Source organism: Nostoc sp. PCC 9305 (genome assembly GCF_963920915.1).
GTDB lineage: Bacteria > Cyanobacteriota > Cyanobacteriia > Cyanobacteriales > Nostocaceae > Nostoc.
In genome coordinates, this window is sequence record NZ_CAWUDN010000010.1 from 1 (window position 1) to 57,671 (window position 57,671).

Annotated in this window: 48 protein-coding genes and 2 pseudogenes (1 of these 50 running past the window's edge); 19 read left to right on the forward strand and 31 right to left on the reverse strand. The window is 40.8% G+C overall.

Annotated features, from left to right (window positions below; all coding sequences use genetic code 11):
* Positions 1–105: 105 nt before the first annotated feature.
* Positions 106–4,089: a DUF2157 domain-containing protein gene (locus ACM0OX_RS05745; protein WP_414513789.1), complete on the reverse strand. Its 3,984-nt coding sequence runs from the start codon at positions 4,087–4,089 to the stop codon at positions 106–108.
* Between the two features lie 194 nt (positions 4,090–4,283).
* Positions 4,284–5,876 carry a glycosyltransferase family 39 protein gene (locus ACM0OX_RS05750; protein WP_414513791.1) on the reverse strand — a complete coding sequence of 531 codons (1,593 nt, stop codon included), beginning with the start codon at positions 5,874–5,876 and terminating at the stop codon, positions 4,284–4,286.
* Between the two features lie 732 nt (positions 5,877–6,608).
* Between ACM0OX_RS05750 and ACM0OX_RS05755 the strand changes: the two genes are divergently transcribed.
* Positions 6,609–7,577, forward strand: a complete 969-nt coding sequence (locus ACM0OX_RS05755; protein ID WP_414513792.1) for a TauD/TfdA dioxygenase family protein — start codon at positions 6,609–6,611, stop codon at positions 7,575–7,577.
* A 196-nt stretch (positions 7,578–7,773) separates the two neighbouring features.
* On the opposite strand, the gene ACM0OX_RS05760 is transcribed toward ACM0OX_RS05755, so the two are convergent.
* Positions 7,774–8,217, reverse strand: a complete 444-nt coding sequence (locus ACM0OX_RS05760) for a TOBE domain-containing protein (RefSeq protein ID WP_414513794.1) — start codon at positions 8,215–8,217, stop codon at positions 7,774–7,776.
* 95 nt (positions 8,218–8,312) lie between these two features.
* Between ACM0OX_RS05760 and modA the strand changes: the two genes are divergently transcribed.
* Positions 8,313–9,107 (forward strand): molybdate ABC transporter substrate-binding protein, encoded by a 795-nt coding sequence (gene modA / locus ACM0OX_RS05765; RefSeq protein ID WP_414513796.1) that lies wholly within the window; start codon positions 8,313–8,315, stop codon positions 9,105–9,107.
* A gap of 485 nt (positions 9,108–9,592) precedes the next feature.
* Here the strand turns inward: modA and ACM0OX_RS05770 are convergent, their stop codons facing one another.
* The 4 genes from ACM0OX_RS05770 to ACM0OX_RS05785 all read right to left on the reverse strand — a co-directional run bounded on the left by ACM0OX_RS05770 (position 9,593) and on the right by ACM0OX_RS05785 (position 11,985).
* Entirely contained in the window at positions 9,593–10,150 is a 558-nt protein-coding gene (locus tag ACM0OX_RS05770) for a peroxiredoxin (protein WP_414513950.1), read from the reverse strand.
* A 57-nt stretch (positions 10,151–10,207) separates the two neighbouring features.
* Positions 10,208–10,450 (reverse strand): regulatory protein SipA, encoded by a 243-nt coding sequence (sipA, locus tag ACM0OX_RS05775; RefSeq protein ID WP_414513798.1) that lies wholly within the window; start codon positions 10,448–10,450, stop codon positions 10,208–10,210.
* A 425-nt stretch (positions 10,451–10,875) separates the two neighbouring features.
* Complete coding sequence (locus ACM0OX_RS05780) at positions 10,876–11,397, reverse strand: Coq4 family protein (RefSeq protein WP_414513800.1); 522 nt, start codon at positions 11,395–11,397, stop codon at positions 10,876–10,878.
* 69 nt (positions 11,398–11,466) lie between these two features.
* Positions 11,467–11,985 carry a Spy/CpxP family protein refolding chaperone gene (locus ACM0OX_RS05785; protein ID WP_292737971.1) on the reverse strand — a complete coding sequence of 173 codons (519 nt, stop codon included), beginning with the start codon at positions 11,983–11,985 and terminating at the stop codon, positions 11,467–11,469.
* Positions 11,986–12,332: 347 nt separating this feature from the next.
* On the opposite strand from ACM0OX_RS05785, the gene ACM0OX_RS05790 reads away from it, so the two are divergent.
* A complete protein-coding gene (locus tag ACM0OX_RS05790; RefSeq protein ID WP_414513802.1) occupies positions 12,333–13,598 on the forward strand; it encodes a sensor histidine kinase in 1,266 nt (421 codons plus the stop codon).
* Positions 13,598–14,260 carry a response regulator gene (locus ACM0OX_RS05795; protein WP_414513804.1) on the forward strand — a complete coding sequence of 221 codons (663 nt, stop codon included), beginning with the start codon at positions 13,598–13,600 and terminating at the stop codon, positions 14,258–14,260. Before ACM0OX_RS05790 ends, ACM0OX_RS05795 begins: the two co-directional genes overlap by 1 nt.
* Before the next feature lie 223 nt (positions 14,261–14,483).
* Here ACM0OX_RS05795 and ACM0OX_RS05800 read toward each other — a convergent pair whose 3' ends face one another.
* Positions 14,484–14,909: a nucleoside deaminase gene (locus ACM0OX_RS05800; RefSeq protein ID WP_414513953.1), complete on the reverse strand. Its 426-nt coding sequence runs from the start codon at positions 14,907–14,909 to the stop codon at positions 14,484–14,486.
* 88 nt (positions 14,910–14,997) lie between these two features.
* Between ACM0OX_RS05800 and ACM0OX_RS05805 the strand changes: the two genes are divergently transcribed.
* Positions 14,998–15,789: an ion transporter gene (locus tag ACM0OX_RS05805; RefSeq protein ID WP_094347644.1), complete on the forward strand. Its 792-nt coding sequence runs from the start codon at positions 14,998–15,000 to the stop codon at positions 15,787–15,789.
* A gap of 120 nt (positions 15,790–15,909) precedes the next feature.
* Here ACM0OX_RS05805 and ACM0OX_RS05810 read toward each other — a convergent pair whose 3' ends face one another.
* Complete coding sequence (locus tag ACM0OX_RS05810) at positions 15,910–18,054, reverse strand: tetratricopeptide repeat protein (RefSeq protein ID WP_414513821.1); 2,145 nt, start codon at positions 18,052–18,054, stop codon at positions 15,910–15,912.
* A 186-nt stretch (positions 18,055–18,240) separates the two neighbouring features.
* Between ACM0OX_RS05810 and ACM0OX_RS05815 the strand changes: the two genes are divergently transcribed.
* From ACM0OX_RS05815 to ACM0OX_RS05830, 4 genes are all read left to right on the forward strand, one after another.
* The gene (locus tag ACM0OX_RS05815; RefSeq protein WP_414513954.1) at positions 18,241–18,939 is read left to right on the forward strand and encodes a rhomboid family intramembrane serine protease; all 699 of its coding nucleotides are present in this window, start codon (positions 18,241–18,243) and stop codon (positions 18,937–18,939) included.
* Positions 18,940–19,255: 316 nt separating this feature from the next.
* Positions 19,256–21,880, forward strand: coding sequence for a PAS domain S-box protein (locus ACM0OX_RS05820; protein WP_414513823.1), 2,625 nt, complete (start codon positions 19,256–19,258; stop codon positions 21,878–21,880).
* 98 nt (positions 21,881–21,978) lie between these two features.
* Positions 21,979–22,206 carry an addiction module protein gene (locus ACM0OX_RS05825; protein ID WP_094347640.1) on the forward strand — a complete coding sequence of 76 codons (228 nt, stop codon included), beginning with the start codon at positions 21,979–21,981 and terminating at the stop codon, positions 22,204–22,206.
* A complete protein-coding gene (locus ACM0OX_RS05830) occupies positions 22,206–22,517 on the forward strand; it encodes a type II toxin-antitoxin system RelE/ParE family toxin (RefSeq protein WP_414513825.1) in 312 nt (103 codons plus the stop codon). The genes ACM0OX_RS05825 and ACM0OX_RS05830 overlap by 1 nt, the downstream gene beginning before the upstream one ends.
* A 24-nt stretch (positions 22,518–22,541) precedes the next feature.
* Here ACM0OX_RS05830 and ACM0OX_RS05835 read toward each other — a convergent pair whose 3' ends face one another.
* Positions 22,542–22,670, reverse strand: a complete 129-nt coding sequence (locus ACM0OX_RS05835) for a hypothetical protein (protein ID WP_414513827.1) — start codon at positions 22,668–22,670, stop codon at positions 22,542–22,544.
* Between the two features lie 436 nt (positions 22,671–23,106).
* Here ACM0OX_RS05835 and ACM0OX_RS05840 point away from each other — a divergent pair, with 436 nt between their 5' ends.
* Positions 23,107–24,441: a GTPase family protein gene (locus ACM0OX_RS05840; RefSeq protein WP_414513829.1), complete on the forward strand. Its 1,335-nt coding sequence runs from the start codon at positions 23,107–23,109 to the stop codon at positions 24,439–24,441.
* 229 nt (positions 24,442–24,670) lie between these two features.
* Here ACM0OX_RS05840 and ACM0OX_RS05845 read toward each other — a convergent pair whose 3' ends face one another.
* Complete coding sequence (locus ACM0OX_RS05845; protein WP_414513831.1) at positions 24,671–25,900, reverse strand: DUF4336 domain-containing protein; 1,230 nt, start codon at positions 25,898–25,900, stop codon at positions 24,671–24,673.
* A gap of 425 nt (positions 25,901–26,325) precedes the next feature.
* On the opposite strand from ACM0OX_RS05845, the gene ACM0OX_RS05850 reads away from it, so the two are divergent.
* On the forward strand, positions 26,326–26,715 hold the full coding sequence (locus ACM0OX_RS05850; protein ID WP_334700135.1) for a hypothetical protein: 390 nt from the start codon (positions 26,326–26,328) through the stop codon (positions 26,713–26,715).
* Positions 26,716–26,784: 69 nt separating this feature from the next.
* Here the strand turns inward: ACM0OX_RS05850 and ptsP are convergent, their stop codons facing one another.
* Both ptsP and ACM0OX_RS05860 read right to left on the reverse strand, forming a co-directional pair.
* Positions 26,785–29,301, reverse strand: coding sequence for a phosphoenolpyruvate--protein phosphotransferase (ptsP, locus tag ACM0OX_RS05855; RefSeq protein ID WP_414513833.1), 2,517 nt, complete (start codon positions 29,299–29,301; stop codon positions 26,785–26,787).
* 61 nt (positions 29,302–29,362) lie between these two features.
* Positions 29,363–30,559, reverse strand: a complete 1,197-nt coding sequence (locus ACM0OX_RS05860) for a hypothetical protein (protein WP_414513835.1) — start codon at positions 30,557–30,559, stop codon at positions 29,363–29,365.
* A 998-nt stretch (positions 30,560–31,557) separates the two neighbouring features.
* On the opposite strand from ACM0OX_RS05860, the gene ACM0OX_RS05865 reads away from it, so the two are divergent.
* Positions 31,558–32,001, forward strand: a complete 444-nt coding sequence (locus ACM0OX_RS05865; protein ID WP_414513836.1) for a hypothetical protein — start codon at positions 31,558–31,560, stop codon at positions 31,999–32,001.
* Positions 32,002–32,157: 156 nt separating this feature from the next.
* Here ACM0OX_RS05865 and ACM0OX_RS05870 read toward each other — a convergent pair whose 3' ends face one another.
* Together ACM0OX_RS05870 and ACM0OX_RS05875 are read right to left on the reverse strand one after the other, a co-directional pair.
* The gene (locus ACM0OX_RS05870) at positions 32,158–34,224 is read right to left on the reverse strand and encodes a calcium-binding protein (RefSeq protein WP_414513838.1); all 2,067 of its coding nucleotides are present in this window, start codon (positions 34,222–34,224) and stop codon (positions 32,158–32,160) included.
* A gap of 77 nt (positions 34,225–34,301) precedes the next feature.
* Positions 34,302–34,550: a hypothetical protein gene (locus ACM0OX_RS05875; RefSeq protein ID WP_414513840.1), complete on the reverse strand. Its 249-nt coding sequence runs from the start codon at positions 34,548–34,550 to the stop codon at positions 34,302–34,304.
* A gap of 636 nt (positions 34,551–35,186) precedes the next feature.
* Between ACM0OX_RS05875 and ACM0OX_RS05880 the strand changes: the two genes are divergently transcribed.
* Together ACM0OX_RS05880 and ACM0OX_RS05885 are read left to right on the forward strand one after the other, a co-directional pair.
* Positions 35,187–36,104 carry a transposase family protein gene (locus ACM0OX_RS05880; RefSeq protein ID WP_414513842.1) on the forward strand — a complete coding sequence of 306 codons (918 nt, stop codon included), beginning with the start codon at positions 35,187–35,189 and terminating at the stop codon, positions 36,102–36,104.
* A 348-nt stretch (positions 36,105–36,452) separates the two neighbouring features.
* Positions 36,453–37,430 carry a bestrophin family protein gene (locus ACM0OX_RS05885; protein WP_414513843.1) on the forward strand — a complete coding sequence of 326 codons (978 nt, stop codon included), beginning with the start codon at positions 36,453–36,455 and terminating at the stop codon, positions 37,428–37,430.
* A 96-nt stretch (positions 37,431–37,526) separates the two neighbouring features.
* Here the strand turns inward: ACM0OX_RS05885 and ACM0OX_RS05890 are convergent, their stop codons facing one another.
* The 3 genes from ACM0OX_RS05890 to ACM0OX_RS05900 form a co-directional block, all read right to left on the reverse strand.
* Entirely contained in the window at positions 37,527–38,147 is a 621-nt protein-coding gene (locus ACM0OX_RS05890; RefSeq protein ID WP_414513845.1) for a hypothetical protein, read from the reverse strand.
* 29 nt (positions 38,148–38,176) lie between these two features.
* Positions 38,177–39,541, reverse strand: coding sequence for a tRNA (N6-isopentenyl adenosine(37)-C2)-methylthiotransferase MiaB (gene miaB / locus ACM0OX_RS05895; protein ID WP_414513847.1), 1,365 nt, complete (start codon positions 39,539–39,541; stop codon positions 38,177–38,179).
* A 149-nt stretch (positions 39,542–39,690) separates the two neighbouring features.
* Positions 39,691–40,254, reverse strand: a complete 564-nt coding sequence (locus ACM0OX_RS05900; protein ID WP_414513850.1) for a TIGR02281 family clan AA aspartic protease — start codon at positions 40,252–40,254, stop codon at positions 39,691–39,693.
* A gap of 365 nt (positions 40,255–40,619) precedes the next feature.
* Here ACM0OX_RS05900 and ACM0OX_RS05905 point away from each other — a divergent pair.
* Positions 40,620–40,781: pseudogene (locus ACM0OX_RS05905) on the forward strand (NAD(P)-binding protein); the annotation flags it as partial.
* Positions 40,782–41,010: 229 nt separating this feature from the next.
* Here ACM0OX_RS05905 and ACM0OX_RS05910 read toward each other — a convergent pair.
* Positions 41,011–43,719, reverse strand: coding sequence for an MGH1-like glycoside hydrolase domain-containing protein (locus ACM0OX_RS05910; RefSeq protein WP_414513957.1), 2,709 nt, complete (start codon positions 43,717–43,719; stop codon positions 41,011–41,013).
* Positions 43,720–44,026: 307 nt separating this feature from the next.
* On the opposite strand from ACM0OX_RS05910, the gene ACM0OX_RS05915 reads away from it, so the two are divergent.
* The gene (locus ACM0OX_RS05915; RefSeq protein WP_414513851.1) at positions 44,027–44,896 is read left to right on the forward strand and encodes a DUF2726 domain-containing protein; all 870 of its coding nucleotides are present in this window, start codon (positions 44,027–44,029) and stop codon (positions 44,894–44,896) included.
* 323 nt (positions 44,897–45,219) lie between these two features.
* Here the strand turns inward: ACM0OX_RS05915 and ACM0OX_RS05920 are convergent, their stop codons facing one another.
* Entirely contained in the window at positions 45,220–45,867 is a 648-nt protein-coding gene (locus ACM0OX_RS05920) for an MOSC domain-containing protein (RefSeq protein WP_414513853.1), read from the reverse strand.
* 89 nt (positions 45,868–45,956) lie between these two features.
* Positions 45,957–47,003, reverse strand: coding sequence for a 2Fe-2S iron-sulfur cluster-binding protein (locus ACM0OX_RS05925; RefSeq protein WP_414513855.1), 1,047 nt, complete (start codon positions 47,001–47,003; stop codon positions 45,957–45,959).
* 216 nt (positions 47,004–47,219) lie between these two features.
* Here ACM0OX_RS05925 and ACM0OX_RS05930 point away from each other — a divergent pair.
* Positions 47,220–47,426: pseudogene (locus ACM0OX_RS05930) on the forward strand (transposase); the annotation flags it as partial.
* 100 nt (positions 47,427–47,526) lie between these two features.
* Here ACM0OX_RS05930 and rppB read toward each other — a convergent pair.
* From rppB to ACM0OX_RS05965, 7 genes are all read right to left on the reverse strand, one after another.
* Positions 47,527–48,861 carry a two-component system sensor histidine kinase RppB gene (gene rppB / locus ACM0OX_RS05935; RefSeq protein ID WP_414513857.1) on the reverse strand — a complete coding sequence of 445 codons (1,335 nt, stop codon included), beginning with the start codon at positions 48,859–48,861 and terminating at the stop codon, positions 47,527–47,529.
* 42 nt (positions 48,862–48,903) lie between these two features.
* Complete coding sequence (rppA, locus tag ACM0OX_RS05940; RefSeq protein ID WP_414513959.1) at positions 48,904–49,638, reverse strand: two-component system response regulator RppA; 735 nt, start codon at positions 49,636–49,638, stop codon at positions 48,904–48,906.
* 415 nt (positions 49,639–50,053) lie between these two features.
* Positions 50,054–50,737, reverse strand: coding sequence for a ZIP family metal transporter (locus ACM0OX_RS05945; protein ID WP_414513859.1), 684 nt, complete (start codon positions 50,735–50,737; stop codon positions 50,054–50,056).
* Positions 50,738–50,986: 249 nt separating this feature from the next.
* Complete coding sequence (locus ACM0OX_RS05950; protein ID WP_414513861.1) at positions 50,987–51,343, reverse strand: hypothetical protein; 357 nt, start codon at positions 51,341–51,343, stop codon at positions 50,987–50,989.
* Between the two features lie 36 nt (positions 51,344–51,379).
* A complete protein-coding gene (locus ACM0OX_RS05955) occupies positions 51,380–51,898 on the reverse strand; it encodes an HPP family protein (protein WP_414513863.1) in 519 nt (172 codons plus the stop codon).
* Positions 51,895–52,395: a DUF1622 domain-containing protein gene (locus ACM0OX_RS05960; RefSeq protein ID WP_414513864.1), complete on the reverse strand. Its 501-nt coding sequence runs from the start codon at positions 52,393–52,395 to the stop codon at positions 51,895–51,897. The genes ACM0OX_RS05955 and ACM0OX_RS05960 overlap by 4 nt, the downstream gene beginning before the upstream one ends.
* A gap of 30 nt (positions 52,396–52,425) precedes the next feature.
* On the reverse strand, positions 52,426–54,000 hold the full coding sequence (locus ACM0OX_RS05965; protein ID WP_414513866.1) for a GMC oxidoreductase: 1,575 nt from the start codon (positions 53,998–54,000) through the stop codon (positions 52,426–52,428).
* A 540-nt stretch (positions 54,001–54,540) separates the two neighbouring features.
* Between ACM0OX_RS05965 and ACM0OX_RS05970 the strand changes: the two genes are divergently transcribed.
* Together ACM0OX_RS05970 and ACM0OX_RS05975 are read left to right on the forward strand one after the other, a co-directional pair.
* Positions 54,541–55,470: an SMP-30/gluconolactonase/LRE family protein gene (locus ACM0OX_RS05970; protein ID WP_414513868.1), complete on the forward strand. Its 930-nt coding sequence runs from the start codon at positions 54,541–54,543 to the stop codon at positions 55,468–55,470.
* Positions 55,467–56,033 carry a DoxX family protein gene (locus ACM0OX_RS05975; protein WP_414513869.1) on the forward strand — a complete coding sequence of 189 codons (567 nt, stop codon included), beginning with the start codon at positions 55,467–55,469 and terminating at the stop codon, positions 56,031–56,033. The genes ACM0OX_RS05970 and ACM0OX_RS05975 overlap by 4 nt, the downstream gene beginning before the upstream one ends.
* Before the next feature lie 10 nt (positions 56,034–56,043).
* Here the strand turns inward: ACM0OX_RS05975 and ACM0OX_RS05980 are convergent, their stop codons facing one another.
* The 3 genes from ACM0OX_RS05980 to ACM0OX_RS05990 form a co-directional block, all read right to left on the reverse strand.
* Positions 56,044–56,427 (reverse strand): type II toxin-antitoxin system VapC family toxin, encoded by a 384-nt coding sequence (locus ACM0OX_RS05980; protein WP_414513871.1) that lies wholly within the window; start codon positions 56,425–56,427, stop codon positions 56,044–56,046.
* On the reverse strand, positions 56,427–56,732 hold the full coding sequence (locus tag ACM0OX_RS05985) for a type II toxin-antitoxin system Phd/YefM family antitoxin (RefSeq protein ID WP_414513872.1): 306 nt from the start codon (positions 56,730–56,732) through the stop codon (positions 56,427–56,429). Before ACM0OX_RS05985 ends, ACM0OX_RS05980 begins: the two co-directional genes overlap by 1 nt.
* Positions 56,733–56,794: 62 nt before the next feature.
* Positions 56,795–57,671 carry the 3' portion of a VOC family protein gene (locus ACM0OX_RS05990; protein WP_414513874.1) on the reverse strand. Its footprint extends 86 nt past the window's final position, so the window shows 877 of its 963 coding nt (coding positions 87–963); its start codon lies beyond the right edge, outside the window — the gene reads right to left on this strand; its stop codon occupies positions 56,795–56,797.

Sequence of the window (57,671 nt, forward strand, 5' to 3'; positions counted from 1 at the left end):
GCGTAGCTTTGGCGGGGTGGGGTTCTTTCTTATTTTTGATTTATGCAAGAGGTCTCTTGAGTATCGAGCAGAAATTTCAGTTTAATTAGTTTAATCCTTAGCTTACTATTCCCATGATTGAAATTCATCAATGGCGCTACGAATTAAGGAAGTTATTTGAGCGCGACGGGTTTCAAAGTTGGCGGCAATATAAATTAGTAAAATGCCAACTAGCAAGCCAACAACCCATTTTAAAAATGAGTATTGCAAGCTGAAAATTACCGATTGATAGATTGTCGTAATTAAAAAAGTGGCTGTACCAATGTAGAGAAAAGCCCGTACTCGCAAAGCTAATCCAGCAAAAATAGCGATGAGACTGAATATTCCCGGTATCCAAGCTGTATCTTGATGAAATAAAATTGCCCACCCACAAATTAAACCACTACCTAGCACTCTCAGAAAATGACGAGATGTTTTGTACTCTGGTAACTTCAGTTGGGTATCCACTTGAGCAATATAAAGCAGTGATAACCCAATTGGTGTTACATACCACAAAGCATCAGTTAGGCGTAAGGAATCAAACCAGCGATAAAGTGCCCAATCAATCAACGCCACACTAATATAGGTGAAACGGATGTTTTCACCCACTTTTGCTAAAAAGATGTAAAATCCAGCTGCGAGTACTAAGGTAATGGGGTAAGTTTGCAGTCTGGTTTCCCATAAAATTATCAGAGGTGTGATGTATGCAGCTTGTTGCCAAGGTCTTTTAGACCAACCCCAACTTTCCCAAGGTAGAATGTACAAAAAGTAGGCTACCACACAAGCGATCGCACCATTCCAAGGAACTAATGGCCCAGCCCAAAATCGCCCTACTGCTGTCTCTCGCCAATAAATTCTCATGCCGGCTACCTCTAATAAGCCAAGGTAAACCCACATCTCAGCGATTGTAATTCTTCCCAAGAAACTGGGGGAAGTACGTAAATTGCGTCCCTGAAAGATGGCGTAGCGAATCAAAAATACTCCCGTTCCCAATCCAACCAAACGGTTAACTGCAATGGGAAGAGGAATGGCAGCCATTAATAAACAGCTACTCCAAACCCAGTGAATATGGGCAATTCTTTTCAATTCTTGGGGAGTTAGGTGTAAGTAGCTGACTAGCCTTGGCGACAAAATGCGGTAAGCATACATGATACTCGCACCAAGGGCAGACATGGCAATTAATCCATCACCTAATGCTCCTCCTGAAGCTTGTGACATTTGATAGAACAAAAGTTCATAAGCAGAAATTGATACGCCAATAATTCCTAAGTACAGCAAGGGTTTGAAGCTTTCGTGGCGTCGCCCTACGCCAATAATAATTAAAGCTACACCCAAGGAGTACAAACCTGTCCACTCGGTGAAGGTGTTCAAACGCAACAATACACTGAATGCACCATAAATTAATGGCAAAATGTGCAGGCTGCTAGGAAACTTTTCTAATTGATGTCGTCGCCGCCACCACTCGCCGACAAGTTGAGTAATTAAACCCAAGGCGATGTTTGCGATTGGCAAGCCACGCTCCGCGATCGCTATTTTAACAATTGAATGTTCCCCCAACCCTAGCACCTGAGCGATCAACAATTCCAAACACCAACCAATACTATAAAATGCCCAATTTGTCGGTTCGCGCCAACTGCGATAAACAATGGCTGTCAACGTTATTACAGTGGCAATTAAGAACAAAAATCCTGAAGTCGTAAACCCTTGGTAAATCAGCACTGAATGCAGTGTTAAACTTAATAATTCAACACTACACAAAGCGATCGCCCATTTATCGCTGGCGGCTGCATAGATAACTGCTAATTCGTTACCGCGTTGGGTCAAAACAGTCCGCGCTAACCATAGACTGAGAGTTGCGATCGCTCCTACAACAAACCAACCGGCTACCGCTAGGTGAGGCAAACCAGGCACACCTGTCCACAGCAGCGCCCCAATGAAACTTAAAACAAATCCTTCTGTAATTACCGCACATACTTGGTTTCGCAAATAGCGCGTATTCGCAAACATCAATCCAGCACCTATAGCCAAACCGATTAATCTGATTCCTGGTAGTTGTAAAGTTAGTAGTTGGGCAATTATTACAGCCAAAACACTCAAGTAACGGCTAGTAATCCGCCGCTCCATAATTGCGGCATTGGCAACACCTGTGAGAGCTAAAGGCGTAACTAGCCATAAAACTCCCCAATCAGATCGGTTATCAGTGATGCCATACCAAGATGATTCTGCATTCATCCACAAAAGGAAAAAACTCGCTGCGGCTAATCCTAAACCGATATCCCATGCGCTACGTTGCCATAGTCCTTCTTGCAAGCTAAATCGCCATTCTGCAACCATGAGAGCCAATAAAATACTTGCCCAGCATTGTTGAGTCAGGCTGGGGAATAACCAATTAATGGTAAAGCAAAACGTCAGCACCCCCATGATGTGAGTTAGGTATACCAGGGGAAGGGATGAGGGGGAGCGGCGTTGAGTAACAAATGCCAAAGTGGCGGTAGAAAATAACAGATTTAGCGATCGCAATGGGGGATTTACGAGAGCGATCGTTGTTAAAAAAGCTCCAAATAACAGAGCAAGCAGTTCGCCAAACTTAGCTAATTCTCGCTTTTGGTTGCGATACAAATTATCTGTAAGCGCCACCATCAAAATTACGTAGGGAAATAAAGCTATACCCAGTAGCGCCCAAGGTTCATTTTGAGAATTGGTGAGTTGGGTACTAGTTGCGATCGCTAATTTCTGTAAGTTATCGGGTACTAATCGCCAACCTAGCAAAATCGTCTCTAAGCCGATGACGAAAACCCCTGCCAAGTCTCGCTTTAAACTGTACCGTTGCAAGCGACTCCCCACAAACCACAAACCCAAACCACTGACAGCTATTGCTTGCCAAGGATAATTTACTACCGATACCACCCAACCCAAAAAGAGTAAAACACCCCCAAGTCTTTCCCAGAGTAAGAGCGATGAGGGAGACAAGGGAGACGAGGAGAATATTAATGTTACTTCCTCTGCCCCCCTGCTCCCCTGCTCCCCTGCCCCTCTGCTCCCCTGCCCCCCTGCCCTCCTCCTTCCCTGCTCTGCTAACCAAGTCATCAACCAGCCGCAAATGCCAATAGCTAACCCCAACAGTGTGACATCTACCTTAGTAACAAAAATTGCCCGCACCAACAATACTATTAAAGAATAAATAATTACAGCAGCAGGTAAACTAATACTTAGCCTACGGCGATCGTCGCTGACAGTACTAGGCTGTTGGAAAAGATTGTGATAAATGGTAATGATAGTTGTGGCGATCGTTGCCAGATAAACAGCAATTAAAGGAAATCCTCTTAACTGCCAACCCCAATGCAGATAACTCAGCCCGAGAATATTTATCAGAGGTAATTTGCCAGGATGTAAATTGGTAAAAATAGTCCGATTTTTGGAGAGTAAAACAGTTATAGCAGTCAGGGTAGGACAGGCGATCGCAACTACAATCCAATCCACAGGATTTTGCCACAATTTAAAGCTATCCATTGCCCAAAAATTCACTGGCACTAACAAAAGAGTGGCAATCAGCAATGTCTGAGCCGTCAATCTGAGGTTATTTTGCCTAGTCGCCCAAAAGCTTAATCCCCAAAAACTCAAAGTATAAGCAAATAAAACCCCGTACTGTCCAGAAGCGGGAAACCTCGCCCATTGACTAGCAGCCAGGACTCCAGAAGATACGACTACGAGGAAAACCCCTAGAAAAAGTAGCCAACGGACACTCAGTTCTGCTCCCAAGGACTGCAACATTGTGCCGATGAAGTTGGGTTTAGCTGGTTTTTGTTGTGGTTGTTTGCCGCTACTAGATTGTAAACCTCCTACGGGCAACTGCTGCACGGAGTCGGAAGTTGCAAATACTACCTTTGTTTGAGCTTCAGCTTGAGGTTCCAACACCACCGCACACACCAGAAACTCTCGACATAACTGCCTGACTTGGGCATCAGATATTAGACCTAAACGCAGCCATATATCCAGTCCTTCCAATAATTGAGGATGGGAAGATGGCAGTCTGATTTCAATTTTTAGCGGGCGCTCAAGGGGCGATGACATAAGCGGCAGCAGTACAAATATATACTTAAATTATTTGTTTAATTAAAGTATATTTTTGCTCTAACTGTGCCACTTCTCAGGCTAATTGATATTAATTTTTAACCCAATACAGTTTAGATAAACCCAAAACCCTCATGTAGAGACGCGATTTATCGCGTCTTTGCGATACCCCTAGATATGTTCGTGTACTTAGTTTAATTAGGCTTTGTTATTTTCCAGAGATATTGGTTTACCTGCTGTAACTTTGAGTTATAAACTTTTTCAATTCCAGCTTTTAAAAAGTCAGACGGCTCGAACAAGAACAAAAATATGTCACTAAAGCCATTAGTAATCTCTGGTAACTGATTTTTTCCGACAATTTGAAATTGCACCTTTGGGTCGATTAATTCACTAAGTACTTGTAGTGGCGGAATAATATTATCCTCATCACTAATTAAAAGCGGTTTCTTTCCTTGATTAATAATATTAGCAATTTGAGGATATTCTTGGTATTTATCAGGCACTTGGTTCCACCAAATCTGTGCTTGAGAGTGAACCACACAAGATACAACTTCACCTATAATTACCATAAACGCTACAAGCGACCAAAACTTTTTTTGCCAAGCTTTAGTAGAAATAGACGCGAGCTTAGTGGTAAATAGGTAAGCCACAGCTAACTGTATACCTAAAACTGAAGGAAGTGTATATCGACTAGTCGCGAATCGCTTTTGAAATACGAAATCTGTTATCAGTAAAGGAAGCCCTAAAGATCCAATCAAGGTTAAGACAAATAACCAAACTTCTTTAGAGGTTCTTCGACAAACAACATAAATTGAGTAGCTGATTAAAGCTAAAATCATTAAAATAAAAGGAATTAAGAGAAACTTCAGTTTTCCAGGTTCGTTAGGACTAATACCTAAATCAAGAAACGCACGACTAAAGATACCAGCCCACCTTGTAACTGACATAAATAATGTTTGTTTAGTATTCGCCCAAGTAATTGCTTCTGGCTGAGGATTGGTAATAATAATCCAAATCCAAGGTACAAAACTTATAAACCCCGCAAGCAATGATAGCAGGTAGTAAATCGATGTTTTACTCAATCGAAAACGTTCGATTGTAACTACATAAATTCCCTGTGCAAAAGCAACCAAGGTAAAAAATAGATGAGTATAAAACCCTATTGATAATGTTGCTACATAAATGCACCAACTAACTTTGGTTTGAAGACGCATGGCTCGTAGCAGTGCTACGCTCGACATTAAGATGGCTACTATCCCTAAACTGTACGATCGCGCTTCTTGTGCATACACAATATGAATAGGTGAAATGGCTACTAACCCGATGGCTATCCACCCCACTAGTGAAGACTCAAATAATTCTTGACATAGCCAATAAAGACAAGGAAAAGTAAGCAGACTAATAAATGCCGAAAAACTTCTGGTCGCTGCTATAGAATTGCCAAAGCACTCTACCCAAAATCGGGTCATCAAGATATATAGTGGCAATATCTGCGAGTCTTCTAAAATAAGCCCTTTAATTGTATCAATTACATTTTTTTCAGGATTAGTATGCTGGTATTTATGTAAATCTTCTATGCCAATCAAACGACCATTACTTAGTTGCATTTTCATTTCCGACAGCTGATAGCCAGATATGCGTAATGATGACAAAACTTCATCACCCCAATAAATTTTTTTGTCAATATTGACGAAACGAAAAAATACACCTATCACTAATAAGATGATAATTAAAAAACGTAACCAATTTTTAGAAATAGTCCATTTCTGTGATAATCGCTTTTTCATGTAGTTTTCAATTTCCTCAAAGCCTTAATTAATCTTGGTAAAAAGGCAACTCATAATTTATTATTAGCAACAGGCTAATAACAAAACTAAATTAGTATCTTGGAATAAGAGAGAGGACTAAAATTAGTATTTATTTATATAATTTTCAAATTAAAAAATAAATACAAAATATTATTTTATTTTTAACAAGTATTAATTTATTTTGCAGCTTTGGGTAAAACTATTATTTTAATGATAGTAAATATAATTGTTTATTTTTCATCCTACAGTATAAATCAATCAATAAAATACTAGAGTTACAAATAAAAAGATTTTATAAAGTTTAGATAAAAATATTATTATAAATACGTCCGTGAGTAGCAAAGAATACAGAGACGCTATTGTGAAATCGTTGTAAGTTCCAAAAAGACTCCTTTTTGGCAGAAGCGTAAGAGTTGTACCACCTACTCTTACCTACCAATATAGTTGCTTGCCCGACAGTATCCGGTATCCATAGCTTGCTTGTCACCTCATCTGTGTTGCGAATTTTAACTTGACCTTGCCTGGACTAAATCGACCGTTGTTCCAGCAGTCTAAAATACAGCGAGAATATACTACGGTAAACTGATCGATTTATAGTATGATATTTTAAATTGCGATCGCTTGATATGTAGCCATTAAGCGCAAGCAACATATCTAACGGACGAGTGCGAACACCGTACCGCCCTATCGATCAAACTATGGAGAATTGACATGAGCAATAAACACATTGAGGTCAAACAAGTAGCAGGTTTCATCGGTGCTGAAATCAGCGGCATAGACCTATCGCGTCCTTTGCACGATGATGCGGTCAAAGAAATTCGTCAAGCACTATTGAAGTGGAAAGTCGTGTTCTTTCGCGGTCAAAACATCGATCATGCGGCACAGATTGCATTCACGGCTCGTTTCGGCGAAGTGACTTACGCACATCCCCACGAAGATGAGCCGATTGAAGGTTTCTCAGAAATCCTGCCCATTGACCGCAGCCGTTACGAGCGGCGCAATGGTCTACGCCGTTCCAGCTACGAGAGCCGCTGGCACACCGATGTTACAGCAGTTGTCAATCCACCTGCGGCGTCAATTTTGCGTGCGGTTAATGTCCCTAGCTTCGGTGGTGACACACAATGGACAAATTTAGTTGCAGCCTATGAGGGTCTATCAGCACCGCTACGGGCATTGGCAGACACATTAAAAGCCGAACATCGTTTCAATGCGCGTTTGAATTTCCCCAGCAACAGCAAGATTGCCCAGCGCATCGCAGCCAATCCCTTGGTTTCAATCCACCCAGTAGTAAGAGTTCATCCTGAAACTGGTGAACGCGCATTGTACGTCAACCCTGGCTTCACCTCGCACATTCTTGACGTATCACGACAAGAGAGCGATCTGCTGCTTGAGTTGTTCTTCAATCAGATTACCAAGCCCGCCTACACCACCCGCTTCCGCTGGAATAACGGTGACATTGCGTTCTGGGACAACCGCGCCACCTCCCATTTGGCCCCTCAAGACTTAGATCATCTGGAAGTCGAGCGCGTCCTCTATCGCACCACCATCACGGGCGATGTTCCAGTTGGGCCCGATGGTTTCCGATCGCAAGTGGTTGAAGGTGAGGTGTTCAATAGCGAACTACCAACCGTATTGAAGAACAAAACTGAGAAGCAAGAAGCAGTATCAGCGCTTTCATAAGCTACAGAGTGGTAAACAAGGGCTGCGCTGTTCGTAGCCCAGTTTACCTACTAAAGTATTTAGCGAAATATAAATTTATTTGTGTAGCATTAAGTAATTTTTACAGCAACTCCGAATGATTCATGAGAACATTTCAGATCCTTTCTTTTGAGTGAATAGCAAACCCCAAGCAATGGTTCAGAGACATCACCACAGCCTATTCCCTGGCAATAACTATATCGTTGGACTTAATAACAGCATAAGCCTCTTTCCCTTCAGACAAATCCAACTCTTCTACCGATACTCTGGTGATAATTGAAGTTAACTCAACTTTGTGAACAATCTCCAGCGTTACTTCACTATTAACGGCTCCAGTAACAACTCGCTTAACAACACCCTTGAGAATATTGCGAGAGCTAACTTTGAGTGGTTTCTTTTGAAAACTAATTTCTATCTCAGGCATTTGAGTGTAGATATCTTCCTCTTCTGTGTTTATGGATGGTAGCAAGTTTGATGATGAAGAGTGTTGATTAAGACCACGTACCAGTTCCCGGAGAATCTCAGTCTTAGTTCGCTGAGACTGGCCACAAAACTCTTCCAAAATCTTTCGCTCCTCTTCTGAAGTTTGGAATGTGACCCACCCTTGTTCTTTTCTAGGCATATTTTTTACCGATTTAGTTGGTTAATTGTTGGTATTTTTGGTACTATTTTACCTAGCATCAATTTTATGGAAGAAACCTTTCAAACGCCTTTTATATGAAAAGAAGACAAATTTTTGGCTTCCTGGGTATAGCGATCGCTGGCTTGCTGCTAGCAATTGGTTTACCGTTGGTTCCTCCTTCTCCTGTAATAGCACAGTCGAACACCAGCATACTTGTATCCGCAGCCGCCAGCTTAAAAGAGGCACTGGAAGAAATTAAGCCTTTGTACCAACAAAGTAAATCAAATATCAATATTAGTTATAACTTTGGGGCCTCTGGTGCCTTGCAGCAACAGATTGAGCAAGGTGCGCCAGCAGATATCTTTATTTCTGCTGGCAAAAAGCAAGTGGATGCCTTGGAACAAAAAGGACTATTGCTACCAGGTAGCCGTACTAACCTAGCAAATAACCGTCTAGTCTTGATTGTGGCTCAGGATGTTGTTGGCATCTATAGCTTCTACAATTTAACAGATAGTAAGATTAAAAAAATTGCGATTGGTGAACCCAGAAGCGTACCCGCCGGTCAATATGGCGAACAAGTCTTGAAGAAATTGAAACTTTACGATCGCCTCAAGTCGAAATTTGTCTTTGCTAACAATGTGCGTCAAGTTTTAGCAGCAGTAGAAAGTGGTAATGCCGAAGCAGGTTTAGTTTATGCCACTGATGCCAAAATTTCCAACAAGGTAAAAGTCGTAGTTGCTGCTGATGATAAATTTCATTCCCCAATTGTCTATCCGGTAGCAATAATTAAAAGCAGTAAAAATGCTTCTGCTGCCAAAGAATTTGTCCAGTTTCTATCTGGCGGTGAAGTCAAAACTGTACTCAGAAAATATGGGTTTATTGTGAGTTAAAACAAGGGGCTTAAGACGGTTGTGTTTGGCTGTGATAAGTACTTCTAGATCCCCCCTAGCCCCCCTTAAAAAGCTATCCATTACCCGGATATTTCTTAACATTTGCGAGAGTATTGGCTCAGGTTTTCATAACCCTTATTCGTTCGTTGTTCATTCTCAATAAAAACGCAGTTTTAGCGAGAAGATTAAAAACGAATTTGTCAAGTATGCCTAAATTCTCAGTGTCTAAGACGCTTATAGAACATGGGTTTCAAGATTGTAAAGAAAGATGTGGGTAATGCATAGCTTAAAAAGGAGGAGAACCAGAATCAAAGTCCCCCTTTTTAAGGGGAGCCAGTGCGGTCTTCTCCCAAGGGGAGACGCCAAGGGCGATGGGGGTTTCCCCCATGAGCAACTGGCGTGGATTTAGGGGTATCTATAACGTTTTGCTACCGACAAGAGGACTTTTCAAACACCCTCTAAGCCCCTCATTAATTAATTGAAGTTTAAGAAGCTCTGGACTGTAATTTTTCGAGTCGTGCCAGCACTTCTGAACTGTGAATAGTTGGGTTGACTTTGACAAAAGTCTCGCGCAAGACGCCTTGAGGATCGATGATGAAACTGTGGCGCATAGATAAAAAGCCGAGCCACGAACCGTAAGCTTTGCTCACTGAACCATCAGTGTCAGCCAACAGAGGGAATTTTAGTCCCTCTGAATCGCAAAATTTGGCGTGAGAATCAATGTCATCGGCACTAACACCAATAATTTGAGTATTTTTTTCAAGGTATTGGGGTAAGTCTTGCTGAAAACGACGAGCCTCTATAGTACAACCAAACGTGAAGTCTTTAGGATAAAAGTACAGGACTAGCCATTTACCGCGCAAGTCAGAGAGGGAAATTTTGCCATCACCTGTGTTGGTTGGCAAAGTAAACTCTGGTGCGGGTTGATTAATTGCCGGAAGTTTACCACCCATAGCATTGGCAGCAGGGGTAAAATTCAGCCAGCTGATGACAGAAATACAGCTGGCAAATAATATGCTTAAAAAAGTGCGGCGGGAAATCATGGTGTAAACCAGAATCACAACTTTACACAAGTTTACAATTCTTGGTTGCGAGAAATCTTATTCTAAGTGAGATTCGGCAGGGGTATCTGTGCTTTCGATGTATTGACTATCTAGGAGAAAAGCCCCCCTAGCAAAGCGAATACCCCAATATCCACCGGGTCTGCGGTCAATGACTATACCTTCTTCACCAATGTGAATGACATTGGGAGGGCGCAACATGGGCATAGGTTCAGCAGTTTTGACGTAGGCTGGTAGCGCCACAACACGGACTTTACTACCAATTGCGAATTCATTGGACATCTTAATTAAGCTAGGAGTTTTGATTAACTCATAACTCAAAACGATCTTGAAAGTCTACTAAATTGGGCATTGAACAAAATACTTTTGTTAGCAGTAGCGTGGCGTTTAGCCATTACTGAGTAAATAAATGAGATTATCCCCTAAGCCGTCAGCAGTGAATGGCACTAAGATAAGCCCAAAGTCTTGTGTTGCCTCGTTCCCAGCCTGGAGGCTGGGAATGTATTACCAGAGGCTCTGCCTCTCATTAAGCCACTGGAGGCAGAGCCTCCCAGGATCGGTTCCCAGCCTCCAGGCTGGGAACCAGTCAGGACAGGGGCTGTGTCTTAACTTAGTGCCATTCCCCTCAGCAATAATGAAGGTAATAAATAGGGAAAGGGAAAGGGGATAAAGTTTTTCCCCTTTCCGCATCTTCTGCAAGAAGCCTGTTAATTTTTAACTATGGAAAACAATGCCTGGACATCAGTCAAGGGTAAGTGCCAAAGTAATTCTGGTTGCCAAGTATCTGGGTCAAAGTGAGAGTGACAACCGCGTTGGTATGCTTGCCAAAGTCTGTCCCAGGTGAATTGTTGTCGAGAATTTAAGTTTTTATGGATGACTCGCAACAGTCCTAGTCCCAACATCAAGTTAGTTATGCTAAATTTTGTTCCTAATAAAAATGCCTGTACTTCTGCTTCACTAATGAAGTCTGTGCCATAGCCTGTGAGAACGTGAACCCCATCATGGAGTTGTTTACGGCGGCTACCTGTAGTAAAAGGTTTTAAATTATGTTCATTGAGGAAGTCTGCCCAAGTTCTGCCAAAAGTGCCAGTAGGGAGGAAACGCAATTTCTCTATTTCCACAATTTGGGGAACATCTCGCCCCTGCGCTTGGGCGATGCGATCGAGTACATCTAAAACCTGTTGCAGACGAGGAGCGGGATTTGGAGAAGCGGCACAGGGTTGCATCATAATCTATCTATTTTGGGATTGAGATGGGCAGCACTGCCCACCCCAGAATTATTCTTTTTTGAAAGATGATTATTGAGGATTACCTTGTTGACGACGTGAAGGAGCATTTTGACGGAATTGCTCCAATTTTTGACGCTGTTCCGGGGTTAAGACTGCTTGAATCTGTTGTTTTTCAGACTCGCGGATTTGTCGCATTTGGGTTTTTTGTGTTTCAGTTAGATTTAAGTCACCAAAACCACCCTTTCCTCGACGTTGGCCTGGTTGGCGTTGACCTTGACCTGTTTGCCCTTGAGCCTTACGCGCTTGCCACTCAGCCCGACGTGCTTGTTTCGCTGCCTCTAATTTTGCTTTTTGTTCTGGGGTCAAAACTGCTTCAAATTTGGTGCGGCTATCGCGGCGAATCGTCTGAATTTGGGCTTTTTGAGCATCTGTTAGACCCAACTCTTTCCAAGGGCCTCTTTCTTTTTGCTGAGTTTGTGCAAGTAACAGGGGTGAAGAAGAGGCTGTTTGAGCGTGAACAGCAAAGGAGGTTGCAGTTAAAGTTAAGGCGATCGCGGAAGCAACTAGCGATAATGCTTTGAGTTTCATTACTTGTGTGGTGGGTTTTTCCTGGTTGGATGCCACCATCATAAGAACTTATCTTCAGCAGTTACATGAGGAGAAAGTCATGGTTATACCCATGACTTTAGTCATGATTGACAAGAGATAGTTAAGAGTTAGAAGTTAGAAGTTAGGAGTTATAAATTATGAAAATTTTGATTATGATGATTTCATGAGTCATTATTTAGTTGATTAACTAATTGTTTTGTTCTTCTAATTTACTTTTGATTTTTCATTCAGCGAAAAACTTAAGCGCTAAAAGTATCTGCTCAAATTTTCTGAATTTTTAACTTCTAATTCCTAACTCATAACTTATAACTGGAGCAATGCGACTAATGAGTCGTCCAATTGAAATTAAGAAACATCCTTTTCCGTCTCTGCTTTATCTGGAGTGGACATTACTGGCGATCACCGCATTGACAGCTGTTATACCACCTCCGTTACGGCGTTTTCGTCCCAAGCCTCCAGAACTATCAATTTGTGGTGCATTTCCAGACTTGTCAGTTTGTAGTATATTGCCAGAGCTATCAATTTATAGTCTGATTGTTTTTGCGTTAATGGGCTTAAGATTACCCAGAAATAACCAGACAACTAAGATAATATATACAGCTATTGAATTTTTATTAATTTTAATAGTTGGATTTTTTGGGGAAAGATTTGCTCGGCTTTTTCCTTTTCTCTATATAATTTTAGTGACTCGCAGTTGTCTAATTTTTCAGTTAAATGGGCGCTTATTTGTTACAGCTTTGTCATTTGCCTTATTTTTAGTTACTACACAACTAAAATATCAGTTATTCAATTTTCAAGCATCGCCGCAGGCACAAGAGCGATATCGATTTTTGATTTTGAATTCGTCGCTAGTATTTGGCTTAAGTTTGGTTTTTGTGTTGTTGATGATGAATGCAGTTTTGTCTGAACGGCAAAGTCGAGAAAAGCTAGCTCTTGCTAACGACAAACTCCGTCAATATGCCATGCAAATTGAAAATCAAGCTACCTTAGAAGAACGTAATCGCATTGCTCGTGAAATTCATGATTCATTAGGACATTCTCTGACTGCTTTAAATCTGCAATTAGAAACTGCTTTAAAACTATGGCAATCTAACCCAGGTAAGGCTGAAACATTTCTTGCAACTGCAAAGGAATTGGGTTCAAAGGCGCTAAAAGATGTCCGTCAATCTGTTTCTACTATGCGTTCTAATCCATTACAAGAACAATCTTTAGAAGATGCGATCGCTAGTCTTTCAGAAAATTTTCATCGCTTTAATGGGATATTACCAATTTATCAAATCAACCTGGAATATTCTCTACCACCTGAAATAAATACTGCTATTTACCGGATTACTCAAGAATCTTTAACTAATATATCTAAATATGCCTATGCCACAGAGGTAAAATTGGAACTCACTACGACTAAAGGCAATTTGCGATTGATAATTCAGGATAATGGTAAAGGTTTTGATGTCGGACAAAATACTACTGGTTTTGGACTTCATAGTATGCGCGATCGCACTTTAGCACTTGGGGGTCAGTTTAATATTAATAGCGCTCTTGGCTCTGGTTGCAAAATTACAGTTAATATTCCATTAACATGGTTAACATAATGATTAAAGTATTGCTGGTAGATGACCAAAGTTTAATTCGTCAAGGATTAAGAGCATTATTAGAACTAGAACCAGATTTAGAAATAGTTGGAGAAGCAGAAAACGGCGAACAAGCGATTAATTTTGTTGCAGAATTTCAGCCAGATGTAATCTTGCTAGATATCAGAATGCCGATTATGGATGGAGTTGCAGCCACGAAGGAGATTCAAAAACGTTTTGCCAAAACTAAGATTTTAGTCCTAACGACTTTTGATGATGATGAATATGTGTCAGCAGCTTTAAAGAATGGGGCAATGGGTTATTTATTGAAAGATACACCATCAGAAGAATTAGCTGTTGCTATACGTGCCGTTCATAAAGGATATACGCAATTAGGCCCAGGTATAGTTAAAAAGCTGTTGACTCAATTTTCTCATGTTGCACCAACTAATTCACCGCCTTTGCCATCTAGTTTAGCTGAACTTACTCCTAGAGAAAAAGAGGTTTTGCGTTTAATTGCTACAGGCGCTAGTAACCGAGAAATTGCTCACGGACTCTACATTTCTGAGGGGACAGTAAAAAATCATGTTACGAATATTTTAAACAGGTTAAATTTACGCGATCGCACTCAAGCAGCTATTTGGGCAAATACTTATTTATCCTATTTGAATGAGCCAAGTTAAATAATTCGTAATTCGTAATTCGTAATTCGTAATTTTAAGCTATATAGCAGTCCTAAATCAGTCGTGAATAATAAGATCCCCGACTTCTTTGAGAAGTCGGGGATCTTATTCTCTCTATTTTCACAACTCATTTAGGATTGCTATATAGCAATTCTAAATGAGTGTTGAGAATTACAACCCGTAGATTCACGATTTTAAAATAAGTCAGTAATCTAAATTCAGCTTATTTAAATAATTCCAAACATTCATTTTTTAAAACATCTTTTGTGACTTTTATTTTCCTAAATGACTTATCGATTACCTCTTCACAAGATATATTAATCTGTGATTGATTTACTGAAATTAAATCTTGAATTGAAGCACCATATACAATTTCTGATAAACCACTCCAAACACAAGCAGTTGCACACATCGGACAAGGTTCGCCAGTTGTATATATGCTATAACCTTCTAAAGAGGGGTTTTTTAGTTTAGCTGTTAAACTACGAATAGCATTGATTTCTGCATGGGCGGATGGATCGTTGTCTCTTCTCACAGTATTATGAGCTACGGCAACGACTTCGTTATCTTTAACAATCACTGCACCGTAGGGTGCATCACCTTCTTTTGCTTCTGCTAATGCTAAACGCATAAAAAATTCTGGGTTCATATAAGCTGAGGTTAACATAAGGATAATGGTTAATAATATCGTATTTCTAATGTTATAACTGGGAATTAAGATGTATTAATGGTCGAATATGTTACTGAGCAGACAAGAAACAGAATTTTACTTAGAAGACCTAGAAACACCAATAGGTAAAGCGATTAATTTAACACTTGCCTCTTTGGTGCTAATATCATCAGGAATTTTTGTGGCAGAAACATATAATATTCCTGATTATATGCGGTTTCAGTTAAATGTAGCTGATACTGCGATCGTCATCATTTTCGCTGTGGAATATTTACTCCGCTTGTGGAGTGCGGAAAACAAAATTAAGTATATTTTTAGCTTTTATTCGATTATTGACTTAATGGCGATTCTGCCATTTTTTCTAGGTATGGTAGATATTAGCTTTATCCGCCTATTACGATGGTTTCGGATTTTACGATTAATTAGATTTATAGATAGAAAGTTTTTATTCGCTAGTATCAGCAGTGAAGATGGGATGATTTTTGCGCGAATATTATTTACATTATTTGCAATTGTTTTTATTTATTCTGGCTTAATTTATCAAGTCGAGCATCCGGTTAATCCTGAAAATTACGGTACATTTTTGGATGCATTTTACTTCTCTGTTGTCACAATGACAACTGTAGGATTTGGTGATGTTATTCCAATTTCGGAATTAGGACGCTTGCTAACAGTATTAATGATTTTTACTGGAATTGCATTGATTCCTTGGCAAGTGGGGGATTTAATTAAACGAGTGGTGAAAACTGCTAATCAGGTAGAAATAGTTTGTTCGGGTTGTGGTTTAGCTTTCCATGATGTAAATGCTGGGTTTTGTCAGAGGTGCGGGACTAAGTTACCTAGTCGCAGGATTGATTAAATATCTGGTGAAATTAAATATGCATTATCTATCATCCTTGAAGAGATGTAGCACTGCTAAGTCTCTCCATTCTTTTTAACTCCTATAAGATATCTCCCTTGATGAAAACCCAGGTTCAGTTTAGGGTGTCGTCTGCGGTGGATTGGTGGAATTAGGAAATGGAAGAGTTGGTACAATTACAGGTACAGGTTTTGCTTTTTCGCCTTGCAGTTGAATTTGGGCTTGATTGCGGCCGTCTATTGCTTGTTGGTAATTAGGCTTGTATTTTATTGCTCGATCGTAAGAAGCGATCGCATCTTGATATCGTTTTAAATTTAATAGAGCATTGCCTCTACTATACCAGCTTTCGGAATGGTCTACTTTATAACGAACTGCCTTATTATAAGACGCGATCGCATCTTCGTATTTCTGCAATATATATTGTGAATTTCCCAAATTATACCAGAGTTGATAGTTGTTTGGCTTAAGTGTCGCCGCTTTATTATAAGCTTTTATTGCTTCTTCATAGCGTTGGTTTTGATGCAGCGACCATCCCAAATTATACCAGGCTTGATAGCTTCTGGGACTGTATTTAATTACTTGATTAAAAGATTCAATCGCTTCTGGATAACGTTGTAAATTCAGCAGTATATTACCTCTAGATAACCAAGCTTGGTAATAATCTGGCTGATATTGCACCGATTTATCATAAGCTGCAAATGCATCTTGATAGCGTTTTAAATTGACTAATGCATTCCCCAAATTATACCAGGCTTGCTCGTAGTCTGGTTTTAACTCAACGACTTTTTGATAGGCTGCGATCGCTTCTTCATATTGCCTAGAATTCTGCAAAGCTAATCCTTTTTTATACCAAGCTTCATAATTATCTGGTTTGAGTTCAATCGCCTTTTCATAAGACTTAATTGCCTGGTCATATTGGTTTAAATTGCTGAAAGCTTCACCCCTAGCATTCCAGACTTCTGAGTTGTCATTCTTTAATTCTAAGGCTTTATCAAAAGAGGCGATCGCTTCTTGATATCGCTGTAGGTTTCCTAATACAGTGCCACGTCCAATCCAAGCATCTAAATAATCTGGCTGAATTTGAATTGCTTTATCATACGCCACTAATGCGTCTTTGTATTTTCTTAATTTATTTAGTGTCTTGCCTTGACCATTCCAGGCTTTAGCATAATCTGGTCTAAGATTAACAGCTTTTTCGTATACTTCTAGCGCGTCTTGATAGCGTTGTAAATCAAAAAATGTATTTCCTTGTTTAGATAATTCTATAGCATTATTTGAATTAATGTAATTCCAAATAAATATTGAGGCTACTCCGCCAACAGCAAAGAAAAATATTGTTAGTAAAATTTTACCTAAAATACCTTTTTTTGGTTCAGGTTTTTTGATTTGGTTGATATTTTTTGGTGGAGAAGGAGGAGTTAATGCTATTGTCTGAACAGGTGGTTGTCTTAACTCTTTCAGCGCTTGTAATGCCACCGTTGCCGAAGGATAGCGTTGCCGAAAGTCGTAGCACACCATTCTATCTAAAAATTGAGCAAATTCTGGTGTTACTGTAGCTTTATCGTGCCAGATAATTTCATTAGTATCAGCATCTTTTACTATTTCCTCTGGTGATAATCCAGTGAGAGCTTGAATAGCAATTATTCCCACAGCATAGATATCACTGCTTAATTTTGGCGTACCATGAGCTTGTTCGCCAGGAATATATCCAGGCGTACCGATAGCTACTGTTGCTAAAGTTTGACCTTGGGGAGTAATAACTTGAGTAGCAATTTGTTTAACTGCACCAAAATCAATTAAAATTAATTTGCCATCTGGTTGGCGTCTAAGAATATTGTGGGGATTGACATCACGATGAATTACATTCTGTTGATGGACAAATTCTAAGATTGTCAAAAGTTCTTGTAAAAGTGAAATGACTTCTTCTTGACTGAGGATTTTACCTGATGTTAATTCTTTACTCAGGTCATGACCTTCGATCAATTCCTGTACAAGATAAAATTCGGCATTTTCCTCAAAGTAAGCTAAAAGTTGGGGAATGCGATCGTGAGTTCCTAATTTATACAGAACTTGTGCTTCCGTATCAAATAAACGTCTAGCTGTTTCCAAAGTTACCGGATCGCTTGCCTGGGGTTTGAGTTTCTTAACAACACATAGAGGTGAACCAGGTAATTGGGTATCACAAGCCACAAAAGTTTCACCAAAACCCCCACCTCCCAAGTTACTAATAATTTGGTATCTTCCTACAAGTGTGTTTCCTAGCATCTTGTTTGCCTAGTTAAGTGCGATGCGATCTGATTTCAATCTTGCCACACGTTAAGGAGGACTGACGGAGTGAGGGAGTGGGGAGCAGCACTTCCGGGGAGCAGAGGAGCAGAGGGGCAGAGGAGCAGAGGAGCAGATAAGAATATTTTGTGTGTCTTAATTACGAATTACGAATTACGAATTAATATGATTCCTATTAGTGATAACATTCGTTGTCGAAGTAAGCCAATTATTAATTACTGGTTGATTGCCATTAACCTGGCTGTATTTTTATGGGAACTTCAACTAGAGTTTAGCGGTCAATTAGGCTATTTTGTTAGTACTTGGGGTATGATTCCAGCGCAGATTAGTGGAGCAGTTACCAATGCTCTCTTTTTCAACTCTGCTGCTTGGATAGTTGTCATTTGGCGGGTATTTACTCTATTTTTTGCCATATTTCTGCACGGCAGTTTTAGTCAAATATTAGGAAATTTACTATTTTTGTGGGTTTTTGGGAAAACTGTAGAAAATCTTCTAGGACACAGACGCTATCTAGGATTTTATCTGGCTGCTGGTTTAATGACAGGGGTAATACAAATTCTGGCTGAACCGAGTTTGACAATTCCATTGATTGGGGGCAATGGTGCGATCGCAGCTATTTTAGGAGCATACGTTATAAAGTTTCCTAAAGCTAAAATTGACACTGTTTTGCCGCTAATAATCTTGTATATCCCTATCCAAATACCAGCCTTTTTCTATATATTTTGGTGGTTTGTACAACAATTATTTTATGGTATCGGCAGTTTAAATATTCCTCCTGTTGGCGTAAATCAATCGGGTGTTGTCTTCTTAGGGCAGGTTGTGGGATTATTAATTGGTGCAGCTCTCATCCGAATGAAGAGATAAACTTTTTTATTTAACTATCTAAGTATTTTTTAGGGTGGGCACTATTAACTGACTGATGTCACAAAGCTTTACTTTGATGTTTTTGGCAGTGCTTACCCTAAATTTATCGAAACTCATATATACCTTTTGGCTGAAATTACTCAACTGTTTTTGCTTAATAAAGTATATATTCAATAATCAAAATGATTAGTGCAATTATTTTTTAATTTTTATGTAACCTTTGATAGATTACATTTGATAGTTGAAAAATTCATATATCAAACTAGGGGATATCTACTCTTCAAGTCGATATTGTGAAATATTAGCGGTGTACAATATGCAAAATGTTGATAAAATTAACTTTCAAATCACTGATGAATTAGCAGTTTTGCGGCAGCGTGTAGCTGAGTTAGAGCAGTCAGAGATATTTTATCAACAAAAGCAAGCAGCGCTTGAGGAACAATTAACAAAATTAAAAAGAAAGCTGCCAGTAGAAGCAGAAAATCCTCAGATTGAAGTTGAGGAAGCATCTGTACATCTCAATCTGTCAACAGAGGTAGCAGTAATTTTAGAGCAACTCCAACAAGAAATTGCAGCGCGTCAGCAGCTAGAAGAACTTCTCAGGGAGAGTGAAGAACGGCTGAGGCTAACTCTAGATGTATCCCAGATGGGCTTGTGGGATTGGAATATTGTTACCAACCAAGTCATCTGGTCGGAAAATTATGAACTGCTTTTTGGTCTACTTCCAAGTAGTTTTGATAGTCCTTATGAGACGTTTCAAAAGTTTGTTCATCCTGAAGATAGCCAATCTGTAATGCAAGCGATCGCTCAGGCTTTGGCACAAAAGACTGACTACAATGATGAATTTCGGATAGTTCGCTCAGACCAAAGTACACATTGGATTTATGCCAACGGAAAATTTATCTATAACCCTCAAGGGCAAGCGGTGCGAATGATCGGTGTTTGTATGGAAACTACTGTGTGTAAGCAAGCAGTAGAAAGTACTCGCGAACTCACGACGCAAGTCCAAGAACAGGCAAATATTTTAAATGCCATCCTTACCGCTTCAGTCGATCATATTTATATTTTTAATCGCCAAGGTTGTTATCAGTATGTCAGCCGTGATGGAGCAAGTATACTAGGTTTAAATATCCAAGATATTATCGGCAAAACGTTGTCAGAAATGGATTTACCCGCAGACCTAATCACGCAGGTAGATAATCAACGACTTGCTGTAATGAAAACTGGTCAACCGATTAAAGATGAGTGTAAATATGTTAATCGTGATGGCCTACATTATTATGAATATATTCTCACACCATTGCGGAATGTTGACCAAACTATTGAAGGCGTAATTACTGTTTCTCGCGATATTACCGAACACAAACGGGCAGAAAAAATTTTACGTGAAAGTGAAGCGCGATTTCGGCGTTTGTTTGAATCTAACTTGATTGGGGTCGCTTTTTGGAATGTGCATGGTTTTGTGATTGATGCCAATGATGCCTTTCTTCAACTAGCTGGCTACACTCGTGATGAGTTTGCTACTTTAGGCAGAATTAATTGGAAAGAACTTACTCCTGTTGAGTATCAGGATTTAGACGATCGCGCCATTTTGGAGGTGCAAACCACTGGAGTTTCCAAAATTTTCGAGAAAGAGTACATCCACCGCGACGGCAAGCGAGTACCGATTGTTTTAGGGATAGCTTTGCTGAATGATTCTCAAGAACATGGTGTTGCTTTTGTACTCGACATCACCGAGCGCAAATTGGCTGAAAAAGAATGCGATCGCCTACTAGAGTGCGAAAAGACAGCACGACAACAAGCAGAAATCGCCAACAAAATTAAAGATGAATTTTTGGCGGTTCTCTCCCATGAACTGCGAACCCCACTCAACTCTATTCTGGGATGGTCGAAAATGCTGCGGACTCGCAAGTTTGATGAAAAAACTACTCACCACGCCTTAGAAACCATTGAACGCAATGCGAAGTTACAAACCCAGCTAATTGAAGATTTGTTGGATGTGTCGCGCATTCTCCAAGGAAAATTAAATTTGAATATCTGTCCAGTCAGCTTAGTAATGGTAGTTGAAGCAGCACTAGAAACAGTAAGACTAGCAGCACAAGCCAAGTCAATTCAAATTCAGACCTTATTTGATACCAATTTGGGACAAGTGATGGGCGACCCAAATCGGCTGCAACAAGTTGTGTGGAACTTGCTTTCTAATGCGGTAAAATTTACACCAACAGGCGGACGGGTAGAAATTCGACTCATGGAAGCTGGTAATCAGGCTCAAATTCAGGTCAGCGATACAGGTAAGGGAATTAGCCTAGACTTTTTGCCTTATGTGTTCGATTACTTTCGTCAATCTGATGGCACAACTACAAGGACGTTTGGTGGACTAGGTTTAGGACTAGCGATTGTGCGTAAGGTTGTAGAAATGCATGGGGGAAATGTTCAAGCCGAAAGTCTTGGAGAAGGATTGGGTGCAAGCTTCACCGTCGATTTACCGCTTTTGGTTAGAAGCGAACAGGTTCGGGGTGAAGAGAATCAGTCTTCATATTCTGAGCCGGAATCCTCGCTGCTTGCGGACACTCAAGTTTTGGTAGTGGACGATGAACCAGATATCCGCGATTTAGTTACCTTTATTTTGCAAGACTACGGCGTGCAAGTAACTGCCGTATCATCAGCACAGGAAGCACTACAAGCACTGTCTGAGTCAATACCAGATGTTTTAATTAGCGATATTGGAATGCCAAAAACAGACGGTTATATGCTGATGCGTGAAGTGCGATCGCGATCGCCCCAACAAGGAGGAAACGTACCAGCGATCGCTCTGACAGCCTATGCAGGGGAAATGAATCAGCAGCAAGCATTAGCCGCAGGATTTCAAATGCATATTTCCAAACCAGTAGATCCAGATGTATTGGTGAAAGCGATCGCTGATTTGATTGAACCAAGTTGATATAGGTAAGCGTCCGTCGGCTGTCCATCACTTTAGTGTTGTGCGATGTCTACTGCTTTCCTGCTAGACTCTGAATAGTCCTTATGCTTTCAGGAATTATGGCATCTGTTGAGCAGATAATGAAAGAAGCCTTAACTTTGCCCAGTGCAGCGAGAGCATTGTTGGCAGAAAAACTGGTTGAAAGTCTTGAATTTGATGTAGACGAAACCCTCCAAACACTGTGGACAGATGAAGCCAAGAAGCGTAGAGATGAAGTTCGTAGCGGTGCGGTTTCACCCATTCCTGGAGAGGAAGCGTTAGCTAGAGTAAGACAACTTTTGGAGTAATGAAATACGTCTTTCATCCAGCAGCATTGAGTGAATACGGTGAAGCAGTTAAGTTTTACGCAGAGCGCCGGGTTGAATTAGCACAAGCATTTATTAATGCGGTTGAGGATGCAATTTTCCGAATTATCCAGTCACCGAGGCGTTGGGCTGTTCTTGATGAAGACATTCGTCGATGTCTAACGCGCAAATTTCCCTATGGAATTTTATACACTATTGAGGAAGATCGCGTTTTAATTTTGGCGGTAATGCACTGTAGTCGTGAACCGGGATACTGGAAAGAGCGCCTCACAGAGAAACCATCAGATGGATAAAATAAACTCGAAATAAATAAATTTCTAAAAATGAATCAGCAGTAAGATTTCAGATGTATATTTCCAAACCAGTAGATCCAGATGTATTGGTAAAAGCGATCGCTGATTTGATTGAGCCAAGTTGATACTAAATCCTGAATCAAAAGCCCTCACCCTAAATCCCTCTCCCAAGCTTGGGAGAGGGACTTTGAAATTCGCTCCTCTCTCTCAATATTGGCTACGGAGTACACACAAGTCTTATAAAGTTGTCTAACAGTGTTTCGATCCCCCCTAACCCCCCTTAAAAAGGGGGGAAATTTCTTCAAGTCCCCCTTTTTAAGGGGGATTTAGGGGGATCAGATGATTTGTGTGTACACCGTAGCTCAATATTGGGAGAAGGGGTTGGGGAATGTAGCAAGATCCCGCAGGGTGGGCAAATTTTGCAACAAAACCCAGATTGTAGAGACGCGATTTATCGCGTCTTGAAAGGTTAATCGCATTGTCAGCCAAAACGCGATCGCTCATACTCAGGAACACTACTAAAGGTACTAGTTATCCCTTTGAGAATCGCTATAAGATGACAAAAAGGGTCTTCTATGTTTGGATGAAAATGACTGAGCAACGTGATGCTGACTTACCATCAATTGATTCTCAGCAATTGAGCGAACCAACCGACAAAACGATTACCAAATCGGCCGATAATTCCTGGAAAAATCAGATTGCTGGTGTGTGGAACAAAACAACAACACGTCTAACCCAACTCCTACCCGTAGAACAAGTGGCACAGACAGTTGTGGAATGGTTTAGTGTGAGCGATACTCAGGTTGCAGAGATTTTAGAGAAAATCCGAGCCGAACTGCCAACCACAGAAGCCCTCTTAATTGGTAAACCCCAAGCCGGAAAAAGTTCTATTGTGCGCGGATTGACGGGAGTTTCTGCTGAAATTATCGGTCAAGGATTTCGCCCACACACACAACACACCCAGCGCTATGCCTATCCTTCCAATGACCTGCCGTTACTGATTTTTACGGATACGGTGGGACTAGGTGATGTCAAACAAGATACTCAAACAATTATTCAAGAGTTAGTTGGCGATTTACAACAGGAAACTCGTTCCGCCAGAATCCTGCTTTTGACCGTCAAAATTAATGATTTTGCAACTGACACCCTACGACAAATTGCCCAACAACTGCGCCAGAAGTATCCAGACATTCCCTGTCTGCTGGTAGTCACCTGTTTGCACGAAGTTTATCCTGGCGATACCGTCGATCATCCCACTTATCCGCCAGATTATCAGGAAGTCAACCGCGCATTTGCCGCAATGCAACAAGCCTTTGCAGGAATAAGCGATCGCTCTGTACTCATTGACTTTACCTTAGAAGAAGATGGCTACACTCAAGTATTTTATGGCTTAGAAGCACTGCGAGATTCCTTAGCAGAACTACTCCCACAAGCAGAAGCCCAGGCAATTTATCAGCTATTAGATCGAGAAGAAGTTGGGAAGCAAATTGGCAATCTTTACCGAGATGCTGCACGCCGTTATATTTTGCCATTTGCGATTATGTCTGCAACTCTGGCTGCTGTACCTCTACCATTTGCCACAATGCCCGTACTCACTGCTTTGCAAGTATCAATGGTGGGTCTGTTGGGTAAATTATATGGACAGACAGTTACTCCATCTCAGGCGGGAGGCGTTGTGAGTGCGATCGCAGGTGGTTTTTTAGCACAGGCAATTGCCCGTGAGTTAATTAAATTTATACCAGGTATTGGGAGTGCGATCGCCGCTTCTTGGGCAGCCGCCTATACTTGGGCACTAGGGGAAGCAGCCTGTGTTTACTTTGGCGATTTAATGGGAGGTAAGAAACCCGATCGAGAGAAAATTCAGTTGGTGATGCAAGAAGCATTTAAGGCAGCGCAAGAACGGTTTAAGGGAATCAAACATTAGGGGTAGTTGTTGCTGCGATCGCATCAGTAGCAATGATACTTCTAGGACTTACGCACAGGTAACGGAAAATCGAACCACAGAGACACAGAGTACACGGAGGAATAAGAGTTTGAGAGGTATTTTGCGTAAGTCGTGACTTCCACTGGCAGCGACAATTTCAACACTAGTTATAGCAGCAATCAGGACATCATTTTTTAGTCGCGGGTCAAATAAACTGCAAACCGCTCTCCTACACCTTTTCCTTGGCTGCTGGCACAATGCCAAACTTATTTAAACCTGCATCGATTTCTCTAAGTGTTTTGAAATCCTCCTCTGGTAAAGGATAGCTGCTACTGCTGAACAAACTCCCACTGATAGCAGGCTGCTTTTCCAAAAAAGAGAAAGCTTGGCGAAACTGATGCGGTTTAGCTTTAATTGGCGAATCAAAGTGGCAGGGAATTATCCACTCAAAGTTCCAACTTGCAACTTTATCAGCCCAGTCAATGGTTTCCTTGGGTGCGCGGTTAAGAATCAGTGTTTGTAAAATTGGTGCGACAAACAAACGCCCATCACCTCGCAGGGCATCAAACGATCGCTGCCAATCTGACTGCCATTTAAAGGGATACAATCCAAAATAAGCTTTCCTTGAGCGTTCTGGGGCTTTGAACGCATCTTGCAACACCTGACTCCATTGGCGTATATCTAATGCCTGTGGTTGAAAATACAAAGCAAACAGACAGATGCGCTGCCAACCCTTACGGCGATTTACCTGACTATCTGCAACAATATCAGAAGCATAATCCTTGGCATGGAATAATAAAGGATATGGATCTAAGAGTACGATCGCAGGTGGATCTTCTGGAATCGAAAGTACAGAATCCGTGACTAAAAGAGTATGCGATCGCTTGTGGAAAAAAGCAACTTCCGCAAACCTACCAGGGCCAAGCCCGATGGGGCCCAGCATTGCATAATCAAACTCGTCAGCAAAAGGAGTTTTGCTGCTATCTTCTGGAAGTACTTGAGTTCGTTTTGGGGGTAAGCCAAGCCAGCTAAGGGGAAGATTGAGTGGGAAACTCCACTGATGGGGAGCTACAAACACCTGTGCAGTTGGAAAGTATCTGGCGAAGGGGCCAACGAAGACTTTGTGTTCTATACCAGAGATAGTTGGCAAAATGATGTACTTAATATCGCCATATTTCGCCACCAACTCATTCACAAGTCTGATGCACTCTGGGGTTGGTGCAACAGGCGCATAGACGAGAAGCCCCCCGGTTTCCAACTTCACAACAGTCATGCGAATCGGCACAACAACGTAGAAAATGCCCTGAATCTGGTCAAAATTCCAGATTGTCTCCTTAAGCACTTCTTGACGAATTGTCTGCCGCCTACCGTAGGGGTAGAGTGGCACAACAGGCCATAATCCCCAGGAAAAATCCTTTGGATAAATCTGTTGTGTATTGACTATGCGTTCATCAGCCACTCTGCAACCCCCTCCAAATTCCCAATACTCAAATTGTTTTTAGCAAATTGTTGAGATAATAATACCAATTTGTAATTCGCAATACTTGCCAAAGGTAAGAAGTAAGCTACGTAATTAGTAATTCGTAATTAAAAGGGGTTAGATTTCATCTGGATTTTGAGCTTTGAATCTGTAGGTTTTTTTTGCAAATGGTATAACCTAGCTTTTAACAAAACTAATCAGGACTTATGCAATAACTCCCTCCTCCTCATTCCTCTGTGTTCTCTGTGTCTCTGTGGTTCGTTTCATTTGAGTAATTTATTTCTTGGAAGTCCCTTAAAGTCAAATAGTATTACCAAAGGGAGATGCCACGGCACTGAGATGATTTTTATGCGTCTTCATAAACAATTGGTATAAGTCCTAAAAACAACTAATCGGAGAACATCGTGAAAATAGCGATTATTGCTAAAACATTAATTACATCTATAGGTTTGTTAACTTTGTTTGCCCCAAGTCAAGCATCGGCTCAACTGATACCGCAACCTTGGGTTTCAGTCGGTGGAAAAGATGGCGATGTAACTTATGCTGTCGGAGCTAGGGCTTTGAATTTCGGGGTTGAAGTGGGAACTGGCGCTGATGGTGCTACGGGAGTAGATGTTTTAAAATTTATCAATTTGCCTGTAATTTCACCTTATGTAGGAATTGGACTTTATTCTGAAGATAAAGGCGTTGCAGTTTCAGGTGGCGTTCAGGTAGGTGCTACTAATAACGTTTTTGTTGGTGCTGGTTACAATACTATTCGTGGCTTTAACGGGCAATTGGGAATAAGATTTTAAATAATTCGTAATTCGTAATTCGTAATTCGTAATGACGTTCTCACAGCGTCATTATCAATTACGAGTTAATTATGCAGGGGGAGTAATTGAAGTTGAGATTAGTTCTCTAACACGCTCTGCGGAATCTTGTTGTAATGCTGATGCCGCGATCGCTTCACTTTCAACTATACTTAAGCGAGCGATCGCCTGTTTCACTCCAGGTATACTTTGGGGATTGACGCTCAACTCATCCAGCCCTAAACCTAATAAAATTGGTGTTGCTAAAGTATCTGCTGCCAATTCTCCACATAATCCTACCGAAATCCCCGCTGTATGGGCAGCTTGGATAGTTTGCTGCACCATTCGCAATATGGCTGGGTGTAGCGCATCAACCAAATTTGCCACGCGGGGATTAGTGCGATCGCTAGCCATGACGTACTGACTCAGATCGTTAGTCCCTATACTAAAGAAGTCTACTTCAGCGGCTAACCGATCGGCGATCGCTACTGCTGACGGAACCTCTACCATAATTCCTACTTTCATCGCTGCATCAAATGCGATACCAGCTTGATTTAGTTCAGCTTGCACTTCGCCCAAAATTACCTTCGCTGCACGTACTTCAGTTACAGTCGCAATCATCGGCAACATGATTTTAATTTGGTGTCCGACACTAGCTCTCAAAATTGCCCGTAACTGAGTTTTGAAGAGTTCTGGACGATCTAAACAGAAACGAATTCCCCGCCAACCTAAAAAAGGGTTAGCTTCTGGAAACCCTACTTTAATATAGGGAAGCGGCTTATCACCACCGACATCGAGGGTACGAATAATTAGCGGACGATTATCTAAAACTTGGGCGATCGCCTGATAAACTAATAACTGTTCTTCTTCAGTCGGGGCGCTGGTTCTGTCTAAATACAGAAACTCAGTGCGGAGTAGTCCCACACCTTCTGCACCGCTAGCCACAGCAACTTGCACATCATTTATACTACCAATATTAGCGAAGACGCTAACTTGCCGACCATCACGAGTAATTGCTGGCTGATGTGCCGTAGCTCGTGCTTCCTGTTGGGCAGTTTGCCAAGCTTCTTGCTTTGCTGCGAGTAAATCCAAGATGTCTGATTCTGGTTCTACCCAAGCTCTGCCACTTTCACCATCAAGTGCCATCAGTGTACCATCTGCCAAGTGCAACACCTGGGCATCCACTCCCAAAACTGCTGGAATACCCAACGTCCGGGCGATAATGGCACTGTGGGAAGTTGCACTACCAGAAGTTGTACAAATACCCAACACCTTTGTCGGATCTAGTCCAGCCGTATCTGAGGGGGTTAAATCAGTCGCCACCAAAATCGCTGGTGACTCAAGATGCAAGTTAGCCGCAGCATTCCCAGCGAGTAATCGCAGCACTCTTCGCCCGACATCTACAACATCGTCAACTCGCTCTTGCAGATAAGAATCCTCAAGTGCGCGGTAGGAAGTCGCTACTTCATCGACTACAGCTTGCCAAGCGGCTTCAGCATTTATATGGTTGTCTAAAATACGTTGATGAGCCGCTGACAACAGTACTGGATCTTCTAAAAATAGTAATTGGGCATCAAAGATGGCGGCTTCAGCATCACCAATTTGCAGAGATGCTTGTGAGAAAACTGCTTGAATTTCTTGTCGGGCAGTGTTAATCGCTGCTTGTAATCGTTGCCACTCTGCATCAGGATCGTCTACGTGGTATTCCGTAATTTTGATGTGAGTGGGTTGATAATGAACAACAGGTGCGATCGCTACTCCTGGAGAAGCTGCAATCCCCGAAAGTTCGCCGTAAGTTGTTGGTGTAACTTCATGGTGAAATGCTGGTGGAGAATTCAAGGCAACGTTATCTTCACCAAAGTTATTGGTGAATAATGCCTGTAATGCAGCCAGCGCCTCATCTGCATCAGAACCAGTGGCAGTAATCAGCAGTTCGTGTCCTTGACGCACCCCTAAAGTTGTGACTTGGTTAATACTGTCACCCCTGACTAGCTCAGTATTTCTCGTTAAATTCCGTACCAGAATTTGAGATTGAAACCGGGCTGCCGTTGCCACAAACTGGGCGGCGGGGCGGGCGTGTAATCCTAAGCGATTGCTCACAATCAGCCGAATTTCTCGCGTTGGCGATTCTATATTAGTTGTTATTGGGGTGACAAGTGACAACGGCCTACTAACTACACCCAATTGAGTTGCTTTGGCAAGGAGTGCGCCGCGTGCTTCCGCCATAACTTGGTGAATATCTCTACCAGCCGCCGCCGCCACTACAGCAGCGATCGCGCCTTCTACTAGAGGTGCTTCACATAAATACACTTTCTCCTGCTGTGCTTCTGGCAGAAACTCGATTGCCATTTCTGCACTCAGCAAAGCACTACCCAAATCCATCAACACCAAGACACCATCATCAGAAAAAACAGAAGCGATCGCCTCATAAACCTGAATCGGATCTGTACCCAATGGATTTTCAGGATCTTCAATACCTGCTGCAACAGCAATGGGAACTTGGCCTTGAACCATCTGCGCGGCGAGTTCCCGCACACCCAAAGCTAGTTGTTTACTGTGAGAAACGATAACAATTGCGATCGCGGCCACACCGTCAACCTTGTTGAGAGGTTTGCGTTTAGCTAGTTATCCATTTCATTTTCCCATTCTGCTATAATTGCAACTGCCCGAAAATATTCCGGTCTTTCCAGCTAGAAATACGAATAAAATAGCCTTCTTTTACGGAAATACGTGGTTTCCACTCATAAACTCCATCGCTAGCAGTACGGGAAGAAATGTTTTGGATAAGTTTGTTCCCATCGTACAACTTAATCGAGACATCGCCATCAAAATTATCTCGCCACAATATTAAATAAGGTTGATCTTTCTTTGGAAGTACTTTACCAACTGGTTGAGCGATCGAGATTTTTGGCGCAATCTGATTTTTGCTTTTTTTACGGAATCCTAGATAATGAGGTAAATCTCGGAAAGTAGGATTTTCTTGCAGATTAGACAGTTGGGGAACAATAATGTTTCCCTTCTGAGAATTGAACAAATAAGTCGATCTGCCGCCGTCAACGGTAATAATATCGCCTTTGACTCCTAATTTACGTAATAAATCGGCTCCCTCATCCAGAGTTGCTTGGTTCACCGTCATAATCAACAATAACTCGTCACCTTTAACACCATCCTTATTTAGAGTACCGATGACTTGATATTTATTCGCTTGGTTTTGGGCTAATACTTTCGCCGGGTGATCGCTATATCGGTAAGTAACAATCGCATTCTTCACGGCTTTTTGGTTCAGAGGCGCACCGCTAGCTTGGTTGTAATCGGTAATATATGCCTGCTTATTATCCCAGACTAAAGTCTTGAGGCGAATATTATTATAATATTTATCTTTTGGTTTCTTAATTGGGCCATAAGGGCTAGTGCCACCAGTGATGACTACACCATTAAGTTTAATTGGAAAGGATAATTGAGTACTAGATTGGTATTGTTCAAAAAAAGAACAATTAATCAGCGAAAAAACGTTGTTTGCGTAAAGTTTTTGATATTCGTCTGCAACATCAGAAAACAACTTATTTTGGAAGAAAGGGCTGTAATATTTACCTTCTCCGTGATAATATTTTCCTTCATTTAGACCCATATTATCTACCTCTCCGATAATTTGGTCTATGTGCATTTTGCCCAGATCGATAACTTGTAAATATGCTTCATTACCATTCGTTAATTGTTTTTTATATAAAGCTGCCCCGTCTACAGCTTGGAGAGGCTGATAAGAAGATAAAGGGTTGAAAGTTTGGGCAATCCAAAAGCTACTCAGAATTGGCAGCAAAAAAAGCAGTAAATTGATTAGAGCATTCATCGTCTCGCGATCGCAATTCTACAAAAAGTTATTGTTACTACTTTAAGGCTAATGAGTTGCTATACCTGCGGTTTTTGCTAGCCTACCCATGATGGTATTCACTATATGCCATTAAAATTAAAAACGCAGACATAATCAAATTTAGCCAATAATATCATGTTCGTATAATTTAGTTATGATTTCCACAGTCATTGCACCCCACCCCTTAATCCCCTCCCCGCAAGCGGGGAGGGGAGACAAAGCATAGCTTTGGCGGGGTGGGGTTCTTTGGGTTTATAAGTAATTAAGCGAACATGACATAACACCTGCAAACCATCCAGACTCATATCGAAAGTTGAGAAACAAAACCCAACATCTACTCTTTGTTAAGAGTAATTGCATTGAGCAATCGAATGCAAGGTGCTTACAAAAGCACCTCGCAACCCGTGTCGTTTAACGATTAGAGAATCTAATTACGATTAAACAAGCACAAAATTCTTTTCAGTTAGTGACAGTCCAGCAGATAGTTGTGCAAATTTTACCTGAGTAAACGCAGATGAACTGCCGTCCTGGTCAAAAGACAATGCACCTGTATCAAAATCGTATTTGAGTAAAAATTACTCTTTTAAGTACCAAAAAATTCAGCTTCAATGCCTAAAATTCATCCTTCATATTTACAGGACTTACGCAACTGGCACAATGCGATTGCCAGTTGATAGTACATGAGTATTAATTAATAGGACTTACGCACGGGTAACGGAAAACGAACCACAGAGGGCGCAGAGTTCACGGAGGAATGAGAGTTTGAGAGGGTTTTTGCGTAAGTCCTAAATTAAATCTGATTTTGAAAGCCTTGTCTTCGTAATAGAAGTCTATCTCGTGGAAGCAAAGCATGAAATATTCATGAGAAAATAGGCAGAGGTTGTATTAGATAAATTTTGCTAACGGTAATGAGATTTACTAAGCTTAGTTACTGCCAATATTTATTAAGTAGTCAAATTAATTATACAATTACCAATTTGGCAGAGCATTTAGAGAGTATTAGCCATGATGCAATTAACTATTATTTGAAAACCGAAAAGTTAACACCTCGTTTATTATGGGATAACGTAAAAGAGGTAGTTGAGTCTGATGACAATGGTTACATAATATTTGATGATAGCGTTTTAGATAAAAGGTATTCTGAAGAAATAGAAATAGTCAGAAAACAATATAGTGGTAATGAGCATGGTGTCCTTAAAGAGAGCGATCGCCTGCCAATATATAACCGTGCAAGAATCGCTATAGGTTATAAAAATTTTCAACGCAGACATGAATCTATTGAGCCAAGAAAACTTGCAAACTATCCGCACCCATGCCAAAAGTTAAGGAATAAAACCCAACACATACTCTCTGTTAGCACTAATTGCATTGAACAATCGAATGGGAGATGCTGTTTTAAGTACCTCCCATTCCATGCCTAGAGCGATCGTAGAGCGCTAATGAAGATTAAACGGCGTTGCATATTTGCGGGATGATTTTGCTAGTTTTGTGGGATGGGCATCTTGCCCGTCCCTTGTATTTCGGGACTCTCGTGTCGCCCACCCTACAAGAATCATTCCTTGATTCAGCAACGCCGATTAAACAATCACAAAGTTCTTTTCAGTTAGTGTCACACCACCCAAAAATTGTGCAAATTTTACCTGAGTATATGCACCACCACTACCATCTCGGTCAAAATACAGTACACCTGTAATATTGTCATAGATAAATCGTTGATCGCTTGTGGTTGCAGATGTTCCAAGGGTAAACTGACTTGGCTTAAGTGAACCTATTGATAAGCCTACATCAGAACTAGAATAACTCGGCAATTGAATGAGTTCATCAGTCGCGTTGAAGTCATAAATAGTATCAAAAACATTGTCAATATATTTGAAAGCAAAGGTATCATTACCATTACCTCCATAAAGGCTATCATTGCCAGAGTCCCCATAGAGCGTATCGTTGCCATTGCTCCCCACAATTAAGTCATCGTAATTTGTACCTGAGATATTTAATCGTTCGATATTCTTATAGCTAACGCCATACGTGTCCCCCGAAATCGATCCCGTAATCGATCCAGTGTTAGTGGTGGCATCAAAAGTCGAAGCGATCCCGTCTATAGGATAATATCCGTAACCGTAATTGACGAACAACACATCATCACCCTTACCCCCATCTATCGTATCATTGCCACTATATCCAGTTGAGAGCGTATCGTTGCCATCATTCCCCACAATAAAGTCATCGTAATCTGTACCTGAGATATTTAGTCGTTCGATATTCTTGTAGCTAACTCGACTCGTGCCCTCCGTAATTTCTCCCTTGTTTGTAGTGGCATTAAAAGTCGTTGTGATTCCCTTGCTACCATATCTGTAATCGACGGACAACACATCGTCACCTGTCCCTCCATCTATCGTATCTTTACCATTAGTACCTGTGGAGAGCGTATCGTTCCCATTGTTCCCCACAATGTTATCGTCATGATATGTACCAAAGATACTTAATCGTTCGATATTCTTGTAGCTAACTCGACTCGTGCCCGCTGTAATTTCTCCCTTGTTTGTAGTGGTATTGAATGTTGAAGCGATCCCCTTTTCAGCATTCTTGTAATTAACGAACAAGAAATCGTCATCCTTACCCCCATCTACCGTTTGAGTCACAAAGTCAGAGGCAGCAGGAGGATAGGGGGATGGGGTGCTTACATAGTTTGGTGGGCTTTGGCTACTGCTTACATAGAAGGAATCATTGCCATCGCCTCCAGAGAGTAGGTTATTGCCTAAGGTGAGAGAGTCACTACTTGTATCAGTAACTGCGTTAAAAAAGCCAGAGATATCTAGAGAATCATTGCCATCGCCCCCAGAAAGCAGGTTATCGCCTGATGAACCACTAGCACTCAAAGTATCATCACCAGCGCCACCGTTGAGGGTGTTATTGCCCTCTGAGCGAGAATCGGAGAAGTAGTTGTAGTAGATACTCGCTGATGATTTAAAACCAGAGATATCTAGAGAATCATTGCCATCGCCACCAGAGAAGAGGTTATCGCCTTTTGAACCCCTAGCATTCAAAGTATCATTACCTGCACCACCATTAAGGGTATTATTACCCTGTGAACGAAGGTCGTCGTCTTGTTGGCTGTAGCTGTAGTAGTACTGGTAACCAGAGGCGCTAAGAGAATCATTGCCATCACCGCCAGAGAGCAGATTATTGCCTAGTGAAAAGTCAGCATCCAAGGTATCTTCACCAGTATCACCGTTGAGGGTATTATTGCCCACACCACCACGCAACAATAAGCCGTTGATTTCGTCATCACCCCCCTGACCATTGATGACATCATCTGAGTTATCAAAGCCGCTAACATTGTTGTCGAGGTCGTTAAGAAAGGTGACTGTATTCTTATTGAAGATAGTGCTTTGGGTGGAGTCGGCATTGAAGACATCAAAGCTGTCGGTGATGCTAGTTTGCCCATCAAATAGGATATTGCCCAAGTCTACAGTGGCTCCTGTAGATAAGCTTAGGTTATCCAGGTTTTCCAGGGCAAAGTTTTGCAGAATGAGTTTGCGACCACCAAACACGCTAGAAAAGGTGATTTCTAGATTGTTGGCATTTTGGGTCAACAGCAGATTTTTGGCAGTTAAGCCTGCACCTTGGAATATTAGGGTGTCCACTTCGGCAATGACTGCTGATGTAGGATTTGTTCCTTTAGCTACTCCAGCAAAATCAATGATAGTACTAGGGCTGTAGTCTAAGTTGTAAACAAATTTATCCTTGCCACCGCCACCTGTGAGGTAGTCATTGCTATTACCAATGCCATGATGATATCATTGTCGTCACCAAAGTTGTAAACAAATTTATCCTGGCCGTCTCCACCAGTCAGGGTGTCGTCGTACTTGTTGCCTATGATGGTATCGTTGCCTGCAAGACCCTTAATCGTGTCCGGATCATTACTACCCACTAGCGTATCATTACCATTGGTTCCAATGATATCTGTCATAACTTTTACCTACCTGAATCGATTTTTTCAGTACTTTTAAGTTCTTTTAAGTTCTCAACCCTGAGTTAATGCTGTTTTAAAGGACAAAAACTCACTGAAATTTGACGTTTTCGACATACTTTATATGTCACCTTTGAAAAACAGTAACCTTTCTCGAAGATTCACCTTATTCCAAGGCTTTTAAGTCGCACTTAGCTAACTATCTCAAACTATCTAAGTCTTAAGAACTGTACAAATTCATCAGTGTGTGCGTTTAGAAAAATCCAGCATTTCAGGTTTTTTTAATCATCTTTGCTCTGTATAAATTACTGAACAAATATCAAAAAATCTGACAAGTGAGTGCCTAAAAATCATCCTTCATATTTGGTTTTTTGCCAGCGCTTAAGTCCTACTAGCTTAAAAATATAGAACATTTGAATTAGCCTCAAAATAACTACATAGTCAAGATCCTACTTAGATGTCTATGATTTAGATAGGCATCTTTACATACTCTTCACATTATTTGTCGATAAATGTACATACGATTACCTAGCTTTGTATATTCTTCATATTCTTCTGTGTCTAGGTAATAGACATCTCCAAAATAGTAACATTCTGTGGTAAAAGAACATCAAATAGCTTTTTTGACACAGAAACATGAGCGACATACTGAATCATATTGAACAAAATCCTAAAAAAACAAAGCGGTTAATTGGTCTGGAGTATGAACAGTTACAGCAATTAATTCAAAATGCGGAGCGATTACATCATGAGAAACAAGAGTTATTAGAATCCAAAAAAGTTAGAATTATTGCTGGTGGTGGAGGTCGTAAACCAAAACTATCGCTGAAAGAACAAATAATTTTAACGTTGGTTTATCTCAGGCATCTGACTACATTTGAGCTTCTTGGTATCCAGTTTGGGGTGAGTGAGTCCACCGCAAATGATACATTTAACTATTGGTTGCCAATACTTAGAGAATTGCTACCATCCAGTTTAATTGAACAAGTAAAAAAAAACGAATCTGACTTAATGGTAGTTAAAGAAATACTTACAGATTATGAATTAATTGTAGATAGCTATGAACAAGTGAGGGAAAGACCTGGGGATAATAAAGAACAAGAGAAATATTACTCTGGCAAGGCATGTAAACATACATTTAAAAGTCAGATAATTATCTTGCCAGATGCCAAGGATATTGTTGATGTTATAGCTGGCAAACCTGGGCCAAAAAGTGATATAACTTTGTTTCGAGAAAACCGCGATAACTTTGACCCCAAACAAAAATTTAAGGGAGATTTAGGATATCTTGGAGAAGATTTAATTGACACACCGATTAAAACACCAAGAAATGGAAAGTTAACAATTGACCAGAAAAAAGAAAATAAGGAGTTTTCATGCAAGCGAGTATTTGTTGAGCATCGAATTCGTTCTGTAAAAATATTTCGAGTTGTTCAAGAAAGATTTCGCTTAAATCCTAAAAAGTATGAACAAGTAATTTTGACAATTTGTGGAGTAGTAAGATTACGAATTGGGGCACTTGTATTACCAGTAGAAAAATACGCGATCGCATGAGTTTAAAATGAATGCACATAACCACGTTTTTTGTCTGATTATTAACAACAAACATCTCAAACCTCTATTCTATCGTCGAAACTAGCTGGATTCAGAAACTGGCGATCACACGTTATAAGCTAGTCACAGAGATACTTAGGCAGTTTTCGGAGATGTCTATTGAATTTCCCTACCTAAAGATGGTTCACAGAAATAAATTTCAATGTTACAAATATAATTTGTGTTTATTATAGTTTCACTACGGTGACTATTTGGAAACCTCCGTTTTGCATATATCTTGCTTAAGCAAGATATATTTAGCTAAAACAGTTAGTTTGCTAATTGATGTAATCCTGAAATCTTACCAATATGAAACAATCTAACTATTTTCAAAATAATTCTAAAAACTCTTTAAGAGAGAAGTATCATCTTTACAAAGGCGAAAAGCTGAACTGGCTTCAAGTAACTCTTAGGCTTGAAAGGTCAATTATCTCTATCATTCTTCCTTGGGTAATTTTTTGTACTATATATGGTACTTTCATATCATTTTTAGCTCATTTAGGATTACCAATAGCCTTTTCAGATTCCAGCAATATTCTTACCAATGCTGTTTTAAGCTTTAATATTGGCTTTACATTACTATTAGTCTTTCGGACTAATACAGCCCATGATAGATTTTGGGAAGGTCGTCAATTATGGGGAGCTTTAGTTAATACATCGCGTAATTTAACTCGTGGAATTGCAATAATAGTTAAAGAGAAGACACCAGAAGATAAATTAGAAAAGGAAGCAATGCTTCGGTTAGTAACTGCTTTTGCAGTTGCAATGAAGTTACATCTAAGATCGGTGCCTTTAGACACTCAGTTGGCATCATTGATGTCTGAAAAACAATATTTACACCTCCAAGATAGCGATCATCCTCCACTACAAATTGCTTATTGGATAGGAGATTACTTGCAGTATCAGCACGACCGAAATTGTCTAAATGTCTATCAATTAACTACTCTGCATAATTGTGTAGATGATTTAGTCGATATTTTAGGTGGTTGCGAACGCATTTTAAAAACGCCGCTGCCTTTGATATATACTATTAAACTCAGACAACTGTTATTAATTTTTTGTATTATATTACCTTTGGAAATTGTGAGCTTTTTAAATTGGTGGACTGGTATAGTAATGGCTTTTGTAAGTTTTACATTATTAAGTATTGAACAAATTGGCTCAGAAATCGAAGAACCTTTTGGGTTTGATCCTAATGATTTACCTTTAAATACTATTTGCAATACAATCTCCAACAATGTTGAAGAATTAATCAAGGTTACTTCTAACAATGTTCGTTCTTATTAAATCTATAAATAATTTTGATCAGTCAACTTTTGATGAGAACGGAGAGGTTTTTTCTGTATTAAACATAGAAAATACTTGACTTAAAAATGCGATCGCTTAATAAATGCTTCGCCAAGCTTTCACCGTCCCTTTACCAATTTCGCTATCAACAGTTTGACCTCCTTCCAAGACTAGTCTGATATCTAAATTCTCATCTGGAGCATTTTTCAAAGCAGTGGCTAATTCTTGACTGACAGCAAATGTGCCATTTGAACCATCTAATTTAAAAACTTTTTCTCTGACCTTGAGTAAAAGCTTATCTACTTTTTTGGTCGTGACAAATCTAAGATAGTCAGGTCTGGGATACACACGACCTGCGGTGTAGAAAGAAGACCTTGCTTGACCCGAATTTACAGTTACGAGTACTCGAATACTCGAAGGTGTCCACAAACTAATAACTTGCGTTGAACCCTCACGGAATAAATAGCCACCTAATGAATTGCGGTCGAAAACTCCAACAAACTCCCCTTCAAAAGGGTCAACAATTTTTACGGCTTTCGACCAAGGTACATCCATTTCGGGGGACAGTCCAGCCGATTTGACCATTGGCAAATCCCTTGATGCTTGAGCAAGAATAGCTATTTCTTGAACCGTGAAAGCAGCACAAATTTGAGGGGAAATTACAGCCAAGCTAGCCCCAAAAAGAAGAACTGGAATCGTTTGCGGTAATTTCATCATAAGTCAGGGGTATAATCCTCAAATGCTTCTTACTGCAAAACAGTTTGCCTCACTTCAACTGGTTCACCCGTCAAACTAAAAGGACGAACTTCGGTAATTTTTACCTTCACCAACTGCCCTTTGAGTTCTTTGATGTTACCGCTAAAAAAGGTCAAACGATTACCGCCAGTGCGTCCCATCACCTGGGTTTGATCTTTAGGATTTTGGTCTTCTACTAAAACTTCTTCAATGCGTCCAAAGTAACGTTGCGATCGCTCTGCTACTTTCAAGTTTCCCAGATGATTGAGCCGTTGCAGGCGATCGCTTTTAATTTCTTCACTCAGTTGATTGTCCCACAAAGCGGCTGGTGTCCCTGGACGCGGCGAATATGCTGCTGTATTCAACATATCAAAGCCAATATCTTCCACCAGTTTCAGGGTATTTTCAAACTGTGCTTCTGTCTCCCCAGGAAAACCGACAATCACATCGGCACTAATGGAGGCATCTGGCATATACCGCCGAATGGTATCGATAATTCGGCGATATTTCTCATGGGTATAACCACGCGCCATCGCCTTTAAAAGTTCATTATCCCCAGATTGAAAGGGAATGTGGAAGTGTTCGCACACTTTGGGTAACTCAGCACAAGCTTGAATTAATCTCTCGGTAAAATAACGAGGGTGGCTAGTAGCAAATCTTAATCTTTCAATCCCCGGCACATCATGCACGTAATAAAGCAAATCTGTAAAATTGTGCAGATGCCTACCTTCTGGTGTCACTCCAGGTAAATCTCTGCCGTAAGCATCAATATTTTGACCGAGTAGAGTAATTTCTTTGTAACCTTGCCGTCCTAATTCTTCCATTTCAGCCCGGATAGCTGACGGCGTGCGAGATTGTTCGACACCGCGCACATTGGGAACCACGCAATAGGTACAGCGTTCATTACAGCCGTAAATCACATTCACCCAAGCGGTCACTGTACTATCTCGTCGCGGCTGGGTGATATCTTCAATAATGTGAACTGCTTCGGTTGCGACAACTTGGTTGCCTTCAAATACTGACTCCAGCAAATCTTTCAGACGGTTGGCGTGTTGTGGCCCCATTACCAAATCTAATTCTGGGACTCGCCGCAACAGCGCTTCTCCTTCTTGCTGGGCAACACAACCAGCAACGATAAGGGTTAAATCAGGCTGCTTATGTTTACGCTTTGCTTGTCTGCCAAGGTAGGAATATACCTTTTGTTCAGCATTATCCCGAATGGTGCAGGTATTGTAGAGAATCACATCTGCATGATTCGGATCTTCACACCACTCAAAGCCCATGTCTTCCAAAACGCCAGCCATGCGCTCTGAGTCAGCTTTATTCATCTGACAACCGAAAGTAGTAATGTGATATTGGCGTTTAGAAGTGGTCATGGGCAATTCTGCTGAATCAGCGTAATGTATGTCAGGTTTATTTCTATTCTATAACGCTCTTATACTGCTTCAGGAGTGCTGAGTACCTTGGCTCAGATTCCTTTTGATATTTCCATATAAAAACCTCAAGAAGTTATAAGCTGCAAGCATTAGCGGTGATGAAATTCAACTTCTGTTTCTAGAATTTTAATATCATAGTTGCCAAAGAAATCGTGACCTAGTAGCCCGATGCTTGCTTTTGGTGCGATCGCTACCTGAAGATTATTGGCTGTAACTCCACCTACTGCCATAGATTTTACCTTACTGGTTGAGAATTTTACTTCACTACCATCAGCAATTTGGGCTTGCATTGTACCTGTAGCCTGTAATTTCAGTGTATTCGCCATATCTTGAGTGATAATGGTTCCACTAGCACCCGTATCTACAATCATTTCAAAGGTTTTTTTGTCGTTGAAGGTGACATCAATCACAGGAGTTCCGCCAAAACGGCGTTTGATTGAGACTCGAAAAACTTTATTGTCTGAAGGTGCGGCTATGATATTACCACAAATCCTTCCCAATCCAACGGTTTTACCAGAGGAAGTTATCATGTAACACGCTCCGGGATCGTCTGCTGTTGCCCGATGAGAGAATGCTAAAAATATCAGCGTCGGCATTAGTGCAATTGCAGCTAGATTAACGGTTGTAATCCAACGCCTCCAAGCATTCTTCATGTTATACTGCGCTCCAATTTTTTTGACTACTCTTAATATCTAAACTCATCATGGTAGCTGTAAAACATGGTGTTAAAAGAACAGTTTTTTAATATAAAAATTCAAATTATATCCATTTAAAATAGACATTTATAACGAATTTTTTAGTTTTAAATTAGCTAATTATTTTTATATGTAGTATCTCAACAATATGAAATTGCATCTTACTCAATACATCTTACATAGAATTACTGATTGGTAAATTAAAGATTAGGTAAAGACATGATGAAACTACTTAGAGCAGATTCAATCTGACATACTAATAACCCAAGTTGCTACCTGCCGAGATACTGATAACAGTTCACAAAGCAGCAACTTAGACATGTATACAGCAAGCGTCTCATCCCACAGTCATCCTGGGTGGTGGCTTTGCTGGAATGTTTACAGCTTTACACTTAAGCAAGCATTATTATTCCCATCCGATTATTTTAATTGAACAGCGCGATCGCTTCAGTTTCAAGCCTTTATTATACGAACTACTAAGCGGTTAGACCCAATTGAAATAGTGAGTATTCTACGAAATATTCCTATCATTAGCGAAAGCTATTACAGCACAGCGTAAATAAACCACCCATTCCAAATCATTGCTTGAAGTTTAGCCAGTTTCGGCAAGTCATTCACCACTACATAGCGATCGCTCGGATGATGCACTATATAATTCTGATAGTATGAACCGTATCGTGCTGTAGTGTTATAAAATCATTGATTTGATGGGATTTATGCTATATCGATCGCCTTTTTATCCTGCTCAATTTTTGGTTCCTGATGTTGTGCTTCATATTCACCAAATTGCTGAATAAGTTGAGCAACTAATCCTGTCCATCCAGTTTGATGACTAGCGCCAATTCCGGCTCCATTATCACCATGAAAATACTCATGGAATAAAATTAAATTCTGCCAATGTGGGTCATTTTGAAACTTCTGTATTCCACCATAAACAGGACGTTGACTAGAGGCATTTTGCAAGAAAATTCTAGTTAACCTTTGAGATAATTCTGATGCAACTTCCCAAAGCGTCATCATTTTACCAGAACCGGTAGGACATTCCACCTTGAAATCATCGCCCAGGTAATAATAGAATTTTTGCAGAGATTCAATTAGTAAGAAATTCACCGGAAACCAAATAGGGCCGCGCCAGTTAGAATTACCACCAAATAAACCACTGCTAGATTCAGCAGGTTCATAATCTACACGAAATTGTGAACCCTTGACATCAAAAGTATAGGGATGTTCGGCATGAAATCTGGAAACTGCGCGAATACCGTAAGGACTAAAAAACTCACTTTCATCGAGCATTTTTTGCAGAATACTTCTTAGTTTATCCCGTGAAACAATTGCTAATAATCTTCTAGCACCAATTCCTTTTGTTTCCATACAAGCTACATTTTGCCGTAAGTCAGGACGGTTTTGGATAAACCATTCCAGCCGTTTCTTAAAGCCAGGAAGCATCTTTAAGGTTTCTGGTTCAATGCTTTCAATAGCAAATAGGGGGATTAATCCCACCATTGACCGGACTTTTAAGGTAATCTGCTGTTCATGTAAATGTAGAACATCGTAGTAAAATCCATCTGATTCATTCCACAAACTGGCTTCCATTTCGCCAATTTTATTCATCGCATCGGCTATGTAGAGAAAATGCTCAAAGAATTTTGTGGCAATGTCTTCATAAACAGGATTAGTCTTGGCTAATTCTAGAGCGATCGCTAACATATTTAAACAGTACATACCCATCCAACTAGTACCGTCAGATTGGTCAATATGTCCACCTGTAGGAAGGGCTGCACTGCGGTCAAATACGCCAATATTATCTAATCCTAAAAATCCTCCTTGAAAGACATTATTACCTTCAGCATCCTTACGATTCACCCACCAGGTAAAATTGAGCATCAGCTTTTGAAAAACCCGTTCTAAAAACTGTCGGTCTGTTCGCCCGTAAATCTTCTGTTCAATCTTATAAATGCGCCAAGTTGCCCAAGCATGAACAGGGGGATTAACATCACCAAATGCCCACTCATAAGCAGGGATTTGCCCATTTGGATGCATATACCATTCCCGTGTGAGAACATCCAATTGGTACTTAGCAAAATCTGGGTCAATCATTGCCAAAGGAATAGTATGAAATGCTAAATCCCAAGCCGCAAACCAGGGATATTCCCACTTATCAGGCATAGAGAGAATATCTTCATTGTAGAGATGGAACCACTCTTGATTTCTACCATTTTGCCTTTCTGTTGGGGGCGTTGGTGTGTTGCGATCGCCTTTCAACCAATCCTCTACAATATAGTGATAAAATTGCTTACTCCACAGCATCCCAGCAAATGCTTGTCGCTGCACATTTCGCATATCTTCACTCAGAGGATATGGAGTAATACGTTGATAAAATTCCTCAGCTTCTTGTTGTCGTAGGCTAAAAATTAAATCAAATTTATTGCCAAATGGCTCAACTAAATTGGGTGCATTACTGAGCCGCAATTTAACAGTTTTAGTTTCACTTGCTCCAACTTTTAAAACATAATTAGCAGATGCTTTTGTCCCCATTCTATCAGGATTAACTGCTGATTTTTGACCATTTACGATGTAGTCATTAATGCCATCTTTCACATAAGCAGAGGTATTGGGAGAACCAAATAATCGCTGATAATTTGTCTCGTTGTCTGTAAAGAGAACCTCTGTTGCTTCCTGACAATACAGCCACCTATTTCCTAAACTTGGGTGAGATGCTTCAATGATATTGAAGCTATGATCTAATTTAATCTCTTTTAAAGTAGGTTTATCTGCGTCTCCATTCCAACACCAAGTATTGCGAAACCAGAGGGTAGGTAACAGGTGTAATGTCCTAGCTTCTGTACCTCTGTTGACTATTGTTATTTGAATGAGAATATCTTCAGCAGAATGCTTGGCATACTCCACAAAAACATCAAAATAGCGATTGTCATCAAATACACCTGTATCTAGGAGTTCAAATTCTGATTCTTGACGATTTCGGCGTTGATTTTCTGCAACTAATTGGGAGTAGGGAAAGGCTGCATGAGGATATTTATACAGCGCTTTCATATATGAATGTGTGGGAGTGCTGTCTAAATAAAAGTAATATTCCTTAACATCTTCACCGTGATTACCTTCACTACCAGTTAGACCAAAAATTCTTTCTTTGAGAATAGAATCTTCACCATTCCAAAGAGCGATCGCAAAACAAAGCCGTTGATGATTATCAGAAATACCAAAAATTCCATCTTCACCCCAACGGTAGGCGCGAGAACGGGCTTGATCGTGGGTGAAATAGTCCCAGGCTGTACCATTGGGGCTGTAGTCTTCGCGTACTGTTCCCCACTGGCGATCGCTTAAATAAGGCCCCCATCTGCGCCAATGGACTATGTGATTTTGGGCTTCTGCTAATCTGATTTCTTCTTGGGTTGGAGTTGTCATCATCTCACCCTCTGCATATCTGCACTTTAGTTGAGTTAATTTGCTATATTGAGTATCACGTTTTTATCAAAGATGGGGCTGATATTTTGATTAAAATTTGCTAGGTGAATTGATAAATAAAAATCTAGGATAAACTCATGAAAAATTCATATTAACTTTTATTAGTAATCTAACTATTCTTCAGAAAGTTTTAGTAGGATAGTCATCTATATTATTTTGTCCCTGTGTTGGGGTCAAATCAACTCAAATGCTCTGTCAGCATTTAAGATAAAGTTGCTATAAAATTTAGGTTGTTTCTTGATAGAAAGTGAGTAATCGTTTCCTTAATCATTACGAAGAAGTCACCTACGAAAACTTAAAGGCTGTTTGCGAACCTCATGGTGCTCATGTTTTCTCCAAAGTACGTTTAGCAGACGTACTGCCCATAAATAAAAGTGGTTTGTCAAATGAGGCTTTTCGATTTGCACTTCAAGCTCATACAGATTTTTTAGTCACTAATTCAGAGTTTCAGCCACAATTCTGCGTTGAGTTTGACGGTCCTAGCCATAATGCACCTGAACAGATTCGGAGGGACAATCAAAAGAATGCTCTATTTAATTACTTTAACAAACCAATCTTACGCATTAATTCCAAATATCTAGAACCTAAATATCGAGGGTTTGACTTATTAACTTACTTAGTTGAAATTTGGTTTATTGAAAAATCTTTTTATGAAGCACAGGAACACGGTAATATACCACTTGATGAAATTTTTGATGCTACATTCGTTATTCATGATGGTAAGAAACAGTTTCCATATTGGCTATCTCTTGAACAACAAATTATCATTCAGCAGCTTTTTAAGCAGGGAAGGGTTACACAGCCAGCACCATCTCATTGGATAGGAATAGATTCGCACCACAACTATCGTTGTCTTGCTTGGATCTTGGTCAAACCTGATGCTGCTGTATATATAAAAACTGGTATGCGTAACCAGAGATTTCGTGCCGTTGTGTCTAGTGATTTACTTGCTATGATTGCAGTATTCGATCTCTATGAAGAGTTAAAAAAAGTTCTTGCAGGCAAGATAGAGCCTAATCCACTTTCAGTTCTAAGGCAAGAGCTAGACTTTTACCGTCAGAGCTACAAGTTATGCCAAGCTTCCGGTTATATGATAGATGGTTATGATTGGATTTAACAAAGTCAAGTCTGGCTAATGTTTACTAGAAAGCTAACACTTCAGTGTAGTGGAATGAGCCTCTGGTGAAGTTTCCAAGGTTGTCTGCCGCCGTTGAGCTTCACCGTTAAACGGATACCCAACTTCTATCAAGCGGGCGCTGACAAAATCGTTTACCGCAAGGCGCTCTCCGCTTAGGAGCAGTAAGCTTCCGAAAGATGCGATCGCTGTGACAGATTAATCTTCTACATAACTGTGGAAAAATAAAATTTGAAGACAACTTATAAAATTTATACAGAGAGCGGATTACAGCTTTATTTTCTAAGCATTAGCATTAATGAAATTCATCTTTTAAATTTCTCGATTTGCTGCTGAAAATAGTCTCGCCAACCTGTAGGTAAAGCCTCAACTTGTACAGCGCGGTGTAACAGTTCTAAGTCGTGTGTTTCCCGTGCATAAAGTCGGGTGATGTCAGCAACAGTGACATTATTTGAGTCTCGACTGATTAACGACAAAGTATCACCATTTCCGACTTTACCCTCTTGCAGCACCGAAAAGTAGAACCCCGTTAAGCGGCTATCTAAAAACTGTTTAACTATATCAGTTCTTCCAAACTTGACTCCCAGTTTATAACAAGGCATTCGAGGTTGAGTCACCATTACCTTTGCGCTACCGATTTGGAAGCGATCGCCTATATTAATCTCATCTTCTAACAGTCCAACTGTGGTAAAGTTTTCACCAAACATTCCCCAGGGAAAATCCATATCAGGTAACTTGCGCCGCCAGTAGTCGTAATGCTCGAATGGATAAGCATAAACTGCTTTGTCTTTGCCTCCGTGGACACTCAAATCAGCTTGTCTATCCCCGTCTAAATTTAGCGATCGCATCATCACTCGTCCCTCAACTGGTTCTTTAAAAATCCCAGTTGTAACTGTTTTGCCCTTCCAAAGCACTTCACGGGGAAGTCCTACATTGACAGAGATAACTTGCACAATTTCATATCTCCTCTAATAAAATTTTCTACCGATATTAAGCCTGATAGATCCTAAGTTTGATATTACTTGATTATCAGAGGAATTTATTAAATATCCAACACCAATTTTGCCGTTCCAGGTTGAGAAATACAAATCAACACCGAACCCCGATCAGTTGTTGCAGTTGGTTCTTCTTGGTAAGCAACTACACCTTCGCGGATTTTACACATACAAGTACCGCAAACACCTACACGACAACTAAAAGGTGGATTAATATCATTGGCTTCGGCAAATTCTAAGATAGTGCCATCACTAGGTTGCCATGTCAAAGTTTTGCCGGATTTAGTAAAGACAATTTCTGCAAATTTTTCATCTCCAGTTGCCATCGCAGTTTGTTTCTCAGACTGAGTTTTCATGGGTTTACCAAAAGATTCAAAGAATACTCTACTGTCAGGTACTCCCGATTCCTTTAATCCTTGCATTATGGACTGCATAAAAGATGGAGAACCACACAGAAAATACTCAGCTTCTTGTCTTACTAACTCTTGAATCAGAGCAGCATCAACATAACCAACACTGTGGTATTTACCTCTATCTTCAGATGTAGGACGACTATAGCGAAAATGCACATTCAGATTATGATTTTGTCGAGAAATTTCCCTCACTTCATCCCGAAAAGCATGAAAATTTCCGTCTCTAGCACCATGTACAAACCAAATAGGACGAGTAGGATTGAGAAGACTACAAGCTTTCGCCATACTAATCATCGGCGTAATTCCCACACCATTGCTAATCAAGACTGCGGGGATAGACTTCTGCACATCTAAAACAAATTTACCGTTTGGTGGTTTCGCTGGAATTACTGAACCTTCCTGAATGCGATCGTGCATAAAATTAGATGCTATACCGGGCATGACATCTAATCCGTTCGGTGCAGGTTCCCGCTTAATTGAGAGGCGATAGTATTCATAGTTTTCCGGATAATCTGAAAGCGAGTAAGTACGAATTACAGGCTTATCCTGTCCAGGTATATCAAGTTTGATGGTTAAAAATTGACCTGGTTGAAAGTTGGGAATTTCCTCTTTATCTTCAGGTTGTAAATAGAAAAATGTTGTTGCAACAGCCTTGGCAGCGCGAACGGCAGATAATAGCACGTTTGTTTGTCCTCTTTGAACTATCGCACTGGTGAGATAGGTAAGCTGTTTAGCCTACAATTTGCATATAATAAAAATGAATATAACTTCGGGTACAGGTTGTTATGCCGGCTATTGGCTTTCTAAGCTTAGAACAAAAACAACATCTACAACAGTTGTTAAAACAGAGCGAACGCTCTGAAATGAGAGAGCGAGTTTTGATACTGTTATTGATGAATGATGGGAGGTTTAAGGCTATCTGATAAAAAGCGGGTATGTTATTTTATTGAAAGAGGAAATTCAGAAACATTTTATGAGCAACTAAAACAATTACAGGAATTCGTATTAAAAGAATGGTTGGCTTTAGGGAATAGTCAAGAATGCTTCCACGAACATGGGCCAAAAATAGTTATATTTTTGGATAATGCAAGTTACCATAAACAATCACTATTCTTGCTCCCCCTGCCTCTCCTGCTCCCCCTGCAATAATCTGTATCAATCTTCAAGTGAAACGGTATTAGATAGCAACATTTATTTCCAGAAATCACGCTGAAAGAGGAAGTCGAACTGTAAATGTACTACCTAGCGAAGGTTGACTTTGAACGTGAATATTGCCTTTGTGCGCTCTGGCGATCGCAATCGCGATCGCTAATCCCAAACCCGAACCGCCAGAGGTACGAGAGCGGTTGCGATCTACTCGGTAGAAGCGATCGAAAATTCGCTGTTGATGTTCAACAGCAATACCAATTCCTGTATCTTCAACTTTAATCATGGCGTAAAGCTCACTCTTTTCTAAAAAAACCGTGACTTTTCCACCGCTAGATGTAGCTTGAATTGCATTGGCAATTAAGTTGGAAATTAAGCGATAAAGCTGTTCTTCATTTCCCATCACATACAGTTTTTCTGAAACTTGCACCTGTTTAGAGAGATTTACTTTAGTTTCTACTGCTAAAAATGCTAATTCCTCAATTAAGTCGCTAATTAAATCATTCAAACAGCAAGACTGATACTCTCCTGTTAGTTGTTTTTGATCTATCCTCGTTAATAACAGCAAATCTCCTACTAATTGTGATAAACGCCGATTTTGGCGTTTGAGTACATCTAAAATTCCCCCATTTGATTTTGGTTCTTGCTGTAACTTGATAGCAGCTTCAATAGTAGAATACATTGCTGCTAAAGGTGTGCGAAACTCATGGGCAGCATCAGCAGTAAATTGTTGCATTTGTTGATAGGAAAGATATACAGGTTGCATTGCCCTTCCTGCCAACCACCAACTAGATAAACCAACGAAAATCATGGAAATTGGTAATCCCAACACCAAAGCTAATCTTAAATAAACCAGATGTTGGTCTAAATCAGTAATACTACGCGCCACTTGTAGATAACCCGAAACCTGGTTTTGAGTATATAAAGGTAGAGTGATTTCACGGTATCGAGTGCCAGAGTCATCTGTTAATATTTGCCAATGCTCTAATGCTGAGGTAATCGGAAAATTGTCAAGTTCCATGCCTCCACTAGCAAAAAGTTTTCCTGAGCGATCCAATAAGCGGATATAGTAATTAACTGGATTCGCCGCCTCTGTGATTGATTTTTTAATAGATGTTCTTTTAGGCAAACAATTTGTCTGACCCACACATAATTCTAAAGAAAATTCTTTATTCAGGCGTTGTAATTGTCCGGGTTGTTGCCAAGCAGGTTCAATACTTTTATGGAGTGCATTTGCAACTGATTGCAATCCCTGGTCTATGGTTTCATAGTAGGCATGGGCAACCACACTATAAACCCCCAAACTAGATAGCCCTAAAATACCGCCCATGACGAGGGTATACCAAGCTGCCAAGCGCAACCGAGTCTGGTGGAAAATGGGATTGCGTTCCATATTTTTATAACCTTGGTGAAAGTGTCGCTGTCTTAGCAGAAATCATCTGCTTATTTCCGCAGCTGGAATATTCAGACGATAGCCCACACCATAAACAGTTTCAATTAAAGATTCGTTCTCTTCTTCTCCTAATTTGCGTCTCAATAAGCGAATTTGTGCTGCTACGACATTGCTAACTGGTTCTGCACCAATTTCCCAAAGCTGATTAATAATTTGGTCGCGGCTGACAATTTGGTTAGGATGTCTCATGAAATATTCCAACAATTGAAATTCCTTGACAGTTAAAGAGAATACTTGATTTTCTCCGTGACTATACTGGCGAGTAAGTTCATGAGTGCTGTAATTGAGTGTCAGACAACCTACTTGTAAGCGCCGGGGTTGGACTTGAGGTGTCAGCGTTGCTCCTACGTAAGAGGATCGCCGTTGTAATGCTCGCAATCTTGCTAGCAGTTCTGCCATATCAAAGGGTTTAACTAAATAATCATCTGCACCGCTATCTAGACCAATAATCTTTTCCTCCATTCGGTCTTTAGCCGTTAGCATTAATACAGGTAGAGTTAATTGGCGCGATCGCAACCATTTACATAACTCTATCCCCGAAACTCCAGGCAGCATCCAATCAAAAATCGCAAGTGTATACTCAGTCCAGCCAGTTTCTAAATATTGCCATGCCTGAGTACCATCTAGAAACCAGTCAACTATATACGCCTCATGGCTCAGGACTTGTTTTATTGCTGCACCTAAATCTGCTTCATCCTCAACTAATATCAGCCGCATAGTCAACCCAATGCTAAAAGCCTTCTTTAAATACGCTTTCACAAAAAAGTGAAATAATTATGAAATTTTTATTCGACTTAAGACTGATGTCTGCATATTTTTGAAATCCATACAAAAATGAAATTTTGTGGACAAATCAGTATTATTCCTAGAGTGTATGAACCACAAGTGATTGAGTTGAAAGTTGAACAGGGAGTTAAATGCCACGATGGCTGCATTTTTTATTTTTCCGGCTGCAATTACGTTTCCCATACAATTTACAAGAGACGGTTGAAGTTGGAATTTCGGCGTTGCTGAATCAAGGGATGATTTTTGTAGGGTGGGCGACACGAGAGCCCTGAAATACAAGGGACGGGCAAGATGCCCATCCCACAAAAATAGCAAAATCATCCCGCAAATATGCAATGCCGGAATTTCAAGCGAGTTTACTCAAGACAAAAGCAGCAAGAAATCCAAAGACGACGATTAGTCCAGCAAAATCATGGGCTTGCTCGAAAGCTTCTGGAATCATGGTGTCTGTAATCATTGCCAAAATAGCACCTGCGGCGATCGCAGTAGTGGCGGCGATGATTTCTTGTGAAAAATGACTGAACAAAGCATAACCTAGAAGTGCTGCTATAGCAGAGATGATGGCGATACCTCCCCACACACCGAAGATGTAAGCTGTTGAACGCCCTGCTTTTTTCATCCCAGCAGCACTAGAAAGTCCTTCGGGAACGTTAGAGAGAAAAACCGCCGCCACAGTTACCCAACTAACAACTCCGCCGTCAATCATGCTGACACCAATCACAATAGATTCGGGAATACCATCGAGTAATGCACCAACAGCGATCGCCATCCCACTCCCACTATTTTCCTCTTCCGATGGTTGCTGCTCACCTGAACGTTTGCGGTGTTTTGCACCTTGATAGGACAAAAACCAATTGGCGGCTGTATATACAATTGCACCACTTAAAAATCCGATCGCTGTTGAGTCGAAGCCACCACGCTTATAAGCTTCATCCATCAATTCAAACGCTAGTGCCGAAATTAGCACACCAGCACCAAAAGCCATAATTGCGGCAATAACCCGTTGAGGAATCTTGGCGTAGTAACCCACTGCGGAACCTAGTAGTTCGCCAAGGAAACTTGGCGGGGGAAAGGGTAAGGGGGAAAGGGAAAAGATGTTTATTCCTTTAACCTTTAACCTTTCCCCTTTTCCCAGCCCTCACCTAACAATTTTGGGTTGGTAGACTACTAGTAGCAGCGCTGAACCACCCACCAAACCCCAGAAACCTGCTTTTAACCAAAGTGGAAACATGATTAATTCGTAATTCGTAGTTCGTAATTCGTAATTAAAATTATTGGCTTAGGTAGCTTGCATTTCTCCACCTTGAGGTTTTGATAGTGCTTGTAATTCTTCCCAAGAATAGTGAGAGGGTAGTTCAACGGGTTTATGATCGGCTCCTAATCCTAAGCCTACTGTTGGTTGGAGTTCTTCAATGAATTGCTCGGTGTATCCTACCAGTTCATTGGCTGCAACTCCAAGTGCGATCGCACCTGCAACGCCACCAATTGCAGCACCAACCTTACCACCAATTGAGCGGCCTAATGCGGCTCCTGCAATTCCGCCTCCGGCTGCTCCCAATCCTGTTGCAATAGGATGAGTATTTGAGGGCGTTTGATTTTCATTTTCTTGGTTAGAAGTAGAGTGTTCTTCGTTCATAATCTATTTCTCCTTGAAACTATAATCAGCATGAAACTACTTCTGGCTCAGGTGTACCAGAAGCCACAGAGCAAAGCGTTGTAATCCAACTAACAAGGTAGTGATACCCACAGACAGACCAAACAAAACTAAGTTGTTTTCATTACCAGCTTTTAAGGCAAAGCTTAAGGATGTAGAAACGGCTGGAGGATGCATCACATCTAACAGGATCATCAGTACGATGGTGACGATCATTGCAGTTCCCACAGACACATAACCCGAACCTAACAGTACATAAGTTATAAAACCGATTCCAGCTGCCATCGTTTGGGAAATGGCTAGAGTTCGCACCGTATTTGTACCGTGCTGGGGATCGAGATAAATGAGAAAGGCACTAGAAGCGAGGGACGCAAACAATAAACGCTGGCGGGTTAGTACCTCCACTAGTGCAAACACAGATAATATAACTACTGTTGGGGCAGTGGCTAATGCCAACTCACCTTTCCAATTGAGGCGTCGGCGGAGCGATCGATTTGCACCTTCTAAAGGTTTTAAGCTGGAACGATGGGATTTCATCGTATACTCCTATCTAGTTCCGGCTCTGATGAACGGCGTTGTTCTCCTTGCTGAATCTCTCGCTCTAAGAAATAATTCAGCAAGGTTCGTAGCAAAACGATCGCTCCTAAATTCAAAATATCCTGGCGGGTGGGTGCTACTGCTGTCCGCAAAATATCGCTGGCGACAGTAAATTCCAACCCCAATGCCAGCACCCGCCCCAATTGTAGACGAATTGCTTCTGTGGCATCAAAATGTTGTTTGGAGCGAGAGAACAACAATCGCAAATAGGTAGAAATGCCTCGGATCACTGCTCCGCCAATCACAATCGCTGCGGCAATTTCTGTCCCTGCTGCCAAATAACCAACAATGACTTTGAGCCATGTCTCTAAAGGAGTAGTTTCTCTGCTCTGCCCTCCAACTTCCACATTCAAACTCAAAAGCAGAACTAGCCCTAGTATGAGGGCTAGGGGCAATATTAAATTAATTAACGAATCTTGTGATGCTTCTTTTTTCATAGCTTTCTACTTCAATCGTTCAGCTATGCGTTAGAGAAGCGTTGCTGCAAGCAGATCGCCAACGCGCAAAGCATTCGCCATAATCGTGAGCGTGGGGTTAACTCCCGAATTTGAAGGGAAAAAACTACTATCTACAACATAAAGATTCTCGACATCATGAGTACGGCAATTGAGATCAAGGACTGAGGTTTTGGGATCTGTGCCAAATCGGCAACTACCGCATTGATGAGCAACTGCTTGTTCTGGTATATGAGTGCGGGGATAAATGCTAAATGGCAGGACGTGTTTCGCTGAATGCGGAATTGACTTGAGTACAGATGTCCATCGGTGAATTAAGCGATCGCTTGCTTCGATATTATTCAGTGTATAGTCAACGTGAATTTTGTCGCCCACAACCCGAATCCGATTATTTGGATCTGGTAAATCCTCTGTTTGCAACCACCAGCCAACCGATCGCTCGGCCAGCAAATGGCGCTCAAAATGAGGAATCAGCTTGATAAATGGAGCCATTAGTGGCGGTGCTTCTCCGGGAATCATATCGGCTAGGACATTACCTGTATTTTGCACCATGCCCATCGGATAAGGAAAATCTGGCTCTCCCCAGTAAAAATCGTTGACAGCGATCGTTTTTTGAAAGTTGGCGTGATTTACCTCTAGATGTATGGAAACGATCGCAGTTTCCAGTTGTTTCATAAAATTCCGCCCCACCTGATCGGAACTATTTGCTAATCCGTTGGGATGTTTGTCATTAGCAGAGCGTAACAGCAAAGCTGCTGAGTTGACAGAACCACAGGCAACAACCACAATATCGCTTGTGAACCAATGTTGCTCTCCTGCAATTTCAGTTTCTACCTTCGTCACTTCTCGCCCAGACTCATTGGTATGCAGCCGCAGGACTTTAGTATTAGTTAAAAGAGTAACATTGGCATACTTTTCACGAGCCGGACGAATGGCGTTGACATCAGCATCGGCTTTTGCATGTACCAGACAGGGGTATCCATCAAAAGTATCGCAGCGAATGCAGGGACTTTTGGTGCGATCGCTTTCATTCAGCTTTAATCCTAGCGGTAGGTGAAATGGGTAGTAACCCAGTTCCCGAATGCCATCAGCAAGAGACTGCATATCTGGCTCATGACTCACTGGCGGATAGGGATATGGTTCGCTGCGAGGTGGTTCTGTGGGGTCTTCTCCTTCCTGTCCATGCACGTCATATAGCTTTTCTGCTTGCGTGTAGTATGGCTCAAAGTCTTGATACTTCAAAGGCCATTCTGGAGAAATTCCTGCTTTATGAATTACCCTTTCAAAATCTCGCTCCCGAAATCGAATTAGGGCTGCACCGTAGAGTTTGGTATTGCCACCAACCCAATAGCCTGTCTGAGGTTGAAAGGCTTTACCTTCCTTGTTATACCATTGCTCATCAGTATGGTAACGATGTTTTTGATAGACTTCCTCTGGATTCCAGTTAGCTTTTTCTCTCGGTAAAAAGTCGCCTCTTTCCAGTACTAGAATTTTTTTACCCGTGGGTGCAAGGCGGTGGGCTAATGTACCTCCACCGGCTCCTGTACCGATAATAATAATGTCGTAATATTCTGTGATTCTAGTCATAATTGATAATTAGTAATTTCATATTAATTACGATTTAATTTCTTTAATGCCACAAAATAATTTCCCGATATTTTCAGTTAATCTCGACTTACGCAAGAATTACTAAAAAGCTTAATTTATCGAACCGCCTTCTCTGCGAGAGGCTTCGCCAACGCGCTTCGCGTCTCGCAGAGAAGACGCCAAGAGCGCCGAGAATTTGTAGACTGTGCGTAAGTCCTATTAATTTATAAGTTTTATCAAAATTTAAATAGCTCTAAAGACAGATTCTTATGCTTAGACTAAAGCTTTAATTACAATATTGCTTCTCTCTAATGGATTAATATTTATTTATGCCTAAAGACAGGTTAGCATTTCATTCTAATTTCATTTTTGATTTATATTATGTGGATTAGACATATAATATCTTTATAAGAAAATAAATAAATCTTGCTTGGTATTTTTGATAAAACTATTAATTTGATTTTGTTAAATATACATCTACGTATTAATTTAAACCTGCTATTTCTCGTCAGTAGCCAAGTTAAATAACACGAGATTTCTATGCCTGAAGCCATTGAGATTTATGACGATCGCCTCCTTGCTATTGTACGCCCCGGTGCTTTACTCCAGGAGCTAGCCAACGGTGCAGTCCATAGCGAGGGGCCTGTTTACTTCCATGAAGATGACAGTGTTGTGTGGAGCGATGCTCACGGCAATCGCCTGTTGCGGTGGAGTCCCACTGACAATGTGACTGTCCTACGAGATCCATCTGATTACCAAAGCGGTAATTACCGAGACTTGGAAGGTCGTCTGGTTGCCTGTTCCTCTGGTTTGCGTGCTATTATCCGACGCGAAGACAATGGTGAATGGAAGGTTTTAGTCGATCGCTACAACAACAAACGCCTGAACAGTCCAAATGATTTAGTAGTCAAAAGTGACGGTACAATTTGGTTCACCGATCCGCCTTATGGGATTACCGAGCCAAACCAAGGTTACGGCGGCGAACAGGAACAACCCGGAAGTTACGTCTATCGCTTTGACCCGGCAACAGGTGAGATTTATCCTGTAGTAACAGATATGGTACGCCCTAATGGGTTGGCTTTCAGTCCAGACGAAAGCCTTTTGTATGTTTCAGATACAGCTGCGTTTAATATTCCTGGAGGGCCTCATCATATTCGTGTCTATGAAGTTGTGGGCAATCGCTTTGTAAAGAATGGGCGTGTATTTGCAGTCATTGAGCCAGGACAACCGGATGGACTGCGGGTTGACGAATATGGCAATGTTTTTACTAGTTCTCAAGATAGTGTGCAGATATACGCCCCCGATGGAACTCGCTTAGGAAAAATTTTTGTACCGGAGACATCAGCTAACCTGACTTTCGGTGGTAAGGAAGGCGATTCCCTTTCAGGGACACTTCGTGAACGCTTATTTATCACAGCCGGTCATTCGTTATATGTTATCGACCTTAATACCCGTGGTGTAAAACTATGATTTATCAATTTGGGTTGGGTGTAGCGTTAAGCGGAGCTATTCCGAAGGAACTTGCTTTTTTCGTAGCTGCATTTAATTTCCCACAGCTAAGTCCACACTTGTTAAGTTCACTTTCTCTGGTGTATCCTGACGGATTCCCAGGATTAGCACTTTTACTTCTCAGAGTTAGCGTTGGCTGGTTGTTTATATTACACGGCTATCCCAAGATAACGCATCTTCGACGGTGGGCTGAATCTCTAAAAACGCCTGTATTTCTTTGCTTTTTATCAGCTGCATCGATGTTAGGTGGCGGAATTTTTCTGATTATTGGATTCCTCACACTCTTAGCAACTTTGCCCATTCTCTGCTCAATGATTTTTGCAATATATTTGCACATCTCAGGAAGTAAACCTTTTGTAGCTCAAGATCCATACTTAATTCCTCAAGAACAGTATCAGGGTGCTTTAGGACAAGGTGAACCGCCAAGTTGGGAAAAGGCTTTTATGTATTGCGTTATGTTAATTGCGATCGCAGTTTTAGGCCCTGGTGCTTATTCGCTCGATGCTTTGATTTTTGGAAGGTGAATCATCATATTTATGATTCAGTTATTAACAACGCCACATCATAAAATTTAAACTTATGATCTACAGTAATTATGGTTAGACCTTCTACCAAAGCCTGAGCAATTAACATCCGATCAAAAGGATCTTTATGATACATTGGCAAATCAGCAACCTTTATTCCATGTGCCAACGTAATCGCTAAAACCTCTAACCGACTAAAGCGCAAAGCCTCCTCTAAATTACTAGGAGCTATTAACTTTCCTAAAGACTGTTTAATCGAGATTTCCCAAGCACTAATAGCACTGACAAAAATTAAATTTTCAGGATTAGTAATTACCTCTCGTACCTGATTTGACAACTTAGAATCATTTTCTAAAAACCATAGCAGGATATGAGTATCTAGCAGAAAACTCATTAATCTTCCCCATAAAAAGCAGCAATCACCTTTTCGGAAGTTTCATCAAAATCATCAGAAATCTTAACCTGTCCTTGCCAAAAACCTGCAACTCTGGGTTCTAAGATATCTTCACTACTCATCACCATTAAGCCATGATTTAAACTTGCTTTTTCAACTGTAGACTCTGTTTGAGACAGAGGTAAAACCTTTGCCCAAGGAACCCCTTGATGAGTTAGCGTAATTTCAACATGATTTTGGATATCTGATAATAACTCAAGTAAATTATCAGATAAGTAAGCAATATCGAAAGTTTTTTCTGACATTTTTATTTATGTCCTACTCACTACAAGCATTATAGCCAATCAACGAGCTACCTATGCCCACATCAAGATTCCGTAATTAGCAAGATTGCGTGTCCATCAGGATCTTTAACTAGACAACCTTGCTGATAAGGAAAAGAGCGATCGCTAAACTGCACAATCCGCGACGATACAAACTCAACCCCGTTACGCCGTAGCTTATCCACTAACTGCTCAAGATTATTTACAACTAGCTCAATTTGGATATGTGCAATATCGCAACTTTTCCAGTCACTCGGTATTGAGCGACCTTTTCCAGGCACAATATAGTCTAACAGTTCAATTCCCACACCATCTTCAACAGGTCGCAGTGCTGTAATTTTGACTTCGGCTCCTGGTAAATTATCCAAGCGAGATTGGGTTGCACGCCAGTTGAGGCTGCGGCTATCAATTTGCATTCCCAGGATGTTGCAGTAAAAGTGTAGACTCTGCTCGGTATTGGAAATAGCGATCGCACTATGATCGATTCCCAAAAACAAGCTATGGCTATTTTGATGCCATTGATCTTGTCCTTTATCAGGCGGAAACCAAATTAACTCTAAATCATGACCATCAGGGTCTTTAAACTTAAAAGCGCGGACACCACCAGATGCTTTATTCTCAAGTGGTATTGTCTGAGGAGCAACTGAAATTGGTTCAATGGAAAATGAACGCAAGTGAGCATAAGCACGATCCATATCACTCACCACAATTGCTAGATGTTGGAACCACAGATCATTACTTTGTGAATCCCTGGGGATGGGTTTACCCTGAATATTAAGATACTCCATCAACTCGATAAGTTCATCACCTAATCGTAAAGTAATAATGCGAATTTTTGCCCCAGTCACACCTTCTAAGTCGCTATAATCCTGTCCTTCAACAGTAATGTCAGAAACGAGTTCAAAAGCAAGTGCTTGTGTA

Excerpts from the sequence above, each read along its gene's own strand:
- ACM0OX_RS05755 (WP_414513792.1), top strand. The coding sequence starts at position 6,609 with ATGAGCAATAAACACATTGAGGTCAAACAAGTAGCAGGTTTCATCGGT.
- ACM0OX_RS05910 (WP_414513957.1), bottom strand. The coding sequence starts at position 43,719 with ATGACAACTCCAACCCAAGAAGAAATCAGATTAGCAGAAGCCCAAAAT.
- ACM0OX_RS05780 (WP_414513800.1), bottom strand. The coding sequence starts at position 11,397 with ATGATGCAACCCTGTGCCGCTTCTCCAAATCCCGCTCCTCGTCTGCAA.
- ACM0OX_RS05875 (WP_414513840.1), bottom strand. The coding sequence starts at position 34,550 with ATGACAGATATCATTGGAACCAATGGTAATGATACGCTAGTGGGTAGT.
- ACM0OX_RS05770 (WP_414513950.1), bottom strand. The coding sequence starts at position 10,150 with ATGATTTCCCGCCGCACTTTTTTAAGCATATTATTTGCCAGCTGTATT.
- ACM0OX_RS05885 (WP_414513843.1), top strand. The coding sequence starts at position 36,453 with ATGAAACAATCTAACTATTTTCAAAATAATTCTAAAAACTCTTTAAGA.
- miaB (WP_414513847.1), bottom strand. The coding sequence starts at position 39,541 with ATGACCACTTCTAAACGCCAATATCACATTACTACTTTCGGTTGTCAG.
- ACM0OX_RS05890 (WP_414513845.1), bottom strand. The coding sequence starts at position 38,147 with ATGATGAAATTACCGCAAACGATTCCAGTTCTTCTTTTTGGGGCTAGC.
- ACM0OX_RS05955 (WP_414513863.1), bottom strand. The coding sequence starts at position 51,898 with ATGAAATCCCATCGTTCCAGCTTAAAACCTTTAGAAGGTGCAAATCGA.
- ACM0OX_RS05880 (WP_414513842.1), top strand. The coding sequence starts at position 35,187 with ATGAGCGACATACTGAATCATATTGAACAAAATCCTAAAAAAACAAAG.
- ACM0OX_RS05810 (WP_414513821.1), bottom strand. The coding sequence starts at position 18,054 with ATGCTAGGAAACACACTTGTAGGAAGATACCAAATTATTAGTAACTTG.
- ACM0OX_RS05950 (WP_414513861.1), bottom strand. The coding sequence starts at position 51,343 with ATGAACGAAGAACACTCTACTTCTAACCAAGAAAATGAAAATCAAACG.
- rppA (WP_414513959.1), bottom strand. The coding sequence starts at position 49,638 with ATGCGGCTGATATTAGTTGAGGATGAAGCAGATTTAGGTGCAGCAATA.
- ACM0OX_RS05840 (WP_414513829.1), top strand. The coding sequence starts at position 23,107 with ATGACTGAGCAACGTGATGCTGACTTACCATCAATTGATTCTCAGCAA.
- ACM0OX_RS05965 (WP_414513866.1), bottom strand. The coding sequence starts at position 54,000 with ATGACTAGAATCACAGAATATTACGACATTATTATTATCGGTACAGGA.
- ACM0OX_RS05900 (WP_414513850.1), bottom strand. The coding sequence starts at position 40,254 with ATGAAGAATGCTTGGAGGCGTTGGATTACAACCGTTAATCTAGCTGCA.
- ACM0OX_RS05800 (WP_414513953.1), bottom strand. The coding sequence starts at position 14,909 with ATGAACCCAGAATTTTTTATGCGTTTAGCATTAGCAGAAGCAAAAGAA.
- ACM0OX_RS05820 (WP_414513823.1), top strand. The coding sequence starts at position 19,256 with ATGCAAAATGTTGATAAAATTAACTTTCAAATCACTGATGAATTAGCA.
- sipA (WP_414513798.1), bottom strand. The coding sequence starts at position 10,450 with ATGTCCAATGAATTCGCAATTGGTAGTAAAGTCCGTGTTGTGGCGCTA.
- ACM0OX_RS05795 (WP_414513804.1), top strand. The coding sequence starts at position 13,598 with ATGATTAAAGTATTGCTGGTAGATGACCAAAGTTTAATTCGTCAAGGA.
- ACM0OX_RS05985 (WP_414513872.1), bottom strand. The coding sequence starts at position 56,732 with ATGTCAGAAAAAACTTTCGATATTGCTTACTTATCTGATAATTTACTT.
- ACM0OX_RS05785 (WP_292737971.1), bottom strand. The coding sequence starts at position 11,985 with ATGAAACTCAAAGCATTATCGCTAGTTGCTTCCGCGATCGCCTTAACT.
- ACM0OX_RS05750 (WP_414513791.1), bottom strand. The coding sequence starts at position 5,876 with ATGAAAAAGCGATTATCACAGAAATGGACTATTTCTAAAAATTGGTTA.
- modA (WP_414513796.1), top strand. The coding sequence starts at position 8,313 with ATGAAAAGAAGACAAATTTTTGGCTTCCTGGGTATAGCGATCGCTGGC.
- ACM0OX_RS05805 (WP_094347644.1), top strand. The coding sequence starts at position 14,998 with ATGTTACTGAGCAGACAAGAAACAGAATTTTACTTAGAAGACCTAGAA.
- ACM0OX_RS05790 (WP_414513802.1), top strand. The coding sequence starts at position 12,333 with ATGAGTCGTCCAATTGAAATTAAGAAACATCCTTTTCCGTCTCTGCTT.
- ACM0OX_RS05960 (WP_414513864.1), bottom strand. The coding sequence starts at position 52,395 with ATGAAAAAAGAAGCATCACAAGATTCGTTAATTAATTTAATATTGCCC.
- ACM0OX_RS05980 (WP_414513871.1), bottom strand. The coding sequence starts at position 56,427 with ATGAGTTTTCTGCTAGATACTCATATCCTGCTATGGTTTTTAGAAAAT.
- rppB (WP_414513857.1), bottom strand. The coding sequence starts at position 48,861 with ATGGAACGCAATCCCATTTTCCACCAGACTCGGTTGCGCTTGGCAGCT.
- ACM0OX_RS05970 (WP_414513868.1), top strand. The coding sequence starts at position 54,541 with ATGCCTGAAGCCATTGAGATTTATGACGATCGCCTCCTTGCTATTGTA.
- ACM0OX_RS05860 (WP_414513835.1), bottom strand. The coding sequence starts at position 30,559 with ATGAATGCTCTAATCAATTTACTGCTTTTTTTGCTGCCAATTCTGAGT.
- ACM0OX_RS05830 (WP_414513825.1), top strand. The coding sequence starts at position 22,206 with ATGAAATACGTCTTTCATCCAGCAGCATTGAGTGAATACGGTGAAGCA.
- ACM0OX_RS05975 (WP_414513869.1), top strand. The coding sequence starts at position 55,467 with ATGATTTATCAATTTGGGTTGGGTGTAGCGTTAAGCGGAGCTATTCCG.
- ACM0OX_RS05825 (WP_094347640.1), top strand. The coding sequence starts at position 21,979 with ATGGCATCTGTTGAGCAGATAATGAAAGAAGCCTTAACTTTGCCCAGT.
- ACM0OX_RS05760 (WP_414513794.1), bottom strand. The coding sequence starts at position 8,217 with ATGCCTAGAAAAGAACAAGGGTGGGTCACATTCCAAACTTCAGAAGAG.
- ACM0OX_RS05745 (WP_414513789.1), bottom strand. The coding sequence starts at position 4,089 with ATGTCATCGCCCCTTGAGCGCCCGCTAAAAATTGAAATCAGACTGCCA.
- ACM0OX_RS05815 (WP_414513954.1), top strand. The coding sequence starts at position 18,241 with ATGATTCCTATTAGTGATAACATTCGTTGTCGAAGTAAGCCAATTATT.